This window comes from Serratia sp. HRI (assembly GCF_010119335.3).
GTDB classification, from domain to species: domain Bacteria; phylum Pseudomonadota; class Gammaproteobacteria; order Enterobacterales; family Enterobacteriaceae; genus Serratia; species Serratia nevei.
The window spans coordinates 3,263,373-3,318,615 of the sequence record NZ_CP083690.1; the positions used below are offsets into that span (position 1 = coordinate 3,263,373).

Genomic DNA, 55,243 nt, shown 5'->3' on the forward strand with positions numbered 1-55,243 from the left:
GCGGGGCGTAGGCGATGCCGGCGCCGTTTTTCAGCCAACGGATCATGGTGGAGGAGTCGTTGGTGACGAAGCGCCCCTGCGGTGAAATGCGCGTGGTGATGCCCTCCGGCGACATCAGTTCAAATTCGCTGTCGGGGCGCACGCTGTACTCCAGCCAGGAAAAGTTGACCATGTCGCTCGGCTTCTGCGGCGTGCCGTGCTGGCTGAGGTAGCTTTTGGCGGCGCACACCACCATCGGCATCTGCCCCAGGCGACGGGAGAACAGGCTGGAGTCCTGCAGCGCGCCGGTGCGGATCACCAGATCCAATCCATCAGTGATCAGGTCCGGAGCAGGAATGCCGGTCACCAGGTTGACCGTCAGGCCCGGGTACTCTTTCATCATCTCGGCAGTCATGTTCGCCAGCACGTTTTGCGCCATGGTGGATGAACTGCCGATGCGCAGCGTGCCGGCAGGCGTATTGTTAAACGCATACAGCTGCTCATGCACTTCGCTGACTTCCTGCAGCATGCGTCGGCAGCCCTGATAGTAGATTTTGCCGGCCTCGGTCAGGCCGATGCTGCGCGTGCTGCGGTTCAACAGCTTGACCTGCAGCTCATTTTCCAGTTTCGAGACGGTTTGGCTGATCGATGAAACGCTCATGTCGAGTTGGCGCGCGGCCGCGGTAAACGACCCGAACTCAACCACTTTGGCGAATACCGACATCCGTTTTAATCTTTCCATTATTCACTCTGGCTTAAAAGTGATTTAGATCACAGATTGTTGATGCCTTGATAGTAAGCAGGCTAATATAACGTGGTCGGGTGAATAGACCTTACCAACGTGCGAGAGCGATCGGCGACGTAATCCTGCCGCTCCTCCGGCACCCTCGCAATCCCTGTCGTGGATGTCTGCCCCAAAGTTTAACCTTTTTTCGGGTTCGTGACCTGGACAAGCTGTCCGGTCAAGATTTGTGGCGCGCGCACGCTAAAATGTAAAGGGAATGTGAATGGCGAGATGTGTCTTTCCCCGGCGTAGTGAACAATAAGGAAAAAGTGATGAGTTTGCTTCCGGTTATGGTCATCTTCGGACTGTCGTTTCCGCCGGTGTTTTTCGAGCTGCTGGTGTCGCTGGCGCTGTTTTTTCTCTTGCGCCGCCTGCTGCAGCCGACGGGGATTTACGATTTTGTCTGGCATCCGGCGCTGTTTAACACCGCGCTGTATTGCTGCTTGTTTTATCTGATTTCATGTCTTTTTGTTTGAGGTCGCTGTGAAAAATTTTTCGATAAAAATAACCCGAATCGCGATCACTTTGATTCTTGTGCTGCTGGGTATCGCCGCGGTATTCAAGGCTTGGGTGTTCTACACCGAGTCGCCGTGGACGCGTGACGCCAAGTTTACCGCCGACGTGGTGGCGATCGCCCCGGACGTCAGCGGCCTGCTGACCGACGTGCCGGTGGTGGACAACCAGCTGGTGAAGAAAGGGCAGGTGCTGTTCGTGGTCGATCGGCCGCGCTATGAGCAGGCGCTGGCGGAAGCCGGCGCCGACGTCGCCTACTATCAAGCGCTGGCGGCGGAAAAACGGCGTGAGGCCGGCCGCCGCGTGAAGCTGGGCGTGCAGGCGATGTCGCAGGAAGAAATCGACCAGTCGAACAACTCGCTGCAGACCGTGCAACACCAGCTGGCGAAGGCCGTGGCGGCGCGCGAGCTGGCGCAGCTGGATCTGGAGCGCACCACGGTGCGCGCCCCGGCCGATGGCTGGATCACCAACCTCAACGTCCACGCCGGGGAATACATCACCCGTGGATCGGTCGCGGTGGCGCTGGTGAAGAAAGATTCCTTCTACATCCTGGCGTACCTGGAAGAAACCAAGCTGAACGGCCTGAATAAGGGCGACCGCGCGGAGATCACCCCGCTCGGCAGCAACCGCATCATGCACGGCACCGTCGACAGCGTGGCGGCGGCGGTGAACAACAGCAGCAGCACAGTCAACAACAAAGGGCTGGCCTCGATCGACAGCAACCTGGAGTGGGTGCGTCTGGCGCAGCGTGTGCCGGTGAAGATCCTGCTGGACGCCAAGGACCAACAGCATCCGTACCCGGCCGGCACTACCGCCACCGTGGTGATCGTCGGCAAGAACGATCGCAATGCCGACAGCGGTTCGCCCTTTGTGCGCCTGATGCACCGGCTGCGTGAGTTCGGCTAATGAACAGCCCAACCTTTATCCGGCTGAGATTTGCCTTCAAACTCAGCTTCGCGATTGTGTTTGCGCTGTTCGTCGGCTTTCATCTCAATCTGGAAACCCCGCGCTGGTCGGCGATGACCGCCGCCATCGTCGCCGCCGGCCCGGCCTTTGCCGCCGGCGGCGAACCCTTCTCCGGCGCCATCCGCCACCGCGGCTGGCTGCGCATCATCGGCACTTTTATCGGCTGCTTCGTCGGCCTGATCATTATCATCACCACCGCCCGTGCGCCGGTGGTGATGCTGCTGCTGTGCTGTATCTGGGCCGGTTTCTGCACCTGGCTCTCTTCGCTGATCAAGGTGGAGAACTCCTACGCCTGGGGCCTGGCCGGTTATACCGCGCTGATCATCATCGTGACGGTCGCCACCAGCGAGGCCCATCTGCTGGAAGCGCCGCAGTTCGCCATCGAGCGTTGCAGCGAGATCGTGCTGGGGATCGTCAGCGCCGTATTGGCGGATCTGCTGTTCTCGCCGCGTTCGATCAAGCAGGACATCGATCGAGCGGTGGATCAGCTGTTGGTGGATCAATATCGCCTGATGCAGATGTGCATCAGTAACGCCGACAAAGAAGACATCGACCGCGCCTGGAGCAATCTGGTGAAGAGCACCACGGCGCTGGACGGCATGCGCAACAACCTGATGATGGAGTCCTCGCGCTGGCAGAAGGTCAACCGCCGGGTGAAGGCGCTGCATACCCTGTCGCTGACGCTGATCACCCAGGCTTGCGAAACCTATCTGATCCTGCTGAATCACCCGGACGCGCTGCAAGCGAGCCTGCGGGAGCAGCTGATGGTGCCGGCGGAAAACCCGCAGGAGATCCACAAGCGCATGAAGCTGTTGCGCCAGGTGCTGACCACGCATCGCTCCGAGGAAACGCTGCCGACCCTCACCGGCTGGGTCGGCGCGGCGACGCGCTACCTGCTGCTGTCGAAGGGCGTACACACCAACGGCAGCATCAGCGCGGTGGAAGAGGGCGTGTTGAGCAATGAAACCGTGGTCAAGCCGACCTCGGCGGAAGGGCATCACGCGATGATCAACGGCCTGCGCACCTTTGTGGCGACGGCGTTCGGCAGCCTGCTGTGGCTGTGGACCGGCTGGACGTCCGGCAGCGGTTTTATGGTGATCATCGCGGTAATCACCTCGCTGGCGATGCGCACCCCGGCGCCGCGCATGGTGGCGATGGATTTCGTGCTGGGCATGCTGGCGGCGATCCCGGTCGGTTCCCTGTTCTTCATGGTGATCCTGCCGGCGACGCAGCAGAGCATTTTGCTGCTGTGTCTCAGCCTCGGTCTGCTGGCGTTTTTCATCGGCATCGAGGTGCAGAAGCGGCGGCTCGGTTCGCTGGGGCTGTTGGCGGGGACGATCAACATTCTGGTGCTGAGCAACCCGATGGAGTTCAACGTCACCCAGTTTCTCGATGGGGCGCTCGGCCAGTTCCTCGGTAGCTGCGTCGGGCTGATGGTGCTGCTGCTGATCCGCGACAATTCGCGCGAGCGTACCGGCCGCACGCTGCTCAACCAGTTCGTCAGCAGCGCGGTGTCGGCGCTGACCACCAAGGCGGCGCGCCGTCGGCAGAACCACCTGCCAGCGCTGTATCAACAGCTCAACCAGCTGCTGATGATGTTCCCGAACGACATCGCCAAGTATCGTCTGGCGCTGAACCTGATCATCGCCCACCAGCGCATGCAGCGGGCGGAAATTCCGGCCAGCGAAGAGCTGTCGGCCTTCCACCGCCGGATCCGCAGCACCGCCGATCGGGTAGTCTCCGCCAAGAACGACGTCAAGCGCGCCTATTACTACGATCGCTTGCTGGGCGAAATGAACGAGTACCAGCAGAGGCTGGTGGACAATCAGGCGCCGCTCAGCGTCACCGGGCCGGTGAAACGCCTGGCCGACATGCTGCATCGCTATCGCCACGCCTTGATCGATTGATGCGTTCCCGCCTGTTGCGCCGCGTTATGCGGCGCCTTCCCTGACTATACTGAAAGCAGCGCCTGGTACGGCGGCCGTCTCATAAGAGGCGGCCCGTTTTCAGAGAGACTCCGAGTGCCAGAACGGCTGGAAAGTGGCATCATTGTCATGAATGGATGAAACCTTAGCCGCCGCGAAAACGTTACTTGCCGGTCATCTTAGTTTCATCCAGGTCGACTATATACCTAACTAGCCTGGGGGAGCTGCGGCGCCTTCGGCGGCATAATTTCAGGGAATGTCATGAACAAGCGGATTCTGGTGGCGATTGTCATCGCCGTGGTCATCGCTGTCTTCAGCGCGCTGCGCGGCAACGAGCACCGTGCGATCGGCGGCAATCCGGCGGTGGTCCAGGCCCCGGCGGGGCAGCAGCAGAGCATCGATCGGCTCACGCAGCAGCAAACGGTGGTGAGTTACCTGCAGCAGCATCAGCGGCTGCCGGACTATTACGTCACCAAGAAGCAGGCGCGCGAGCAGGGCTGGGATCCGCGTTCAGGCAACCTCTGTGCGGTATTGCCGGGCAAGGCGATTGGCGGCGATCGATTCTCTAACCGTGAAGGGCAATTGCCGAGCGCCGGCGGCCGGGTCTGGCGCGAAGCGGACATCAATTACCAGTGTGGCCGGCGTGGCGCCGATCGCCTGCTGTATTCGAGCGACGGTCTGATCTTCGTCACGCGCGACCATTACAAAAACTTCATTCGTGTGGAGTGAGTTTGATGGCAAAAGTAGAGTTTGATTTTGAACAGATCCAGGATGTGCCGGCCTTCTACCGCGATTTCGCGCGCAAGTTTGCGCTGGACGAGGGGTTCGGCGCTAACCTCGACGCGCTGTGGGACGTGGTGACCGGCGATATCGGCCTGCCGGTGGAAATCGAGTTCACTCACCTGAATGCCCGCAGCAAGCGTCGTTTCGGCGCGATCATTCTGCTGTTTGAAGAGGCGGAAGAAGAGCTGGAAGGCAGCCTGCGCTTCAATATCCGCGAAAGCAGCGGCGAGCCGGCCCATCACCGGGGATGAAACGGCTTCATCCCGGGATGGCGGCGGCGCTTAGTCGGCCGCTTCGGCCAGCTCGCGGAGGTATTGGAAGATCTGGCGGTAAGCCTTAGGCGGCTTGTTGGCGGCCTTCTCTTTCTGCGCGTTGCGCACCAGTGAACGCAGCTGTTGGCGATCGGCGGCCGGATACAGATCCAGGATAGACGGAATGACGTCATCGCCTTCTTCCACCAGGCGGTCGCGCAGCGCTTCCAGTTTATGGAACAGAGAAACCTGCTGGTTGTGGCGGTTTTTCAGCTTGTCGAGCGCGGTCTGGATCGGCTCGATATCGCGGGCGCGCAGCATCTTGCCGATCAGCTGCAGCTGACGGCGGCGGCCCTCTTTCTTGATCTTTTGCGCCAGCTCGATGGCGGCACGCAGATCTTCGTCCAACGGAATGCGGTCCAGCGCGTTTTTGCCCAGATCGACCATTTCGGCCCCCAGGTCTTTCAGCGCTTCGGCATCACGTTTAATCTCACTTTTACTGACCCAGATAATCTCGTCATCGTCCTCGTTTTCATTCTCCGGGACATCGTCGAGCCAGTCTTCAGGCTGTTTGTTCATGGTAGGCTCCGTTAAAAAGAGGCTAATCCTAACAGGTTGCCGGCTTTATGCGAAATTCAACGCGGTTCCTGTTAGACTCAACGGCAGAGATCTCAGGATTTTTGCGCGCCGCCCCGCGTGCACAACTACGCCGCTCCGGCACTTTTCTCAACGATTTTCTGATTAATTATGGCAGATTGATGAAAGTAGTCACTCAAGTTGCAGAACAGCGCAAGGCGCTGGAACAGGCCGTCTCTCAGGCGCTGGAGCTGGCCCGCGCCGGTTCCGACGCGGCGGAAGTCGCGGTCACCAAATCGACCGGCATCAGCGTCAGTACCCGCTTCGGCGAGGTGGAAAACGTCGAGTTCAACAGCGATGGCGCGCTGGGCATCACCGTGTATCACCGTCAGCGCAAAGGCAGCGCCTCTTCCACCGATCTCAGCCCGGACGCCATCGCCCGCACCGTGCAGGCGGCGTTGGATATCGCGCGCTACACCTCTGAAGATCCCTGCGCCGGCCCGGCGGAGAAAGATCTGCTGGCGTTCGAGGCGCCGGATCTCGATCTGTTCCACCCGATCGAGCTGGACGCCGATCGCGGCATCGAGCTGGCGGCGCGCGCCGAGCAGGCTTCGCTGGCGGCGGACAAGCGCATCACCAACACCGAAGGCGGCAGCTTCAACAGCCACTACGGCATCAAGGTGTTCGGCAACAGCCACGGCATGCTGCAAAGCTACTGTTCCAGCCGCCACTCGCTGTCCAGCTGCGTCATTGCGGAGCAGGGCGGCGATATGGAGCGAGATTACGCTTACACCATCGGCCGTGCGATGGGCGATTTGCAAAGCCCCGAGTGGGTGGGGCAGGAGTGCGCCCGCCGCACGCTGGCGCGCCTCGCGCCGCGCAAACTGTCGACCATGAAGGCGCCGGTGCTGTTCGCCTCCGAGGTGGCCACCGGGCTGTTCGGCCATCTGGTAGGCGCCATCAGCGGCAGCAGCGTTTACCGCAAGTCGACCTTCCTGCTGGACTCGCTCGGCAAACAGATCCTGCCGGCGTGGCTGACCGTCGAGGAGCATCCGCACCTGCTGAAAGGGCTGGCGTCGACGCCGTTCGACAGCGAGGGCGTGCGCACCCAGCGGCGCGATATCGTCAAGGACGGCGTGCTGCAAACCTGGCTGATGACCAGCTACTCGGCGCGCAAGCTGGGCCTGCACAGCACCGGCCATGCCGGCGGCATCCATAACTGGCGCATTGCCGGGCAGGGCGCGGACTTCGCCGGCATGTTGAAACAGCTTGGCACCGGCCTGGTGGTGACCGAGCTGATGGGCCAGGGCGTCAGCGGCGTTACCGGCGATTACTCGCGCGGCGCCGCCGGCTTCTGGGTGGAAAACGGCGAGATCCAATATCCGGTCAGCGAGATCACCATCGCCGGCAACCTGAAAGACATGCTGCGCAACATCGTCAGCGTCGGCAGCGATATCGAAACCCGCAGCAATATCCAGTGCGGTTCGGTGCTGCTGCCGGAAATGAAGATCGCCGGTCAATGATCCTCTGCGCGGCTGGTGCCCGCCGGCTGCGCGTTATCCCGTCTCAACCTTGCTTACAAATCTCCGGTTTCGGTTTTGCCCGGCCTTGCCTATGGTAACGGTGGGTTAATTAAAACAATAACTGGAAGGTGAGCAAACATGCAGAATACCCTGAAAGCGCTGGCGGCGTTGACGCTGCTGGCGGCCAGTTCGCTGGCGGCCGCCGCCGATCTGGGCGACGATATGGACACCCTGGCGGAAAACTACAAAACGGTGCTGAATACCGATTCCGCCGCTACCCTCACACAGAGCCTGCAAAACATGCGCGCCGCCGCGCAGGACGCCAAACAGGGCACTCCGCCGAAGCTGGAGAGCAAAGCCGCCGACAGCCCGGAGATGAAAGATTTCCGCCGCGGGCTGGATACCCTGATCGGCCAGATCGATCAGGCGCTGGCGCTGGCCAATCAGGGCAAAGTCGCCGAAGCGAAGCAGCTGGCGCAGGGGTTCAAACAGACCCGCGACGCCAACCACAAGAAATTCCGCTAACCCGTCAACCGTCGCGCCCGTCTTCCGTCAGATAGGAGGAGGGCGTCTGCCCCAGCACGCGGCGAAACATGGTTGAAAACGCCGCGCTGCTGTCATATCCCATTTCCATCGCCACCTGCGTTACGCTGCGCCCTTCGGCCAGCAGCGCCAGCGCCAGCACCACGCAGGCGCGTTGGCGCCATTGCGAAAACGGCAGGCCGGTCTGCGCGCGAAAGAAGCGGCTGAAGGTGCGAATGCTCATGTACAGACGAGGCGCCCACCGCTGCGCGGAGTCGTGGGCGTCGGGGTGCTGCAAAAAGGCGTGGCACAGCTCGCCCAGCCGAGGATCGGCGGGCAGCGGGATGTGCAACGGCAAGGGTTGCAGCCGGGCCAGCTCATGCAGCAGCAGCGTTGCCAGCGCTCCGTCGCGCCCGTCTTGCTCATACTCCAGCGGCATATCCACCGCCGCCATCAACAGCTGGCGCATCAGCGGGGTGACGCTGACCACCTGGCAGACCTGCGGCCGTTCTGCGGGCAACGCGCCGGGTTCGAGGTACAGGCTGCGGGTGGTGACGCCGACCATCCTCACCGCGTGCGGCATCTGCGGCGGCAGCCACACTGCATGCTGCGGCGGGACGACCCAATTGCCTTGCTGGGTGAAAACGTGCATGACGCCGGTGGCGCCGTACAGCAACTGCGCGCGCCGGTGGCTGTGCATCGGCAGCAGATGCCCCGGCGGGTAGTCGGTGCCGATGGCGATCACCGCGCGCGTTACGTGGTCGATGTCATCAATGCGGACATTGCGCATGTGTCCTCTTTGGCGGGCAGATTGGCCGAAACGCAATGATAGTTGGCCCTTCATATAAAGCAAGCCAACGGCCGTCGCCCTACTATCGGGGCAGAAAAATAACGCTTGCTCGGGGCGCCGCTATTTTATCGGCCAGGTAACCCGTGCAAGTTTTCACACCGGGGTGGGACGAACGTTCTCGTTCTCGCAATACAAGAAGTTAATAAGGAATAAAGCGTCATTTTATTCCAACACCTGAAGCAATAGTTCTTAGCGCAGTTCAATGACTATAAGGTGATATTTCATGTATAAGTTCGGTGTGATTGGCGGCGGAGCCGCCGGGATCTCTTTTGCGTATAACTTTATAAAAAATAAGTCGGTTAATCATTGCAAAAGACCGCTATCTCTGAAGGTTTTCGACAAGCAGGGCTTCAAGGGCGGTATGGCATACAGCAGCGATTTTGACAGCCATATATTAAATATGACGCCGGAAAACATGTCGGCGGATATTTTCGACGATGCGCACTTTGTTGATTGGATTGCCATGCATTTCCCGCAGTTTTGCCAGGATCGTTATCCGCCGCGCTGGCTGTATCGGGAATATCTCGATTTTATTCGCGACATGACGATTTATATGGCGGCGGACAGTAACGTGACGCTGAATTTCGTGACCGCCGAAGTGAATGCCATCGCGCCGCACGAAGCCGGCTATCGGCTGACCACCGCCTGCGGCGGCGCCGAGCAGATGAACGCGCTGGTGCTGTGCTCAGGGCACAACCCGCCGGAATGTCTCTATCCGGTGGACGGGGTGATCGCCTATCAGGCCCACCAGGATCTGCCGCCGATCAACCCTTATTCGACTATCGGCGTGATCGGCTGCAGCCTGACGGCGATTGACGCCATCGTAGAGCTGATGGAGAGCCTGGGGGCGACCGACATCTGCGCTTTATCGCGCTCGGGCCTGTTCCCCAGCGTGCAGCCGGCGCTGATGCGTCCGCCGCCGGAGGCGTTTGTGGAGGGGGTGCGGCGCTTTGTCGCCGGCAGCGATTTCATTGATGCGCATCAGCTGGTGCATGCGATCAATGCCGCGCTGGCGCGCCACTATCCGGGGCCGGAACGGTTGACGGTGCTCTCGGTGCTGGGGGAAAGGCGCGATTGTTACCGCGATCTGTCAGACAGCCTCAATCGCGCGCGTTTTGCCCGGGAGCATATTTGCAGCTATCTGGCGGCGATCCACCCGGCGGTGTGCGCCGCCTGGGTCAAGATGGATGCCAACAACCGGCAGGTCTTCATGCGCTTTTACAACTCCTCCTGGATGCGCAATCGGCACGCCATGCCGATCAAGAACGCCAACAAGATCGTGGCGGCGCTGGAGAGCCAACGCCTGCGCGCCTGCGGTGGCCTGGCGGATATCAGCAAGGGAGCGGACGGGTTTACCCTCCGTTGCCATGAGACGCGGGTGCACGCGCAGTATCTGTTCAACTGCACCACGCCTTCCTATCAACTGCCGCCCAACCGCCTGAGCCATCAGCTGCTGCAAGACGGGCTGGTGCAAGAGAACCTGTTCGGCGGCGTGAAGTGCAACCCGCACACGCTGAAAATCGCCGACCGGCGCGGCCGCGAGCAGCATCTCTACTCGCTCGGCGCGCCCGCCAAGGGCGACCTGTTTTACACCTCGGCGATGGAATCCATCACGCGGGATATCAGCAAGATCGTATTCAACAACCCTATTTTCAACGCAAAGAAGGCTGAAGTATGAAAAACGTAGCGCTCTTTGTCGGCAACGACATTTTCTCCTGGCTGGTGTGCCAGGATCTGATCGCCGCCCTGAAAGGCGAGTGTGCCTTTACGGTGTATTTTCCCCTGGCGAAAAGCGCCGGGCGCACGCAGGAGCCGGCGGTTCGCCGCCTGGGGCTGTATGAGCGCGAAGTGCTGAACGATTTCGTGTTCCCGTTCGTGGGCCGCAACGCCGCCGCCTGCGAGGGCGCCTATCAGCCGCCGGCGCTGTTCCTGGCCGCCGCCGGGGTCAAAGCGCATCGCGTTCTCGACATCAACGACACCGCGTTTATCAGCAGCCTGGGGCATATGGATGGGGTGATCTCCCTGCGCTGTTATCAGAAATTCTCCGCCGACTATGTGCGTGCCTTCAGCCGACGCGGCAAGCTGCTCTGGAACCTGCATCCGGGGGATTTGCCGCGCTATCGCGGGGTGATGACGCTGTTCCGCGCGATGATGAACGGTGACAGGGACTGTGCGGTAACGCTGCATGAAATGGATGAACACTGGGACGCCGGCCCGGTGATCGCCCGCCTGCCCGCCGAGCTGCGTCACGATCTGTCGTTCCTGGAAAACATGATGCTGTTGGGCGTGCAGAGCGGCACTTTCCTGGCGCGTCAGCTGATGCGGGCGGAGCATAGCGAAGCGATAGCGGCGGAAAAGCAGGGCGATTCACGCTACTGGGGTTTCCCGGACGCGCAGACGCTGGCGCAGGCAGAACAGGCGGGCATTGAGCTGGTGGACCATGACGCCGTGCGCGAGCAGTATCTGGGGTTGTTCGTCGGCGATCGTTTCCACCCGTTGGCGGGGCAGTTCTGCGCCGGGTTCGACGACTTCGTGCGGGCGCACGGCCATGATTGAAACCTTGATTGTACTGGGTGCCGGTTTTCTGACCGGCATCACCACCATTCTGTTCGGCTTCGGCGGCGGCTTTGTGGTGGTGCCTTTCGTCTATCACTTGATCTCCGCCTCGGGCGAGCAGCCCGGCCAGGCGATGCATATCGCGGTGGCGACCTCGACGGCGGTGATGATCCTCAACGCGAGTTACGCCACGCTGACCAACTGGCGCAGCGGCAACCTGCTGCGTGAAACCATCGTGCCGCTGATCTTTTTCATCGGCATCGGCGCGGCGCTGGGCGCGTTCGCCTCTTCGCTGCTGGCGGACGGCGTGATCCGCGGGCTGTTTGTGGTCTATATGGCAGTGACCATCGCCGACTGCCTGTTCCGCCGGGGTTTTTTGATCAAACCGGCGCGCGCCGAACTGTCCACCGTCACGCTGTGGGGCGGCGGGCCGCTGATCGGCGGCATCGCCACCCTGCTGGGGGTGGGCGGCAGCGTGATGACCGTGCCGCTGCTGCGCCGCCATGGTTACGACATGAAGTATTGCGTCAGCGCCGCCAACCCGCTGTCGATCCCGGTGGCGGTGATCGGGGCGCTGATGTATATCGTGTTGGGGTGGCACGAGATGAGCGGGCCGCAGTATCTGGGCTACGTCAATCTCAACATTCTGGGGTTGCTGGTGGTCGCGGGGATTGCGGGGATCGTGTTTGCCAGGCGCTGTTTGCCTAAGGTGAGCGATGCGCTGCATGCCAAAATCTACGTGCTGCTGCTGATCGCCGTGCTAATCGCTATCTGCCTCTGAAACAGAAAGGGCGGCCGGATGCCGCCCTGAGAACCGCTTAACGGTGGTATTCGCCCGCCGCTTCCGGCTGGTACAGCAATTCCAGCACTTCAATCCGCGCTTTTTCACCGTTCGGCAATTGCCAGGAGATCTGCTTGCCGACGTGCATGCCGAGCAGCGCTGCGCCCAGCGGCGCCATCACTGACAGCTGATCGTGGCTGTCTTTCAGCGATGCCGGGTAAACCAGCGTGCGCACGTGCTCTTCATCGGTGTGCAGATCGCGAAAACGCACGCGGCTGTTCATGGTCACCACGTTGGCCGGCATTTTCTCCGGCGGCAGGATTTCCGCGCGATCCAACTCGTCGTTCAGCGCGGCGGCGACGTCGGTGTTGGCAAAGGCCGGTTGTTCCAATAGCGCATCCAGGCGTTCCGCATCCAGCTCATTAATAGTAATGATGGGTTTGGTCATTCCACTCTCCAGTCAAATCAAAGGGTGCCAGTCTGTGCACCCATAAATTCGGAAAAACAACACAAAGCAACACCCCCGCGCCAGAGGAGCGGGGGTGTGGGTAATGTCGATTTGTCCTATTGATAGTAGGCGGTTGGGGCGAGAAAAGAAAGAGATCCCGATCACGAAGGCTTTTATCGTCAATCGTGGCAAAAGAAACGGTTAGCCCGGTTATCTATTTGTTATCTCATTGACTTTTTCACCGCCGCGCCGTTTTGCGAAATGGATCCCCGCGCGTCATTCGATTTCCACTTCGAACTGGAAAAAACCGGTCTACACAGAAAATCCTACCGGGGGTAGGGTAAAGACATCACAGAAAGCGGGTTATTCAGGTGATGCGCTTTACGGCTTACTGATTAATGTAGGATCTAGGGGTACTGAAAAGTGAATGATGGATCTGCTTCGATAAAAGAAATTGAACAATCCGATGTCAGCGAAGCCGGAGCGATCGCTGCTCGGGTGTTGGCGGATATTACCGCAATGCTGAATGCTGAAAATATTTATACCAATGCGGTGCAGCAACAGATGCTGGAATCGCATATTCGCGCCATGGTGCTGCGTTCAATAACCGGTGAGCCGTTGCCGGAGGTGGATAAATCGTTGTTCGACGAAATCTCTGCCGAATCCATGCAAATGGCGGAGCGCGTGGTGAATCAGTTTGGCACATTGCCTATCGAAGAAGCCTATTTGCTGTCAGTGCACTTCGAAGTGGCGAAAGATAATAACGCATAGCGGTTAACGCATCGATTTCAATCAGGAGAATATACCATGGGTCAAATTACCGTAGTGATCGGCGATCGCCTGGGCAAAGGGCAAAAAGTTGGCCAAGGCGTTGAAAGTGCAGGCGGAAAAGCGGTGGTCATCCCCGGCGTCGCGGCGGACATGAAGCTGGGCGACGTCATGAAAGCGGAAAACGCGCAGCTGGGCATCTCTTTTTGCGGCAGCGGCGGCGCCGGCGCGATTACCGCGCAAACCAAACACGGCTACAAGGCTAAATATGGCATGCGTTCGGTGGAAGAGGGCGTGACGGCAATTAACGAAGGCTACAACGTGCTGGGCTTCGGCTTTATGGATAAAGAAGAGCTGGGCCAGAAACTGGTGGAAGCCTACGTCAAAAAACATGGCAATCCATAATGAAAGAGCAATATACCACATCGGTAAAGGTGGAGGGTAAAGGCGACAGCAAAGCGAAAGCTTTTGCTTCCGCCTTGGCTAATGTGCAGGGCGCGGTATTAAAGTCCACCAACAATATTCTGCTGCGTATCGAGCCGCAGGACGTCAGCGTAGTGAAAGCGGAAGAGAAAATAACTAAAGAGAAATTTCTTTTCTTCTTTTTGCCGCGTGAAAGAAAGCGCTATGCCGTTTCTCTGGAAATAACCGTGAACGTAACCATTATCAATACCGAGAAGGTTGTCTTCGTCACGAAATAAAAACGTTAGCATAAATGAAAGGGTATACTGATGTTTTTAATCATCTTATTTAAATCGATTATTATCGGTGGGCTGGTGGGGGTCGGCGTAGGGGCCGGCGCCGCGCGCATGTTCCACGCACCGACAACACAGGGCATGGGGGCGTTTCGCACCCTGGGCGAGCTGAATTCCTGCGAGGGCGATCCGGCTTCCCACTTCTCATTCGGTCTGGGCTTCTTCTTCAACGCCTGGGCGTCTTCCGTGGCGGCGGGTTCCTTCACGCAGGACGTCGACCACCGCATCATCCCGCACTGGGGCGCGGCGGCCCTGATGGTCAAGAACCGCAATCTGGCGCAAACGCTGCACGATCCGAAAAAAATGGCTATTGCCTGCGGCATCATCGGCATGCTGGTGGTGGCGTTCCTCAACACCACCGCTTCCGCCGTGCCTGCCGCGCTGCAGGTCACCGCGATCAAGGTGCTGGTGCCGGCGGCCAACCTGCTGGTGAACACCGTGATGCCGGTGATCTTCTGGCTGGCGGCGATCGACGCCGGGCGCCGTTCCGGCTTCTGGGGCACCATCTTCGGCGGCCTGGCGCAGCTGATCATGGGCAACGCCGTACCGGGCCTGGTGCTGGGCATTCTGATCGGCAAAGGCGTGGAAGAGAGTGGCTGGAACAAGATCACCAAGATCATGATGGCGGTGATCGTGCTGCTGTTCGTGCTGAGCGGCTTCTTCCGCGGCTTCGACATGAAAGTTCTCGAGTCCTTCAGCCTCGGCGTGCCGGGCTGGCTGGACGCCATTCACAACACCCTGAGCGGTAAATAAGGAGCGGGATGATGGAAGAGCAAACCCAAAAAGGCTTCTGGTACGCCGACTGGTCATTCCCGATTTTTGTTGGCCTGCTGTCCTCCGGCGTGTTCGCCGGGACGCACATGTACTACCTGTACGGCATCGGCGCCTTTAACGAAGTGGCGTTCGTTTCCATGCTGCGGGCGGGGATGGATACCGGCGTGTATGGCGCGGTGGCGGCGTTCGGCGCCAGCTTCCTGTTCGCGCGCATCATCGAAGGCTCGCTGGTGGGTATCCTGGACATCGGTGGCGCGATCCAGACCGGCGTCGGGCTGGGCGTACCGGCGTTGCTGCTGGGGGCCGGCATCGTGTTCCCGGTCGCCAACTTCGCCGCTTCGCTGGCCACCGGCCTGATCATCGGCCTGGCGATCGGTTACGTGATCATCCTGGCGCGCAAATTCACCATCAATCAGAGCAACTCCACCTACGGGGCGGACGTGATGATGGGCGCGGGCAACTCGTCGGGCCGCTTCCTCGGGCCGTTGATCATCCTGTCGGCGATGACCGCCTCGATCCCGATCGGCATCGGTTCGCTGCTCGGCGCGCTGCTGTTCTATATCTGGGGTAAACCGATCACCGGCGGAGCGATCCTCGGCGCGATGATCCTGGGGGCGATCTTCCCGGTAGCCATTTCTTAAGAGGCCTGCGCCAGGCGCCGCCCGATGCTGCGGCGGCGCCCGGGCTAACAGGAGCAATGCGGTATGTATGACTTAGTAATCAGAGGCGCCAGACTGGCGGACGACACGCTGATCGATCTGGCGGTGAAAGACGGCAAAATAGCCTCGGTCGGGCGGTTGGCGGCGGACGTCAGCGCCGTTCGCCAACTGGATCTGGCGGGCAACTGCCGCCTGAGCGCCGGTTGGATCGATGCGCACGTGCACTGCTATCCCGACTCGCCGATTTACCATGACGAGCCGGATCGGGTTGGCGTCGCCAGCGGCGTTACCAGCGTGGTCGATGCCGGCAGCACCGGCGCCGACGATATCGACGCCTTTTATCAGCTGACGCGCAGCGCCAAAACCAACGTTTTCGCCTTCCTCAACATCTCGCGCATCGGCCTGCTGCGGCAGAACGAGCTGGCGGAGTTGACGGACATCGACAAGCACGAGGCCGGCCAGGCCATCGCCAACCATCCCGGTTTTATCATCGGCATCAAGGCGCGCATGAGCAGCAGCGTGGTGGGCAAGAACGGCACCCGGCCGCTGGTGTTGGCCAAAGAGATCCAGCGGGAAAACCGCCAGCTGCCGCTGATGGTGCATATCGGCAACAACCCGCCGAATCTGGACGAGATCGCCGATCTGCTGACCCGTGGCGACATCATCACCCACTGCTACAACGGTAAACCGAACCGCATTCTGACGCCGGCGGGCACGCTGCGCGAGTCGATCCAGCGCGCGCTGCGGCGCGGCGTGTTGCTCGACGTAGGGCACGGCACCGCCAGCTTCAGCTTCGAGGTGGCGCGCCAGGCGATCAAGCTGGGCATTTTGCCGCATACCATCAGCTCCGATATTTACTGCCGCAACCGCATGAACGGGCCGGTGCACAGCCTGGCGACGGTGATGTCCAAATTTTTCAGCGTCGGCCTGACGCTGCCGCAGGTGATCGCCTGCGTGACGGAGAACGCCGCGTCGGCGCTGCAGCTGAGCGGCAAAGGGCGGTTGGAGCCGGGCTATGACGCCGATTTCACGCTGTTTGAACTGCGCCGCGAACCACAGGTGTTCGCCGACGCCGAAGGGCAAACCGCCGAGGGCGAACAGCTGTTGGTGCCGCTGGCCGCGGTGGTGGCCGGGGAAATCCTATTAACCGAACAAGGGGAGGCAGCCCATGTCTTCGATTTATGAAAAATACGGTTTGAAGCAGGTGATCAACACCTCCGGCCGCATGACCATTCTTGGCGTTTCCACGCCGCGCCAGGACGTGATCGACGCCGTTGACTACGGCCTGAATCACTATTTCGAAATCAAGGATCTGGTCAACAAGACCGGCGCCTACATCGCCGATCTGCTCAACGTGGAGGACGCGGTGATCGTTTCCTGCGCCTCGGCGGGCATCGCCCAGTCGGTGGCGGCAGCGATCGTCAAAGATAACGCCAATCTGCTGGTGAACCTGCACTCGGCGCCGATCGCCGTGCCGCGCGAGATCGTGTTGCCGCGCGGTCACAACGTCAACTTCGGCGCGCCGGTGGACACCATGGTGGCGCTGGGCGGCGGCAAGGTGGTGGAGGCGGGCTACGCCAACGAATGTTCGCCGGAGCAGATTGAAGCCTGCATCACGCCGCAGACGGCGGCGATCCTGTACGTCAAATCGCACCACTGCGTGCAGAAAAGCATTTTGTCCGTCGAACAGGCGGCGGTGGTGGCGCGCAAGCATAACCTGCCGCTGATCGTCGACGCCGCGGCGGAAGAAGATCTGATGTGTTACTACCAGATGGGGGCCGATCTGGTGATCTACAGCGGCGCCAAAGCCATCGAAGGGCCTACCAGCGGCCTGGTTATCGGCAAGAAACAGTACGTCGAGTGGGTAAAGCTGCAGTCCGGCGGCATCGGCCGGGCGATGAAGGTCGGCAAAGAGGGCATCCTCGGCCTGACGCAGGCGATTGAAAGCTATCTGACGCTTGAGAAAACCACCGGGCAACAGATGGTGGAGCGGATGACACCGTTCCTCGACGGCCTCAACACCCTGACCGGCGTCAGCGCCAAGACCGTCTGGGACAGCGCCGGCCGCGATATCGCCCGCGCCGAGATCGCCTTCGACGAGGCGGTGCTGGGGCGGTCGACCTATGACATCGTCCAGGCGCTGAAAACCGGCGACATCGCCATCTACTTCCGCGGTTACAAGGCCAACGAGGGCAAGATTGAGGTCGACGTGCGCAGCGTTGACGAGCAGCAGTTGATGACCGTCTTTACCTGTATCAAAAACCTGTTTACGGAGAAACAAGCATGAAGCTGCAGCCTAACTACTATCGCGACCGCGTCTGCCTGAACGTGCTGGCCGGCTCCAAAGCCAACGCGCAGGACATCTACGCCGCGGCGGAAGGCCATGTGTTGGTGGGCGTGCTCTCCAAGAACTACCCGGACGTCGACAGCGCGGTGACCGATATGCTGCGCTATGCGCGCCTGATTGAAAACGCGCTCTCGGTCGGCCTGGGCGCCGGCGATCCGAAGCAGTCGGCGATGGTCAGCCTGATCGCTCAGCAGGTGCAGCCGCAGCACGTTAACCAGGTGTTTACCGGCGTCGGCGCCAGCCGCGCGCTGCTGGGCCAGAACGACAGCGTGGTCAACGGCCTGGTGTCGCCGACCGGCCGCGTCGGCTGGGTGAAGATCTCTACCGGCCCATTGAGCGCCGCAGCGCCGGACGGCATTGTGCCGGTGGAAACCGCCATCGCCTTGCTGAAGGACATGGGCGGCAGCTCCATCAAGTATTTCCCGATGGGCGGCCTGAAGTGCAAGGACGAATACCAGTACGTAGCCAAGGCCTGCGCCGAGCATGACTTTATGCTGGAGCCGACCGGCGGCATCGATCTGGAGAACTACGAGCCGATCGTCGAGATTGCACTGGCGGCCGGCGTGAAACGCGTGATCCCGCATATCTACAGCTCGATCATCGACGCCGCCAGCGGCGACACGCGTCCGCAGGACGTGAAAACCCTGCTGGCGATGACCAAAAAGCTGGTGGGCTGAACGCACAATGGGATGAGGTATGCCCTAAATAATTGGAGTTGCTTCCCGGCGGCAAGAGCATGAGTCCCCAGGAGCTTACTTAGGTAAGTGACTGGGGTGAAAAATCTGCCGGGAGCAGATTTAAACGCTGCTTGCAGCGGCCCCGAAGGGGTGAGGCCCATGGATGGGCCGAGTCACTGCGCAGCCAACACAGAAGCAACTTCAAGTATGACGGGGATAACGCTGGGAGGCGAAGGTTTTCCCCTGGCGCGGCATGCCGCGCCGCCGTTACCTATAGCCTATAGCTTTCAAGTTGCAGCTAGGCGGCAAGCGCAGGAGCCCCAGGAGCTTACTTAAGTAAGTGACTGGGGTGAGTGCGGGCAGCCAACAACGCTGCGGCTTGAAAGATGACGGATATATACTGAGGATTACTATGCGAAACTGGCAGGCCCCAACCCGACGCACCGCGTTGTTCCTGGCGCTGCTGGCCGTGACCGGCCCGGCGCTGCATGCTGAGGATGCAATGAATTCCACGTCATCTCATTTCGCCTATATCGGCACCTACAATCCCAACGGCGAAGGCGTTTACCGGGTGCAGGTCGATCCGGCCAGCGGCGCGCTGAGCCACACTACGCTGGTCAGCAAAGTGCCGAATCCGGCGCAGTTGACGCTGGGCGCCGATGGCAAGACGCTGTATGTCGCCAGCGAAGTGGCCGATTTCAACGGCGGCAAACACGGCGGCATCACCGCTTATCGGGTCAATCCGGCCGACGGCGGCCTGACGCAGCTCAACCAGGTGGATTCGCAGGGGGCGGGGCCGGTGTATCTCTCATCGACGCCGGACGGGCGGTATCTGCTGGTGGCCAACTACGTCAGCGGCAGCGTGGCGGCTTTCCCGATCGAAGCGGACGGCAGCCTGGGCGCCGCCAGCTCGGTGCAGCAACAGCAGGGCCCGGCGGGCGCGGCCAAACCGGCGGCGGCGGTGAACGGCAGCTTCGCCATCAGCGATCACAATGGTCCGCATGCCCATATGATCGCCAGCGATCCGAGCGGTAAGTTCGCGTTCTCCACCGATCTGGGGTTGGATCGCATCTACCAATGGCGCTTTGACGCCGCGAGCGGCCGGCTGACGCCGAACGATCCGCCGTGGATCGCCGCCTCTTCCGCCGGCGCGGGGCCGCGTCACTTTGTGTTCCATCCGGACGGCGAAACCGTGCTGCTGGTGAACGAAGAGGCCTCGACGTTGACCAGCTACCGTTTTGATCGCCAAAAAGGTACTCTGAAACAACTGCATGCGGTTTCCGCGCTGCCCGCCGAGTATCAGGGCACCAGCTTCGCTTCGGGGCTGGCGCTCAGTAAGAACGGCGACACGCTGTACGTCGCCAACCGGCTGCACAACAGCATTGCCCAGTTCAGCGTGGGCGCCGGCGGTGAGTTGAGGCCGGTGGCTGAAACCTGGACGCGTGGCGATTACCCGCGTTCGCTGGCGCTGAGCCCGGATGGCCGCTATCTGTATGCGTTGAACCAGCGCAGCGATAACGTTACCCGCTTCAGCGTAAACCCGACGGACGGCAAACTCAGCTTTGTGGGCGGCTATCTGCCGATCGGCAGCCCCTCGCAAATGGCGTTCCTGCCGCCGCCGAAGTAACCCGTGGCCCGCCCGGTTCACCGGGCGGGTTGCCTGATTGACGGACACAGAATGGTGCGATTTCCTTACCCGCGTTTGGCTTACTTGTTCGATGCTTTGCAAACCGAGACTTTGCCGCAGGATGAGCTGGCGAAGCGTTTCGCCGTGTCCACCCGCACGGTGCGGGCGGACATCACCGCGCTGAACGAGATTCTGGACAAATACGGCGCGCGTTTCGTGCATAGCCGCGGGGCCGGCTATCGCCTGCAGGTCGATAACGCCGCGCTGTTCAGCGCTCTGCAGCATCAGGAGCGCCGCAAGCACGCCACCCCGCGCAGCGCGCAGGAGCGGGTGCATTATCTGCTGGTGCGTTTTTTGACCTCAGCCTTCTCCCTTAAACTGGAAGATTTGGCCGACGAGTGGTTCGTCAGCCGCGGTACGTTGCAAAACGACATGGCTGAGGTGAGAGAGCGTCTGGCGCACTATCAATTGACGATCGAAACCAAGCCGCGCTACGGTATGAAGCTGTTCGGCGCTGAGATGGCGATCCGCGCCTGTCTCACCGATCTGCTGTTCCAGCTGCAGCTGGCCGACGCCGAGAACCCGCTGCTCAACAACGAGATCCTGCTGCAGCCGCAGGTAGCGGCGTTCGCCGGATTGCTGCACCCGCTGCTGTCGCAATATGCCATTCGCCTGACGGACGAGGGCGAGCAGTACCTGATCTTCTACTGCGCGGTGGCGCTGCGGCGCATCAACGACGGCTATCCGCTGCCGGACTTCGAGGTGGAAGACGGCGACGACGCGGTGCGTCAGGTGTCGACCCGCCTGGCGGCGGAGCTGCGTTCGGCCTCCGGCAAAGAGATCTCGATGGCCGAAGAGGCCTATTTGCGGGTCAACATTGCCGCGCGGCGCGTGCAGGACGTGCAGCCGACCGAGATCAACGCCGACGATGAAGAAGCGCTGGTGGACTACATCCTGTCCTACATCAACGCACACTATAACTACAACCTGCAGGGCGACGAGCAGCTGCGGGCCGATCTGCTAACCCATATCAAGACCATGATTACGCGGGTGAAATACCAGATCAATATCCCCAATCCGCTGCTGGCCAACATCAAGCAGCACTATCCGATGGCTTACGACGTGACGCTGGCGGCGGTCTCCAGCTGGGGTAAATACACCCCCTATACCCTGAGCGAGAACGAAATTGGCTATCTGGTGCTGCACATCGGCGTGGGGCTGGAGCGGCATTACAACATCGGTTATGAACGCCACCCGCAGGTGATGCTGGTGTGCGATACCGGCAACTCGACGGTGCGCATGATCCAGGCGCAGATTGCGCGCAAGTATCCGCAGCTGGTGATGACGCGCATCGTCTCACTGCGCGATTACGAGATGCTTGCACATATCGACGAAGACTTCGTGATTTCCAACGCCCGCATCGGCGAAAAGAACAAGCCGGTGGTGGTGATGTCGCCGTTCCCGACCGATTACCAGCTGGAGCAACTGGGCAAGCTGGTGCTGGTGGATCGCACCCGACCGTACATGCTGGAGAAGTTCTTCGACGCCGAGCATTTCATGGTGCTCAACGAGCCGTTGACGCAGGCGGAGCTGTTCAGCCGGGTGTGCGGCCAGCTGGAGCAGGAGGGGTACGTCGGCGCGGACTTCTATCCGTCGCTGGTCGAACGCGAAGCGATCGTTTCCACGCTGCTGGGCGAGGGCATCGCGCTGCCGCACTCGCTGGGGCTGCTGGCCAAAAAGACCGTGGTGGTGACGCTGCTGGCGCCGCAGGGCGTCGCCTGGGGAGAAGGCGAGGTCGCGCACGTGATTTTCCTGCTGGCGATCAGCAAGAGCGACTATGAAGAGGCGATGGCGATCTACGAGCTGTTCGTCACCTTCGTGCGTGAACGCTCAATGAGCCGCCTGTTGGGCAGCGACAGCTTCGACAGCTTTAAAGCGGTGGCGCTGGACTGCCTGAGCCGGAGTTGAGGGGCATGTGAGTGATTGGGCGCAGAAGCGCCCTCAGTGACTAATCTTCATCAAACCCGGAGTTGAACAGCTCGACCACCGCCGCCAGCGCGTTGACTTCGTCGGGGCCGGTCGCTTCGACTTCGATATGCCGGCCCTGGGCGGAGTCCAGCATCAGCAGCGCGATGACGCTGCTGGCTTCGGCTTCGGTGCCGCTTTCGTTGCGCAGCATCACCTCGGCGTCGAAGCTTTGCACCAGCTCGAACAGTTTCATCGCCGGGCGCGCGTGCATGCCCAGCTTGTTTTTGATTTCAACCGTCTGTTTGACCGTCATTGTTTGCGCTTTTCCAGCGTGCGGTGGCGCGACTGCACGTTCTTGCCGCGCGAGCGGAAGTAATCGGCCAGCTGTTCCGCCACGTACACCGAGCGGTGTTTACCGCCGGTACAGCCAATGGCGACCGTCAGGTAGCTGCGGTTGTTGGTTTCCAGCATCGGCAGCCATTGCTCCAGGTAGCTGCGGGTCTGGTAGATGAAGTTGTGCACTTCGGTATGACGATCGAGGAACGACGCGACCGGCTTGTCCAGACCGGTCATCGGCCGCAGCTTCGGATCCCAGTGCGGGTTAGGCAGGAAACGCACGTCGAACACGTAGTCGGCGTCGATCGGAATGCCGTGCTTGAAGCCGAAGGATTCGAACACCATGGTCAGCTCGCGCTCACGCTTACCCAGCAGGCGGGTGCGCAGCATCTCGGCCAGTTCGTGCACCGACATTTCCGAGGTGTCGATAATCAGGTCAGCCCGCGAGCGCAGCGGTTCGAGCAGATCGCTCTCTTCGTCGATGGCGCTTTCCAGCGACAGGTTCTTGCTGGAGAGCGGATGCAGGCGGCGGGTGTCGCTGTAACGGCGGATCAGCGTGTTGCGATCGGCGTCGAGGAACAGCAGCTGCGGCGAGAAGCTGTCCGGCAGCTGAGTCATCGCGTATTCGAACACTTCCGGCGATTCCGGCATGTTGCGCACGTCGATGCTGACCGCCGCGGAGATATTGCGTTCTGCCAGCGTGTTGGCGAGCTGCGGCAGCAGCACCACCGGCAGGTTGTCAACGCAGTAAAAACCCATGTCTTCCAGCGCCCGCAAGGCGACGGATTTTCCGGAACCGGAACGGCCGCTGACAATCATCAGCACCATGTGGCAACTCCCCTGGCATCGCGGCGGCGTTCATCGCCACCGGTGGAAACTTTGTTATTCCGGCCGCAGCCGGATCCGTCATCGTGAAACAGTAGCGTTATCCGGGCTGGAAGTCACGCCGGCCGGGCCTCACTCGGTGATGATTTGGTAAAGCTCTTCGTCGCTCTGCGCGGCGCGCAGGCGGCGGCATACGGTTTTGTCGGCCAGGCGTTTGGCGACCAGCGACAGGGTATGCAAATGGGTTTTGCACTGATCGGCAGGCACCAGCAGCGCGAACAGCAGATCGACCGGCTGATTGTCGATGGCGTCGAAAGCGATGGGTTGGTCGAGACGGATAAACACGCCAACGGCCCGCAGTGTGTCCTCTTCCAGTTTGCCGTGGGGAATGGCGATACCGTTGCCGATACCGGTGCTGCCCATGCGCTCCCGGGTGAGAACCGCGTCAAACACCACCTGCGAAGGCAGATTGAGCTGTTTGGCGGCCAGTTCGCTGATAATTTCCAAAGCCCGCTTCTTGCTGGTGCAGTGTACCGAGCTTTTGGTGCACTCGATGTTTAACACCGAGCTTAATTGCATATATTCGTTGTTCATCTCATCTTCACTTAAAACCGCGCTGCCGGGCGTACCCGGCAAGGCGGTTTTTCGTCGGTTTTAACCCTGATTACCGTTCGGCGCGCCACCCATGCGGGTCACGCGCCGAAGGGCGAGGCTGCGACGGAGGCAACCTCACGGAATGGGTTAGGGTGTCAGTGTTGCTTCAATTTGTCTTTATGTTTGTTCAATTGACGTGCCAATTTGTCGATCAGCGTATCAATTGCGGCATACATATTCTCGTCTTCCGAGGTGGCGTGCAACTCGCCTCCATTCACGTGCACCGTTGCTTCCGCAATTTGCTGCACTTTTTCCACACTTAATACAACATACACCTGATTGATGCGATCAAAATACTGTTCGAGTTTGGCGAACTTGTTGTTCACGAACTCGCGCAACGGATCGGTGATTTCGATGTGGTGTCCGGTAATGTTGAGCTGCATAGTGTCTTCCTTCTCAATAGAGGTCAAACCAACTGTTTACGCTGGTTCGACGGCGGGATGGACAAAGACTCTCGGTACTTGGCGACGGTGCGCCGCGCCACGATGATCCCCTGATCGGAAAGCAGGGTGGCCAGCTTGCTGTCGCTGAGTGGTTTGGCGGGGTTTTCCGCCGCAATCAATTTCTTCACCAACGCGCGGATCGCCGTCGAGGAGGCTTCGCCGCCGCTGTCGGTATTCACGTGGCTGGAGAAGAAATATTTCAATTCGAAAATGCCGCGCGGGCTATGCAGAAACTTCTGCGTGGTGACGCGCGAGATCGTCGATTCATGCATCTCCACGGCCTGGGCGATATCCGCCAACACCATGGGTTTCATAAATTCTTCGCCTTGCTCGAAGAACGCCTGCTGTTGGCTGACGATGCAGCGGGTGACCTTCAGCAGCGTCTCGTTGCGGCTCTCCAGGCTTTTAATCAGCCACTTGGCTTCCTGCAGGTTGCTGCGGATGAACTGGCCGTCGGCTTCGCTGCGGGAGTTGTTGCCCAGCGCGGCGTACTGCTGATTGATCTTCAATCGCGGTATGCTGTCGCCGTTGAGCTCGACCGTCCACGTGTTCTGCGTCTTGCGCACCAGCACGTCCGGAATTACGTACTCCGATTCGCCGGTATTGATCGACTGCCCCGGGCGCGGATCGAGCGACTGAATCAGCAGCATCGCTTCTTTCAGTGTATCTTCTTTTAGCCGGGTTGATCGCATCAGGCTGCGAAAGTCGTGGTTGGCCAACAGATCCAGATGGTCGCTGATGATCAGCCGCGCTTCGGCCAGATAAGGGGTGTCTTTAGCGTATTGGGAGAGCTGCACCAGCAGGCAATCGCGCAGATCGCGCGCGGCGACGCCGATCGGATCGAAACGCTGCACGCGCTTCAACACCGCCTCGACTTCCTCGAGGGTCACGTTCTCATCGCCCAGGCTTTCCAGAATGTCTTCCAGCGGCACGGTGAGATAACCGGTGTCGTCCACCGCGTCGACGATGGAGGTGGCGATGGCGGCGTCGGTATCGGAGAACGGCGTCAGATCCACCTGCCACATCAGGTAATCCTGCAGCGTTTGGGTAGTCTCGCCCTGATAGACCGGCAGCTCGTCGTCGCTGTAGTCGGTGCCGGTGCCGGACGGCGTGCCGGCGGTGTAGATCTCATCCCAGGTGGCGTCCAGCGGCAGCTCTTCCGGCATGTCTTTCTGTTCCAGCGCCTCGCGGGTATCGAGTCCCTCGGTCTCCTGGATTTCTTTGGCGTCGATTTCGTCGTGCAGATCGGTCTGTTCAAGCAGCGGATTGCTCTCCAGCGCCAGCTGGATCTCTTGCTGAAGCTCAAGCGTGGACAACTGCAGCAGGCGGATCGCCTGCTGGAGCTGAGGAGTCATGGCCAGCTGTTGGCTGAGCCTGAGTTGCAAACCTTGCTTCATAGTCTTCTGTCTACTTCCGTTAACGGTGTCGCCCCGCAGGGCGCGCCGGCGCTCAGAGGCGGAACTCTTCGCCCAGATAAACGCGTTTTACCTGCTCGTCGGCCAGAATAGCATCCGGCGTGCCGTGGGCAATCAGTTTGCCCTGGCTGACGATGTAGGCGCGTTCACATACGTCCAGCGTCTCGCGCACGTTGTGGTCGGTGATCAGCACGCCCAGGCCGCTGTCACGCAGGTGCTCGATGATTTTTTTGATGTCGATAACGGAAATCGGATCCACCCCGGCGAAGGGTTCGTCCAGCAGAATGAATTTCGGGTTGGCCGCCAGCGCGCGGGCGATTTCGACGCGGCGGCGTTCACCGCCGGACAGCGCCTGGCCGAGGCTGTCGCGCAGATGGGAGATGTGGAACTCTTCCATCAGCTCTTTGGCGCGGTCTTCGCGTTGTTCGCTGGTGAGGTCGGGGCGAATCTCCAGCACCGCCATCAGGTTGTCGTACACGCTCAGGCGGCGGAAGATCGACGCTTCCTGCGGCAGGTAACCGATGCCGCGGCGCGCGCGGGCGTGCAGCGGCAGCAGGCTGATGTCTTCTTCGTCGATCACGATGCGCCCGGCGTCGCGCGGCACGATGCCGACCACCATGTAGAAGGTGGTGGTTTTACCGGCGCCGTTCGGCCCGAGCAGGCCGACGATCTCGCCGGATTTCACTTTCAGGCTGACGTCTTCGACAACTTTACGGCCCTTGTAGGCTTTCGCCAGGTTTTCTGCGATGAGTGTTGCCATAAGTGATTAGTTACTCTTTTTTTGCCCGTTTTTGTCTTGCAACTGCGACGGTACCAGAACCGTTGTCACGCGTTTGCCTTTATCGCTGAACGCCTGCATTTGCTGCTGTTGCACCAGATAGGTGATGCGATCGCCTTTCACGTTGCTGTCGAGCTGCTCCAGATAGGCGTTGCCCGTCAGGGTCACCAGCTGGGTCGCCACGTCGTAACGCACTTTCTGCGCGTGGCCTTTGACCGGCTTGCCGCTGTCCTGCATCTGGTAGAAGGTTACCGGGTTGCCGAACGCTTCAATATAGGTCTTATTCTGATCTCCGCCCGGACGGGTGACCACCACCTTGTCGGCGCGAATATCGATGGTGCCTTGCTTGATCACCACGTTGTCGGTGAAGGTACTGACGTTGCTTTGCATGTCCAACGACTGCTTGAGCGAGTCGATGCTCACCGGCTGGCTGGAGTCGGATTTCAGCGCCAGAGCGGGGGCGCTGGCGGCCAAAACTAAGCTGCCGAGCAACAGGTTACGGAGTTGGTTTTTGGTTCTGAATTTCATAGTTGGTCTTAACCTTATCAATCAGCTCAGCGGTTTTGGTCCGCAGGTTCCCACGCATTTTCATGCCGTTAGAGGTAAAATTGGTCCCGTAAAGCGTGACTTCGTCATCGGAGGTGACGTCCTGGGTGACCAGGTTTACCTGAGCGTTGTCCGTCTTAATTTTTTCCAGCTGTGAGGTGGTGGTCAGGCTGTTTACCTCGACGTGACCATACAGATACAGCATCCGGTCTTTAGTCAGTTTGGCGCGATCGGCGCGAACTGACCAGGTGGCCACCGCATTCTCATCGAACAGCGTCATCACCGGCTGGGTGAACCAGCTCAGCTCGCCGGCGGTGTAATACTTCGCGTCTTCCGCCACCAGTTTGTAATTCAGCTTGCCGGCCGGGTTGTACACCACGGTAACCGTGTGCTGGCTCTGGTAGGTCGGATCCTGATCGTTGACCGGGCCAGGGGCCGTTTCGTCGCTGAAGTCCGTCATGTTCCAGCCGATCAGCGCCAGAACGATCACCGTCAACAGGATGGTGATCCACAGTTTGGTTTTACTCATATCGACAGCCCTTTGGCGTCCTCCAGCTTATTTTGAGCCAAAAGAATGATGTCGCACAGTTCGCGCACCGCGCCGCGGCCGCCGGCAATGCGGGTGACGTAGTGGGCGCGCGGCGTCAACAGCGGATGTGCGTCCGCCACCGCGACCGCCAGGCCGACCTGCGCCATCACCGGCCAGTCGATCAGGTCATCGCCGATATAGGCGACCTGATCTGCCGTTAACGACAGTTTATCCAACAGTTCGCGGAAGGCCAAAAGCTTATCGGATTGCCCCTGATACAGATGGGTGATACCGAGCGTCTGCGCGCGGTCTTCCAGCAGCTTGGCGGAGCGGCCGGTGATGATCGCCACTTCGATGTCCGAGGTTTTCAAGCAGCGGATGCCGTAACCGTCGCGCACGTTGAACGCCTTCAGTTCTTCACCGTTGTTGCCCATGAAGATCAGGCCGTCCGACAGCACGCCGTCAACGTCGCAAATCAACAGGCGGATGTTCCCGGCACGCGCCATAACCTCTTGTTCTACCGGCCCGTAGCAGGTTTCTACCATACCCATTCCGTTCTATTCCTTAATTAAACGACGCCGGCGCGCAGCATGTCATGCATATGTACCACACCCAGCAACTGGTCGCCATCGGCAACCAGCAGCGCGGTGATGTGGCGTTGTTGCATCAGGTTCAATGCATCGACCGCCAGGATGTTGGGACGCACCCGCACGCCGCCCGGCGTCATGACGTCGGCGATCTTCGCCTTGTGCAGGTTGATGCCCATGTCGAACACCCGGCGCAGGTCGCCATCGGTGAAGATGCCGGCGATTTTCATCAGATCGTCGCAAATTACCGTCAGGCCCAGATTTTTTCGGGTAATTTCCAGCAGCGCGTCGCGCAACGAAGCGTCGGCGCTGACGTGGGGCATTTCGTCGCCGCTGTGCATGATATCGCTAACTCGCAGCAGCAGTTTGCGGCCGAGTGCGCCACCCGGATGCGACAGCGCGAAATCTTCCGGCGTGAAACCACGCGCTTTCAGCAGCGCGACGGCCAGCGCATCGCCCATCACCAGCGTGGCGGTGGTGCTGGTGGTCGGCGCCAGCCCCAGCGGGCAGGCTTCCTGCGGCACCTTGATGCACAGGTGGATATCCGCCGCTTTGCCCATCGAGCTTTCCGGATTGTTAGTCATACAGATGAGGGTGATCTGCTGGCGTTTCAATACCGGGATCAGCGCCAGGATCTCGCTGGATTCGCCGGAGTTGGAGATGGCGAGCACGATGTCCTGCGGGGTGACCATGCCCAAATCGCCATGGCTGGCCTCCGCCGGGTGAACGAAGAATGAGGGGGTGCCGGTGCTGGCGAAGGTCGCGGCGATCTTGCAGCCGATATGGCCGGATTTGCCCATGCCCATCACCACCACTTTGCCGCCACAGGCAGCGATCGTTTCGCAGGCGCGGGTGAAGTCTGCGTTGATGTAGCTGTCGAGCTGAGCCAGCCCTTCACGCTCTATCTGAAGCACTTCTTTGCCGGCCTGCTGAAAATCGAAGCCCGGTTGCAACTCAATGTTCGACATACTCATTCCCGTCGGTTTAGCCGAAAGTACTGAAAGGGTTAAAGAACAGCACCGCAAGATACGCAATAAAGCCGCATAATAACAGCGCGCCCGCCAGGTGGCCGATGCGGTGTTTGCGGCCGATGCACAGCACGCTCAGCAGCACGCTGGCCGCCAGCATCACCCAGTAATCGCGCTGGAAGGCGGCGGCGTCCACGCTACCCGGCGACAGCAGGGCGGGGACGCCCAGCACGATCACCGTGTTGAAAATATTGGAGCCGATGATATTACCAATCGCCATATCATCCTCGCCCTTCAGCGCCCCGGCGATGGAGGTGGCCAGTTCGGGCAGGCTGGTGCCGATGGCGATAATGGTCAACCCGACCACCAGTTCGCTCAGGCCGAAATAGTGCGCAATCACCGTCGCGTTATCGACCACCATCCTGGAAGAGAGCGGCAGAATGATAAATGCCAACACCAGCCACAGCACCGCCACGGTGTTGCTGCTGTCCTGCGGCAGCTCGGCGATCTGTTCCATGGTCAGGCTGTCGCTGCCCTCGCGCTGCGCCAGCCGGGCGATTTTCAGCATCAGCAGGATGAAGCCGGCAGCGGCGGCCAGCAGCAGCACGCCGTCCAGCCTGCTCAGGGTGCCGTCCATCAACACGAAACCGCACAATACTGTGACCGCTAACATCAGCGGCAGTTCGCGCCGCAGTATCTCGGAGCGCGCGGCCAGCGGGTGAATCAGCGCCGCCACGCCCAGGATCAATAAAATGTTGGTAATGTTGGAACCTAATACGTTGCCAACGGCCATATCTATCTGCCCGTTCAGCGCGGCGGTGGTGGACACGATCAGCTCCGGCAGCGAAGTGCCGATGCCGACAATGGTCATGCCGATGATCAACGGCGGGACGCCGAGCGAGCGGGAAATCACAGCAGCACCATAAACTAAGCGGTCTGCACCATACACCAGTAGAAATAAACCAACGATTAATAATGCTATCGCGAGAAACATGCAGGGTCCTTTGTCGGGTATTATCCCGGTTCGTTGGTTAAAGCCGTCAATGCGGCGGTATTGCTTGCCCTCCGTTGCGCGCGTTAGAGCTACAGCAACGGTTTTTCCCGGCTAATAGTTGAACAGTTTCGTTTTTTTTCGTTATGGCGCCAATTTTGACCGGGTGGCGCGGAAAAGTAAAACCAATGGCACCATTGGTCGCGAAATGGCAGTAAGTTTTTGTAAAGATGAGACGGATTGCGCCCATTGCTTTAACATCACGGGTAGATTCAGCAACAGATGAGTCGTAAAGGGGTCCATTAACATGCTCCATAAGGCAGATAATTTGGTCGAAGTGCGCGACATGAGCTTCTCGCGCGGCGACCGGCGGATATTTGAAGACATCAACCTGACGGTGCCCCGAGGCAAGGTCACGGCAATCATGGGGCCATCGGGCATCGGCAAAACCACGCTGCTGCGCCTGATTGGCGGCCAGCTGACGCCGGACAGCGGGGAGATTTGGTTCGACGGCGACAACATTCCCGCGTTGTCCCGCCGTCAGTTATACGACGCGCGCAAAAAGATGAGCATGCTGTTCCAGTCGGGCGCGCTGTTCACCGATTTGACCGTATTCGAAAACGTGGCCTACCCGCTGCGCGAGCACAGCAACCTGCCTGAACCCCTGCTGCGCAGCACGGTGCTGATGAAGCTGGAGGCGGTAGGGCTGCGCGGCGCGGCCCAGCTGATGCCCAATGAGCTTTCCGGCGGCATGGCGCGCCGGGCGGCGTTGGCGCGCGCGATCGCGCTGGACCCTGAGATGATCATGTTCGATGAACCCTTCGTCGGCCAGGATCCGATCACCATGGGGGTGCTGGTCAAGCTGATCGACGAGTTGAACCATGCGCTGGGCATTACCTGCATCGTGGTGTCGCACGACGTGCCGGAGGTGTTGAGCATCGCCGACTACGCTTACATCGTGGCCGATCACCGGGTGATCGCCGAAGGCACCACGCAGCAATTGCAGAACAATCCTGATGCGCGCGTGCGCCAGTTCCTGGATGGTATAGCGGATGGGCCGGTGCCGTTCCGCTATCCGGCCGGGGATTATCAGACCGAACTGCTAGGCTTAGGGAGTAAATAAGCTCATGTTATTAAGAGCGTTAGCGTCCTTGGGGCGCAGTGGCATCAACACCAGCGCCAGCTTCGGCCGCGCCGGGTTGATGCTGTTCAACGCGTTGATTGGCCGGCCGGAACCCGGCAAGCAGTGGCCGCTGTTGTTGAAACAGCTCTACAGCGTCGGCGTACAGTCGCTGCTGATCATCATGGTCTCCGGGCTGTTCATCGGCATGGTGCTGGGCCTGCAGGGCTATATCGTGCTCACCACCTACAGCGCCGAGGCCAGCCTCGGCATGATGGTGGCGCTGTCGCTGCTGCGCGAACTGGGGCCGGTGGTGACGGCGCTGCTGTTCGCCGGCCGCGCCGGTTCCGCGCTCACGGCAGAAATCGGCCTGATGAAGGCGACGGAGCAGATCTCCAGCCTGGAAATGATGGCGGTCGATCCGCTGCGGCGCATCGTGGCGCCGCGTTTCTGGGCGGGGCTGATCAGCATGCCGCTGTTGACCATCATTTTCGTGGCGATCGGCATCTGGGGCGGCTCGGTGGTCGGCGTGGATTGGAAGGGCATCGACAGCGGCTTCTTCTGGTCGGCGATGCAGGGCGCCGTGGAGTGGAAAAAAGATCTGCTCAACTGCCTGATCAAAAGCGTGGTATTCGCCATTACCGTAGCCTGGATTGCCATTTTCAACGGGTACGACGCCGTGCCTACCTCTGAAGGGATTAGCCGGGCGACGACGCGTACCGTGGTGCATTCGTCACTGGCGGTGTTGGGATTGGATTTCGTGCTGACAGCACTGATGTTTGGGAATTGATTCGATGCAAACGAAGAAGAGTGAAATCTGGGTTGGGGCATTTATGCTGATCGCGCTGTGCGCCATCGTGTTTATCTGCCTGCAGGTGGCGAACCTTAAATCGATCGGCAGCGAGCCGACCTACCGCATTTACGCGACGTTCGACAATATCGGCGGCCTGAAACCGCGTTCGCCGGTGAAGATCGGTGGCGTGGTGATCGGCCGCGTGGCGGACATCGAGCTCGATCCGAAAACCTACACGCCGCGCGTGGCGCTGGATATCCAGAAAAAGTACGACCAAATCCCGGATACCAGCTCGCTGGCGATCCGCACCTCCGGCCTGCTGGGCGAGCAATATCTGGCGCTTAACGTGGGCTTCGAAGATCCTGACATGGGCACCACCATTCTGAAAGACGGCGGCACCATCCAGGACACCAAATCAGCCATGGTTCTGGAAGATCTGATCGGCCAGTTCCTGTATAAAAGCGGCGGTCAGGACAGCGCCAAATCGGGAGACGCGGCCGCTGAGCCGGCTGCCGGCGCCGCACCGCAACCCGTTGTTCCAAATCATTAAGAGAGGATACCTGCATGTTTAAACGTTTACTGATGGTGGCTCTGCTGGTGGTTGCACCGCTGGCGAGCGCAGCCGACCAAACCAATCCTTACAGCATGATGCAAGACGCGGCGCAGAAGACCTTCAGCCGTTTGAAGAACGAACAGCCGAAGATCAAGCAGGACCCGAATTACCTGCGCTCCATCGTGCATCAGGAACTGATGCCGTTCGTGCAGGTGAAATACGCCGGCGCGCTGGTGCTGGGCCGTTACTACAAAGACGCGACGCCTGCGCAGCGCGAAGCCTACTTCACCGCCTTCCAGGCTTACCTGGAGCAGGCTTACGGCCAGGCGTTGGCGATGTACCACGGCCAGACTTACCAGATCGCGCCTGAACAGCCGCTGGGCAATGCCGACATCGTGGCCATTCGCGTCACCATCATCGACAACGGCGGCCGCCCGCCGGTACGTCTGGATTTCCAATGGCGCAAGAACAGCAAAACCGGCTATTGGCAGGCGTATGACATGATCGCCGAAGGCGTCAGCATGATCACCACCAAGCAGAACGAGTGGGCATCCACGCTGCGTACTCAGGGCATCGATGGCCTGACCAAACAGCTGCAGGCCGCTGCCGCGCAGCCTATTACGCTGGACAAGAAAAACTGATGTCGGCAGCGCTCAGCTTCGAATCACAGCAGCAGACGCTGATCCTGCGCGGTGAACTGGACCGGGAAACGCTGCAGCCGCTGTGGCGGCAGCGCGACGCGCTGATGGCGGGTAAAACCGCGATCGACGTAGCGCAACTGGAGCGCGTGGACTCCGCCGGGCTGGCGCTGTTGCTGCATCTGCAGGAAGAGCAGCGCGAGCGCGGCGTAGCGCTAAAAATTTTCGGCGCCACCGAGCGCCTGAAAACGCTGATCGCGCTCTACAACCTGCAGGCGATAATACCTGTCGATACCGCCGTTTAGCGGCGTTTTACGCCGCGCTTGCGTGGTAAAACGATACAAAGCCCCTGTTATGCAGGGGCTTTTTCTTTAGTTTAAGAAAACATCGTATTCCACTAAGATACTAGGCTGTTTATGATCCTTTAGCGGCAGAACTGGATACTATGGAAACCAACGAGATTAAAGACGTGCTGATGCAGGCATTGGCACTGGATGAAGTACATGTGACGGGCGACGGCAGTCATTTTCAGGCGATCGTGGTCGGTGAACTGTTCGCCGGTATGAGCCGCGTCAAAAAACAGCAGACGGTTTACGCACCGCTGATGGAATACATTGCGGACAACCGCATTCATGCCTTGTCTATCAAGGCGTACACCCCTGAAGAGTGGCAGCGAGACCGCAAACTCAACGGATTTTAAGGCTGTTTGCCCTGCCGGGCGGGCAGCTTCAGATTAGATAACAGAGAGTAGTCAGATGGATAAATTTCGTGTGCAGGGTCGGACTCGCCTGAGCGGTGAAGTGTCTATTTCCGGGGCCAAAAACGCCGCCCTGCCGATCCTGTTCGCCGCCCTGTTGGCGGAAGAGCCGGTTGAGCTGCAGAATGTCCCTAAGCTTAAGGACATCGACACCACCATTAAACTACTCAACCAGTTGGGTACCAAGATTGAGCGCAACGGTTCGGTCTTCGTGGACGCCAGCGGGGTGAACGAGTTCTGTGCCCCTTACGATCTGGTGAAAACCATGCGCGCATCCATCTGGGCGCTGGGGCCACTGGTGGCGCGCTTTGGCCGCGGCCAGGTTTCCCTGCCGGGCGGCTGCGCGATCGGCGCGCGTCCGGTCGATCTGCACATCACCGGCCTGGAGCAGTTGGGTGCCGAGATCAAGCTGGAAGAAGGTTACGTCAAGGCGTCCGTCGAGGGCCGCCTGAAGGGCGCGCACATCGTCATGGACAAGGTGAGCGTGGGCGCGACCGTGACCATCATGAGCGCCGCGACCCTGGCGACCGGCACCACCGTTATCGAGAACGCCGCGCGTGAGCCGGAAATTGTCGATACCGCCAACTTCCTCAACACGCTGGGCGCTAAGATCAGCGGCGCCGGCAGCGACAAAATCACCATCGAGGGCGTCGAGCGTCTGGGCGGCGGCGTGTACCGCGTGCTGCCTGACCGCATCGAGACCGGCACCTTCCTGATCGCCGCCGCAGTTTCCGGTGGCAAAGTGATGTGCCGCAACACCCGTCCGGACACGCTGGATGCGGTGCTGGCCAAGCTGCGCGAAGCCGGGGCCGATATCGAAGTGGGTGAAGACTGGATCAGCCTGGACATGCACGGCAAACGCCCGAAAGCGGTCACCGTGCGCACCGCGCCGCACCCGGGCTTCCCGACCGACATGCAGGCCCAGTTCAGCCTGCTGAACCTGGTGGCGGAAGGCACCGGTGTCATCACCGAGACCATCTTCGAAAACCGCTTCATGCACGTGCCGGAACTGATCCGCATGGGCGCGCACGCGGAAATCGAGAGCAACACCGTGATTTGCCACGGCGTTGAGCAGCTGTCCGGCGCTCAGGTAATGGCGACCGATCTGCGCGCTTCCGCCAGCCTGGTGATCGCCGGCTGCATCGCCGACGGCGTGACCGTCGTCGATCGCATCTACCACATCGATCGCGGCTATGAGCGTATTGAAGACAAGCTGCGCGCGCTGGGTGCGAACATCGAGCGCGTGAAAGGCGAGTAAGTGATTAGCGCCGGCGCGGCTGCGTCGGCAGGATGAAAATCAAAGGGCCGGCTATCAATGCCGGCCCTTTTTTTAATTGCTGTCTTCCGGGAATTCACCCACCGTCATTTTCAACGTAATGCGTTTGCCGTCGCGCAGCACGATAACCGGTATCTCGGTGCCCGGCCTGATCTCCGCGACCTGATCCATGGTCTCCAGCACGGACACCGCCGGTTTGTTATCCACGTTGATGATGATGTCGTTGATCTGGAAACCGGCGCTGCTCGCCGGGCCGTTCGGCGTAATTTCGGTCACGATGATGCCCTGCAGGCGATCGATGCCGGAATTGGAGGAGCGCAGCGGAATGATCTCCTTACCCTGAATGCCGAAATAGCCACGGATCACGCGGCCGTCGCGGATCAGCTTATCCATGATTTTGGTGGCCAGTTCGATCGGAATGGCGAAGCCGAGGCCCTCCGGCGTTTCGCCGTCGGTGATTTTGTCATAGGTCAGGGTGTTGATGCCGATCAGCTCGCCCAGCGAGTTGACCAGCGCACCGCCGGAGTTGCCGCGGTTGATTGAGGCGTCGGTCTGCAGGAAAGTCTGTCGGCCGGTGGTGCTCATACTGATGCGCCCGGTGGCGCTGAGGATGCCCTGAGTGACGGTCTGCCCCAGGTTATACGGGTTGCCGATCGCCAGCACCACGTCGCCGACGTGGGCAACGCGGTTTTTGTTGGTCGGGATCACCGGCAGGTTGCCGGGGTCGATCTTCAGTACCGCCAAATCGGTCAGGCCGTCGGAGCCGACCAGCAGCGCTTCGTAGCGGCGGCCGTCCTGCAACACCACGGTGATCTGCTGGGCGTCTTTGATCACGTGGCGGTTGGTGATGATATAGCCGCGTTCGTTCATGATCACGCCGGAGCCGAGCGACAGCACGTTGGCGGCGCCGTTCAGGTTGCGGTTGTAGATGTTGACCACGGCGGGCGCGGCGCGGCGCACCGCCTTGTTATAGCTCACCGGTGTTTCGTCGCTGGTATTCTCGGTTTTCTCTGCAAACAGGCCGTTGGAAGAGCGCAGCATGGGCAGGGCAGCCAACAGCAGGCCGGCAACGATGAGACCGATAACGACAGAACGCAAGAGCTTAGCAAACATGGAGTTTTCGTGGTGTGGTGAACGATGTTCGGAGGATAGCATGAGTTAACCGGGCGCAGTATGTCACCGAGCCCGGTTTTTGCACAAATTAACGCAGCAGCAGATAAATGGTTTCGGTACCGCGCACGATATTGAGCGCCATCACCGGTGGCTTGGCTTCCAGCACCTTGCGCAGCACGGTGATGCTGTCCACGCGCTGGCGGTTGACGCCGATGATCACGTCGCCTTTTTGCAGGCCGATTTGCGCCGCCGTCGAGCCTTTATCCACGTTCTCTACCTTCACGCCCTTGTCGCCGCTCGGCAGCGCACCGTTGCTGAGGGAAACCCCCTGCAGCGCCGGCGACAGCGTTTCGGCATTGGTCGAGGCGCTCTCGCTGTTGTCCAGCGTGACCGAAACTTCCTGCGGTTTGCCGTCGCGCAGCAGGCCCACCTTGAGGGTTTTGCCCGGCGCGGTGGTGCCGACTTTGGCGCGCAGTTCGGCGAAGCTGCTCACCGGTTTACCGTCGACGGAGACCAGGATATCCCCGGCCTTGATGCCCGCCTTGGCGGCGGCGGATTTCGGCAGCACTTCGCTGACGAAGGCGCCGCGCTGCGCGTCGGTGTTGAAGGCTTTGGCCATATCCGGGGTCATTTCGCTGCCCTTGATGCCTAGCAGGCCGCGTTTCACTTCGCCGAATTCAATCAGCTGCTGGCTCAGGTTCTGCGCCATATTGCTCGGAATGGCGAAGCCGATGCCGACGTTGCCGCCGCTCGGCGCCAGAATGGCGGTATTGATGCCGATCAGCTCGCCGTTCAGGTTAACCAGCGCGCCGCCGGAGTTGCCACGGTTGATGGAGGCGTCGGTCTGAATGAAGTTTTCCAGCCCTTCCAGATTCAGGCCGGAGCGGCCCAGCGCCGAGATAATGCCGGAAGTGGCGGTTTGGCCCAGGCCAAACGGGTTGCCGACCGCGACGGCAAAGTCGCCGACGCGCAGCTGATCGGAGTCGGCCATCTTGATGGCGGTCAGGTTTTTGGTGTCGCTGAGCTGCAGCAGGGCGATGTCGGATTGCTCATCGCGGCCGACCAGCTTGGCGTCCAGCTCGCGACCGTCGTTCAACTGTACGCGGATTTTATCGGCGTTGTTGATGACGTGGTTGTTGGTCAGCACATAGCCTTTGGCGGCGTCGATGATCACGCCGGAACCCAGCCCTTCAAACGGACGGGAGCTTTGCTGCTGGCCGGGGAAGTTAGGGCCGAAGAAGCGTCTGAATTCTTCCGGCAGTTGTTGACGCTGCACCTGAGTGCCGGCGACATGCACGCTCACTACGGCGGGCAAGACTTTTTCCAGCATCGGCGCCAGGCTCGGCAGCGGCTGCCCCTGAACGGCGACGGGCAGGGCCGCGTTGGCCACCGGTACGGAGCTGAGCGTCAGGCCGAGGCTCATTGCCAATGCACTAAGAATTAACGACTTTTTCTTCATTGATTATAACTCTCTCAATACCTGCCGATGAAAATTTGATGATAAGGCAATCACCTTGTCATAGTGAAGGGTAAGACCGTGAATTTGCGTGCAAAGTTCAGTAAAGGTAATGCGAGGGAAGGTCAAGACGGTAAACGGAGGAAGCCCGCGGGTGGCCCCGCGGGCGAAGGGGGTCAGTCGCGGCGCGCGCTTTGCCCGCGCAGCAGGCCGGAGGCGCCTTCCGAATAGTCGCGCGGCATTTCCACCGGCGCTTGATCGTTGTCTGCTTCCGCTTCGGTCAGGCGATAGCGGAACGGATTTTCCTGCATCGGCAGATCCGGCAGCAGGTTGTTCGAGCTTTTCGCCATGTGCTGATACAGCTGACGATAATCGCGCGCCATGTTGTCCAGCAGCTCGGCGCTACGGGCAAAGTGGCCGACCAGCTCCTGACGGTACTCTTCCAGCTCGGTTTTGCTCTTGTCCAACTCGTTCTGCAGGACTTGTTGTTGACGTAATTTACGGTTGCCAAAACGCATCGCCACCGCACCAATCACGATACCGACGACCAAACCAATCAGCGCATACTCCCAGGTCATGATGACTCCTATTTTGACTTCGTTGTTCCGCAGGGATTTTTCACTTAATAATATCCACTATAACCGTTAACCTTGTCCGAGTGGAATCCTGATGCGCTTCCACCTAATTTTTACAGGGTTTTCAGCGGCGCCCGCAGCGGACATTTGTGGCGATAACGGTGCGAATCAGCATCAACTTGCCGCCAACGTTGGCTAAATAATTTCTAAGCGTTCTTAGGGAACATCGAACAGATGCAGGCACTATCACCGTTATCTCGCTACCAGCAGGCGCTGGATGCGGGGGAATATCAGGCCGATGAGGTTCAACGCCGGGCCGTCACTCAACTGGATCGCATTTATCAGGCTCTGTTGCAAAAGCCGGCGGCGAGCGCGCCTGCCGGCGGGCTGCGCGGTAAGCTCAGCCGCTTGCTGGGCAAGGGCGGCGACACGGCGCCGCAGCGCCCGGTGCAGGGGCTGTATATGTGGGGCGGCGTCGGGCGCGGCAAAACCTGGTTGATGGATATGTTCTTCCACAGTTTGCCGGGCGATCGCAAAATGCGTCTGCACTTTCATCGCTTCATGCTGCGGGTGCATGAAGAGCTGACCGAGCTGCAGGGGCGGGAAAACCCGCTGGAAATCGTCGCCGACGGCTTTAAGGCCGAGACCGACGTGCTGTGCTTCGACGAATTCTTCGTGTCCGACATCACCGACGCCATGCTGCTGGCCACGCTGCTGCAGGCGCTGTTCGCGCGCGGCATTACGCTGGTGGCCACGTCGAACATCCCGCCGGACGATCTGTACCGCAACGGTCTGCAGCGGGCGCGTTTCCTGCCGGCCATCGATCTGATCAACGAGTACTGCGACGTGATGAACGTCGACGCGGGCATCGACTATCGTCTGCGTACCCTGACCCAGGCGCACCTCTACCTGACGCCGCTGAGCGACCAGACGCGCGAGACGCTGGATCGGATGTTCGTCAAGCTGGCGGGCAAGGCGGGAGAGGACGCGCCGGTGCTGCAGATCAACCATCGGCCGCTGCAGGCTATCCGTTCGGTGGACGGCGTGCTGGCGGTGGATTTCCACACGCTGTGCGAAGAAGCGCGCAGCCAACTGGACTACATCGCGCTGTCGCGGCTGTATCACAGCGTGATCCTGTATAATGTGCAGGTGATGGGGCCGCTGAAAGAGAATACCGCGCGCCGTTTCCTGGCGTTGGTGGACGAATTCTACGAGCGGCACATCAAGCTGGTGATCGGCGCCGAAGCGTCGATGTTCGAGATCTATCAGGGGGTGCAGCTGAAATTTGAATTCCAGCGCTGCCTGTCGCGCCTGCAGGAAATGCAGAGCGAAGAGTACCTCAAGCTGCCGCATTTGCCCTGAGCCTGCCGGGCTTGCCGCCGCCGTATCGCCGGTTGTCCGCCGCCGGCGATAAATTTATTTTCCATTCAAAAACCGTTCGATCTTTGTGAGCGACTTCTCTATAATCTTGCGACCCCACGTTACAACAAAGTTTTTTTTCCCAAAAACTTTATAGTGCCGGCAATGGCTATTCGAAGGGGTAGGTTTGCTGGACTTGTATGGTCGTGTGAGCCTCAACTGTTTTCGAGCGTTTGGGTGTTCACCAACGTGTAACTAATTATTGGGTAAGCTTTCTAATGAAAACTTTTACAGCTAAACCAGAAACCGTAAAACGCGACTGGTACGTTGTTGATGCAGATGGTAAAACTTTAGGCCGTCTCGCTACTGAACTGGCTCGTCGCCTGCGCGGCAAGCATAAAGCGGAATACACCCCGCACGTGGATACCGGTGATTACATCATCGTTCTGAACGCTGACAAAGTTGCTGTAACCGGCAACAAGCGTACAGACAAAGTGTACTACCACCACACCGGCCACATCGGTGGTATCAAGCAAGCGACCTTTGAAGAGATGATTGCCCGCCGTCCTGAGCGCGTGATTGAAATCGCGGTTAAAGGCATGCTGCCAAAGGGCCCGCTGGGTCGTGCTATGTTCCGTAAACTGAAAGTTTACGCGGGCACCGAGCACAATCACGCGGCACAGCAACCGCAAGTTCTGGACATTTAATCGGGATTAATGGCAATGGCTGAAAATCAATACTACGGCACTGGTCGCCGCAAAAGCTCCGCCGCTCGCGTCTTCATCAAGCCGGGCAACGGTAACATCGTTATCAACCAGCGCAGCCTGGAACAGTACTTCGGTCGCGAAACTGCCCGCATGGTAGTTCGTCAGCCGCTGGAACTGGTCGACATGGTTGGCAAACTGGATCTGTACATCACCGTTAAAGGTGGTGGTATCTCCGGTCAAGCTGGCGCCATCCGTCACGGTATCACCCGTGCACTGATGGAGTACGATGAGACTCTGCGTTCTGAACTGCGTAAAGCTGGCTTCGTCACCCGTGACGCTCGTCAGGTTGAACGTAAGAAAGTCGGTCTGCGTAAAGCACGTCGTCGTCCGCAGTTCTCCAAGCGTTAATTTCCGCTGCTTCGGCAGTGCGATTTACGCAAAAAACCCGGTGCTTCACCGGGTTTTTTTATGCCTGAAATCCGCCGCCCCCGACTAAAATCTGTGGCATATCAGACAATTCAACATGAATTCGCCGCACCGTCCCCACAAAACAAGCAAAATCTGGTAAACTATCACCCACTTTTGCGCCTGTTCGCCGTGCAGTTGACCTCCTGGGCCGGTTTTTCATGGGCTCGGGTCGCGCTGCGTGCTGCCGGCCTGCGGCAAGATTATTCAGGATAGCAGCCTGTCAGTTGGCTATTCGCAGTATTTTCTAGATAACTTGGAGGTTTTCATGGCTGTCGCTGCCAACAAACGTTCGGTAATGACGCTGTTCTCTGGCCCGACCGACATTTTTAGCCATCAAGTACGTATCGTACTGGCGGAGAAAGGTGTCAGCGTCGAGATCGAGCAGGTCGAAATGGATAACCTGCCGCAAGATCTGATTGACCTCAACCCTTACCAGACGGTGCCTACGCTGGTCGATCGCGAACTGACCCTGTATGAATCCCGCATCATCATGGAATACCTGGATGAGCGCTTCCCGCACCCGCCGCTGATGCCGGTTTACCCGGTTGCCCGTGGCGAGAGCCGTCTGATGATGCTGCGCATCGAGAAGAACTGGTACTCGCTGATGGACAAGATCGAGAAGAGCAGCGGTCAGGAAGCGGAATCCGCCCGTCGTCAGCTGCGTGAAGAGCTGTTGGCGATCGCGCCGATCTTCGGTCAGGCGCCGTATTTCATGAGCGAAGAGTTCAGCCTGGTGGATTGCTACCTGGCGCCGCTGTTGTGGCGTCTGCCGCAGCTGGGCATTGAATTGAGCGGTGCCGGCTCCAAAGAGCTGAAAGGCTACATGACCCGCGTCTTCGAACGCGACGCTTTCCTGGCTTCCCTGACCGAAGCCGAGCGTGAAATGCGCCTGCAAACCCGGGGCTAAGCGCGATGGACATGTCTCAGATGACGCCGCGTCGCCCGTATCTGCTGCGGGCGTTCTATGACTGGCTGCTGGATAACCAGCTGACGCCGCACCTGGTGGTCGACGTGACTCGCCCGGACGTGCAGGTGCCGATGGAGTTCGCGCGTGACGGCCAGATCGTGCTGAATATCGCGCCGCGCGCGGTAGGCAACCTGGCGTTGGGCAACGAGGACGTGCAGTTCAACGCGCGCTTCGGCGGCGTGCCGCGTCAGGTTTCGGTGCCGATGGCCGCCGTGCTGGCGATCTATGCGCGTGAAAACGGCGCCGGCACGATGTTCGAACCGGAAGCCGCCTACGACGAGAGCGAAGGCGTGTTCGAAGGCCTGGACAATGAGACGATCCCTTCGGAAACCCTGATGTCGGTGATCGACGGCGATCGCCCGGATACCGCGGAAGACAACCGCCCGGACGACGAGCCGCCGCAGCCGCCGCGCGGTGGCCGCCCGGCGCTGCGCGTGGTGAAGTAATCCCGCGCGAACAAACGAAAAAGCACCCTATGGGGTCGTACCACAGTTCTTTCAGCGCTGTTTTCATCAGCCAGACCACATTCAACGGCTGATTCGCCTCCAGCAACTCCGTGAGCTTTACCTCATGCCCTTCGGGCAGGTTTTCGGGGTTGCGCAGCAGCAGCCAGCGGCTGCGTTTGATGACCTGACGCGATTTTGGGTTATCACGGAGTTGATTGGCCTGGTCGACGCGGACCCGGTCGATAACCTCCCGGCCATACTTTGCCACCACATGGAACAAGTCATAGACCACTTCCGCCTGCGGGCAGTGATGCCTGACTTCCAGGTCTAACGCCGTATTCATATCCATGGCGACAGACTGGATAGCGGCACAGCCTTCAGCGCCCAGCCAGACGAAGAAGGGGCGGAAGGCCGCTCTGCTGCGGCCTTCGCCCACCCACAACACCTGTTGCGTATCCGCATCCATCACCACGGTGGCATAACGATGTCCTTTGAACAGGGCGAACTCATCCATCACCAGACGGCGGAGGGTATGGCGCTGCGGCTCTGTCCGTTCCCGCAGCAGACGCCGGTAGTCGATATTCTTGACCGTATGCCAGTGCAGTCCGGTGAGTTGTGCAACATGTTTAATCGGCAGTAAACGGACCAGTGACTCAACCCATACGGATAGCGTCGTGGTATATCTCTGGCGTTCAGGCAACCAGCTGATTTTTTCGGTGGTGACCCCGCAATGGGGGCAACACAGGCGCCGGACGGGGACGTTGAGCCAGACGACCCAATCGAGCAGCTGGCGTTCACGCACTCGGCGGAAGGAAACATCATGCACAACAGGCACCCGCCGCTCACAACGACGACAACAGGGCATGACGGCAGCGTCAGGCTGGAGCTGGATAAGCAGGGAGTTGGCAGAAGGATGCGAGAAGGAATTGACGATAAAGCCTTCCCAGAACAGGGAGCAAAGGTTAGCATTCATAGTGACGGCAGTTTTGAAAGTTTAGGGTGTGTTTTGGCGAATACAAACCTAAACGTTCTGACTTTTTTTGCCCGGCAGAAACGGATCAGCCTTTCAAGGCGGCAATGCAGGCATCGCGCGGCGCGCTGAGATCGCCTACGCGCACGGTGGACAAGGCACGGGCCGCGCGCTCACGGAAGCTGGTGATGGCGGTGTCGCCTTGCACTTCCGGCGGCGCGGTGCAGATGTCATTGAGCGGGAGATCGTTGCCTTTGTTGAGCGCCTGCAATACCGCCGCCGGGTTGTAGATCAGGGCCGCGGAGAGGGCAGATTTAATGCCGGCGGTAAATCCGGCATTGCCGCCGCCGGCCAGCTTGGGCGCCAGGGCAATCCAGCTGTCGTCCCCCAACCGGATGCTGTTTTCCACGGCGCTGAACTGCCCGGCCTTGCCCAACTGTGCCACGACCGGCCGCGCGCCGCGCGCTTCGATATTGTAACCGACCTCCTGCGAATCCAGCGCCATGGCTGAAGCGCTGAAACTGACGGCCAGCAGTGCGCCGGCCAACAGGGATATGGAGCATTTCATGTTCGCTATCCTTATCTCGGTGTCAGGCGCAGCCGCGCCCCGCAATGGTGCTAACTCAATACTATAGCGCGTTGAAGCGGTGAGGTGAGGGGAGGTTGTTACAAAGCGTGGCAGGCTAAAAACAGAGGCCCGGCAATGTGCCGGGCCTCTGGCGGTACGGAAGGTTTACACTTCCAGGTAGTTCATGATGCCGTCTGCCGCCTTGCGGCCTTCGGCGATCGCCGTCACCACCAGGTCGGAACCGCGCACCGCGTCGCCGCCGGCGAAGATTTTCGGGTTGCTGGTCTGGAACGCGTTGTCGCTGCCTTCCGGCGCCAGGATGCGGCCCTGTTTATCGAGCTGCACGTCGTGCGCCGCCAGCCAGTCCATACGGTGTGGGCGGAAGCCGAACGCCATCACCACCGCGTCGGCGTCGATCACGTGTTCGGAACCCGGCACCTGCTCCGCCGCCTGACGGCCGTTGGCATCCGGTGCGCCCAGCTGGGTGCGCACCATCTTTACCCCGGCCACGCGGCCGGCGCTGTTCAGCTCGATGCTCAGCGGCTGCAGGTTAAACTGGAAATCTACCCCTTCTTCCCGGGCGTTCTTCACTTCGCGCTTGGAACCCGGCATGTTGGCTTCGTCGCGGCGGTAGGCGCAGGTGACCTGCGTCGCGCCCTGGCGCACCGAGGTACGCACGCAGTCCATGGCGGTATCGCCGCCGCCCAGCACCACCACGCGCTTGCCTTCCATGCTGACGTAAGGCTCGTGCTGCTCGGTTTCATAGCCCATCAGCTGCTTGGTGTTGGCGATCAGGAACGGCAGCGCGTCGTACACGCCCTGCGCTTCCTCGTTCTCCAGGCCGCCGCGCATCGACTGATAGGTGCCGACGCCGAGGAATACTGCATCGTACTCGCTCAGCAAGGTCTCCATGCTGATGTCTTTGCCCACTTCGGTGTTCAGCTGGAACTCGATGCCCATCTCGCTGAAGATGCCGCGGCGTTTGACCATCACTTCCTTTTCCAGCTTGAAGGCCGGGATGCCGAAGGTCAGCAGGCCGCCGATCTCCGGATGACGGTCATATACCACCGCCTTGACGCCGTTGCGGGTCAATACGTCGGCGCAGGCCAGCCCGGCAGGGCCGGCACCGACAATCGCCACGCGCTTGCCGGTCGGCTGCACGTGCGACATGTCCGGCTTCCAGCCCATTTCGATGGCTTTATCGCTGATGTAGCGTTCGATATTGCCGATGGTGACCGCGCCGAACTCGTCGTTCAGGGTGCAGGAGCCTTCGCACAGGCGATCCTGCGGGCACACGCGGCCGCACACTTCCGGCAGGCTGTTGGTCTGATGCGCCAGGTCCGCCGCTTCCATGATGCGGCCTTCGTTGGCCAGCTTCAGCCAGTTCGGGATGTAGTTGTGCACCGGGCACTTCCACTCGCAATACGGGTTGCCGCAGGACAGACAGCGGTCCGCCTGGGCCTTGGCCTGGGTTTCCGAAAACGGTTCGTAGATCTCGACGAACTCGATTTTGCGGATCTTCAGCGGTTTCTTTGGCGGATCAACACGCTGCAGGTCGATAAATTGGTAAACGTTCTGGCTCATTAATGACCTACCTCTTACTGCGCCTGCACCCGCAGCTCGGCTGCGGAACGGCTACGGTGACCCAACAGCGCTTTGACATCGCTGGACTTCGGTTTGACCAGGGCGAACTTCGGCGCCCACTCCGGCCAGTTGGCCAGGATCTCTTCCGCGCGGGAAGAGCCGGTCGCCTGCACGTGTTCGGTGATCAGGCCGCGCAGGTGCTCCTCATGGATCGCCAGCTGATCGACATCCAGCACTTCCACCAGCTCCGGGTTCACGCGCTTGCGGAACTCGCCGTCTTCGTCCAGCACGTAGGCGAAGCCGCCGGTCATGCCCGCACCGAAGTTGATGCCGGTTTTACCCAACACGCAGACGATGCCGCCGGTCATGTATTCGCAGCCGTTGTCGCCGATGCCTTCCACCACGGTGATGGCGCCGGAGTTGCGCACCGCGAAGCGTTCGCCCGCGCGGCCGGCGGCGAACAGCTTGCCGCCGGTGGCGCCGTACAGGCAGGTGTTGCCAACGATGCTGGCTTCATGGCTGCGGAAGGCGGAGCCGATCGGTGGACGCACCGCGATGCTGCCGCCGGCCATGCCTTTGCCGACATAGTCGTTGGCGTCGCCGGTCAGGGTCAGCTCGACGCCGCCGGCGTTCCAGACGCCGAAGCTCTGCCCGGCGGTGCCGGAGAAGTGCGCCTTGATCGGATCGGCCGCCATGCCCTGATCGCCGTGCACGTCGGCGATAGCGCCGGACAGCATGGCGCCCACGGAGCGGTCGGTGTTGCGAATGTCGAAGTAGAAGGTTTTACCCTGCTTCGCTTCGATATGCGGTTGCGCCTGCGCCAGCAGTTCTTTGTTCAGCAGGCCCTTGTCGAACGCCGGGTTGCTGCTTTCGGTGCAGTACACCGCTTTACCCGGATGCGGCGTGGCGGTTTTCAGCAGCGGCGACAGATCCAGCTTGTTCTGCTTGGCAGAGATGCCGTCCAGCTCGGTCAGGAACTCGGTGCGGCCGATCAGATCCACCAGTTGGCTCACGCCCAGTTGCGCCATGATCTCGCGGGTTTCACGCGCGATAAACTGGAAGTAATTCGTCACGCGTTCCGGCAGGCCGTGGTAGTGATCGCGGCGCAGCTTGTCGTCCTGAGTCGCGACGCCGGTCGCGCAGTTGTTGAGGTGGCAGATGCGCAGGTATTTACAACCCAGCGCCACCATCGGCCCGGTGCCGAAGCCGAAGCTTTCCGCACCCAGTATCGCCGCCTTGACGATGTCCACGCCGGTTTTCAGGCCGCCGTCCACCTGCAGGCGGATCTTGTGGCGCAGGCCGTTGGCCACCAGCGCCTGCTGGGTTTCCACCAGGCCCAGCTCCCAAGGACAGCCGGCGTATTTCACCGAGGACAGCGGGCTGGCGCCGGTGCCGCCGTCGTAACCGGCGATGGTGATGAGATCGGCATAGGCTTTTGCCACGCCGGTGGCGATGGTGCCGACGCCCGGTTCGGACACCAGTTTCACCGAGATCACCGCCTTCGGGTTGACCTGCTTCAGGTCGAAGATCAGCTGCGCCAGATCTTCGATCGAGTAGATGTCGTGGTGCGGCGGCGGGGAGATCAGGGTCACGCCCGGCACCGAGTAACGCAGTCTGGCGATGTACGGAGTGACCTTGTCGCCCGGCAGCTGGCCGCCTTCGCCCGGCTTGGCGCCCTGCGCCACCTTAATCTGGATCACGTCGGCGTTCACCAGGTAGGCCGGCGTCACGCCGAAGCGGCCGGAGGCTACCTGTTTGATGCGCGACACCTTGTTGGTGCGGTAGCGCGCCGGATCTTCGCCGCCTTCGCCGGAGTTGGAGAAGCCGCCGAGGCCGTTCATGGCGATCGCCAGCGACTCGTGCGCTTCCGGGCTCAGTGCGCCGATCGACATCGCCGCGGTGTCGAAGCGTTTGAACAGCGACTCCGCCGGTTCAACCTGATCGACCGGGATCGGTTCGCCTTTCGGCGTGATGGCCAGCAGATCGCGCAGCATGGCGACCGGCCGCTCGTTCACCAGCTTGGCGTAGGCCTGATAGTCACTGTATTCCCCGCTGTGCACCGCTTTTTGCAGCGAGTTCACCACGTCCGGGTTGTAGGCGTGGTATTCGCCGCCGTGCACGAACTTCAGCAGGCCGCCTTGCTCCAGCGGCTTGCGTTTCAGCCAGGCGCGCTTGGAGAGGTTCTGCAGATCCTGCTGGAAATCGCTGAAGCTGGCGCCGCCGATGCGGCTGACCACGCCCTGGAAGCACAGATCCGCCAGATCGCGGTGCAGGCCGACCGCTTCGAACAGCTTGGAGCAGCGGTAAGAGGCGATGGTCGAGATGCCCATTTTGGACATGATCTTGTACAGGCCTTTGTTGATGCCGTTGCGGTAGTTCAGCATCACATCGCGGTATTTCTTGTCGATCGCCTGGCTGTCCACCAGCTTGGCCAGGGTTTCATAGGCCAGGTACGGGTAGATGGCGGTCGCGCCGAAGCCGAGCAGCACGGCGAAGTGGTGCGGATCGCGGGCGCTGGCGGTTTCAACGATCAGGTTGGCGTCGCAGCGCAGGCTTTTCTCTACCAGGCGAGTTTGCACGGCGCCAACCGCCATCGGGGCCGGTACCGGCAGGCGGCCGGGCGCGATGGCGCGGTCGGACAGCACCAACAGCACCGCACCTTCGCGCACCTTGCGTTCCGCTTCGTCGCACAGGGCGCGAATGGTTTGCTCCAGATCCTGCTGCTGCGGATCGAAGGTCAGATCGAGCGTCTCGGCGCGATAGTATTCGCCTTCCAGCGTGGTGAGCTGTTTGAAATCGGAGTACAGCAGGATCGGCGATTTGAAGCTCAGGCGGTGCGCCTGGCCTTCGGCTTCGCAGAACACGTTCATTTCACGGCCGATGCTGGTGGCCAGCGACATGACGTGCGCTTCGCGCAGCGGATCGATCGGCGGGTTGGTGACCTGCGCGAACTGCTGGCGGAAATAGTCGTAAACGATGCGCGGCCGGCTGGAGAGCACGGCGAACGGGGTATCGTCGCCCATCGAACCGGTGGCTTCCTGGCCAATCTCGCCCAGCACGCGGATCACCTGATCTAGCTCTTCGCTGCTGTAGCCGAACTGTTTCTGGTAGGTTTCGAGCTGCGCGTCGTCGAGCTCGCGGCTGCCGACCTGATCGTCCGGCAGATCTTCGAACGGCACCAGACGTTTGACGTTTTTCTCCATCCACTCTTTATACGGATGGCGGCTTTTCAGATCGTTGTCGGTTTCCGCCGAGTGCAGGATGCGGCCGCTGCGGGTGTCGATCACCATCAGCTCGCCGGGGCCGACGCGGCCTTTTTCCACCACTTCGTCCGGCTGGTAATCCCAGATGCCGACTTCGGAGGCGCAGGTGATCAGCTTGTCTTTGGTGATGACATAGCGCGCCGGGCGCAGGCCGTTGCGATCGAGGTTACAGGCGGCGTAGCGGCCGTCGGACATCACGATGCCGGCCGGGCCGTCCCACGGCTCCATGTGCATCGAGTTGAAGTCGAAGAAGGCGCGCAGATCGCCGTCCATGTCCGGGTTGTTCTGCCAGGCCGGCGGCACCAGCAGGCGCATGGCGCGGATGAGATCCATCCCGCCCGCCAGCAACAGTTCCAGCATGTTGTCCAGCGAGCTGGAATCGGAGCCGGTTTCGTTGACGAACGGCGCGGCGGCCTGCAGATCCGGGATCAGCGGCGTTTGGAATTTATAGGTACGGGCACGCGCCCACTGGCGGTTGCCGGTGATTGTGTTGATTTCGCCGTTGTGCGCCAGGTAGCGGAACGGCTGCGCCAGCGGCCAGCGCGGCACGGTGTTGGTGGAGAAGCGCTGGTGGAACAGGCAAATGGCCGACTCCAGGCGCAGGTCCGCCAGATCGAGATAGAAGCGCGGCAGATCCGCAGGCATGCACAGGCCTTTATAGATCGTCACCAGGTTGGAGAAGCTGCAGACGTAGAAGCTGTTGTCCTGCACGCGTTTCTCTATGCGGCGGCGCGCCACGAACAGGCGGCGTTCCATATCGCGTGGGCGCCAGCCGGCCGGGGCGTTAACGAAGATTTGCTCGATGCGCGGCAGGGAGGAGAGGGCGATTTCACCCAGCACGTCCGGGTTGGTCGGCACTTCACGCCAGCCGACGATCGACAGCGTTTCGTTTTGCAGCTCTTCTTCCACGATGCGGCGGCTGAGGCGCGCTTCCTCTTCATTCTGGCTGAGGAACATCATGCCGACGGCGTAGTTCTTGGCCAAACGCCAGCCGCGCTCTTCTGCCACCATGCGGAAGAAGCGATCGGGTTTTTGCAGCAACAGGCCGCAGCCGTCGCCGGTCTTGCCGTCGGCCAGGATCGCGCCGCGGTGTTGCATGCGGGCCAGCGCGTGAATGGCGGTGCGAACCACCTTGTGGCTAGGTTCGCCTTCTATGTGGGCGATCAGGCCGAAACCACAGTTGTCCCTCTCTTGGGATTTATCGTACAACATATCAGTGAACCTCCCCAGGCTCTGCGTGACTCTCACAACCTACTGCGAGGGGGCTTCCCAATTTCAGGCAGAAGTCCAATCAGCAAGTTAACCCCGCCAATCTGCTTTTCCGCCCTCCATCAATGGCCTCTCGTGACGGTCTCACAAGTGGTATAGGACTTGTTTTAAGAGGGAGTCTTCAATTACTGCATAAATATGACGAGACGTTTGCCCGTCCAGAAAGCTTCCAGCGGACTTCCAACTTAGCGAGAAAGAATTCGCAGGTCAAATGTGGGCTTAAGATAGATTCTTATCGAATTGATGATGTTTATTTATTTGAAAAATAAGTATTTTAATGCGTTTTTGCACTATCGTGGGGCAACGGCGATCCCCACAGAAGTGTGAGCTGTCTCACTATAGTGCAACCCCTTAATCTCTGCACCATGCTAGTGCGGGGGTTAATGGCAGAATTTTATTCTATAAGATATTTCTTTGTTGATGTTTGTCACTGTTTTTCACCGCATTGTCATATTGCCGTTAACGGTTGCGCGACGATTAGAATAATTCATCAGAATTATAGTGAATTTATTTGCGTTTATGATGAATAGTTATGCCTGATGGCGCCTTGCGGGGAAAGCGTTGATCTCTGTCATCGCGGGAAAAGCCGTTTCTTATTAGCATCGCGGCTTTGAACACAGAGAATCACCAAGATTATGCAGTTGCCGCAATTAGTCAATATGTTTGGCGCAGATCTCCAGCGCCGCTATGGCGAAAAGATCCATAAACTCACGCTGCACGGCGGATTCAGCTGCCCTAACCGCGACGGCACGTTGGGGCGCGGCGGCTGTACGTTTTGCAACGTCGCTTCGTTCGCCGATGAGGCGATGCAGCGGCAAAGTATCGCTGAACAGCTGGCGCAGCAGGCCGCGCGGGTCAACCGGGCGCGGCGCTATTTGGCCTATTTCCAGGCCTATACCAGCACCTATGCGGAGGTCGAACTGCTGGCGTCGATGTATCGGCAGGCGTTGGCGCAGAGCGAGATGGTCGGCCTGTGCGTCGGTACCCGGCCGGACTGCGTGCCGCCCGCCGCATTGGATCTGCTGACGGGGTATCGCGAGGAGGGTTATGAAGTGTGGCTGGAGCTGGGGCTGCAGACGGCGCACGATAAAACGCTCAAACGCATCAACCGCGGCCATGATTTCCGCTGCTATCAGCAGACCGCGCAACGGGCCCGGCAGCGCGGGCTGAAGGTGTGCTGCCATCTGATCGTCGGGCTGCCGGGAGAAAACCAGCGCGATCATCTGCTCACGCTGCAGCGGGTGGTGGCGTCCGGCGTGGATGGCATCAAGCTGCATCCGCTGCACGTCGTGACCGGCAGTACCCTGGCCCGCGCGTGGCGAGCCGGGCGTTTGCCCGACCTGGCGCTGGAGGACTACGCCGTCAGCGCCGGGGAGATGATCCGCCACACGCCTGGCGAGGTGGTGTATCACCGCCTGTCTGCCAGCGCCCGTCGGCCCACGCTGCTGGCGCCGCTGTGGTGCGAAAACCGCTGGAGCGGCATGCAGGCGGTGGGCGCTTATCTGCAGCAATACGGCGGGCAGGGCAGCGCGCTGGATGCCGCCCTGCGTTATTCACCGACGTTATAACTGCAGGTTGGTGCGTACCTCCGCGCGGGCGCGCTGCAAATCGGCCTGTAGCTGCGGGTTCGCCAACAGCCGTGCGGCGAGCGCCGTCGCCGCCAGCTTACCGCCTTCCAGATCGCTCGGATAGTGCACACCGGCAATCACCCGGCTTTGCGCATTGCTTGCCGCCCGTTCAAACAGCGCACTGCGTTTTTCCGGCACCATCTGCGCCAGCAGGATCGCCGTCAGGTAGCTGTCCATCGCGTGCCCGCTGGGGTAGGAATCGCCTTCCGGCGGCGGCAGCAGCGGTTTCACGCGGCGGTCGGCCTCATAGGGGCGCTGGCGACCATAGAAAGCTTTGGCGGGCATCAGGCTTTGTTCAAAGTCTTGATAGACCCGGCGGAACAGGGCGGCGGTGAGCGGATGGCGATCGACGGTGAACGTCGGGCCGAAGATATCGCGAGCGAAGGGGAAGGCGGCGTCTTCCAGGTGATCATCCCGCTTGGCCTTGGCGACTTGTTCCGCCGTACGGCCAGCCTGTATGGTCAGTACCGCCTGCAGATCCGCCCGATTCTGCGGCGTATCCGTTGAAGGCGGCGGCGGCAACAGCGTAGCGATTTGTTGTTGCTCCTCATTCAGATAGCCGGTCACGGTAGTGGTGGCCTTCAGGGGCAAAATAACGGTCAGAGACAGGACGAACAGGGTAGTGCGATAGATGGTTAACATGGTCAATCCTCACATCAGGGAAATGAGGAAGCCTGCCGGGCTGGCCACAACGCGGCTGCAGGTGAAAGTAAACCGCGGGATAACATCCTTTCCCTTACTTCAAGCCTCAAGGCTTCGCTATCCGTGTCTGCGAAAGCATTCGTCATGCACGGTGCATCATTAATATATTAACGTAAGGGCATTCTCAAGCGGCCGCGGTGTGGGGGGTGTCACATAAAAAGTCTTTTAGTTACAATTGATTAATCCCTAAGTATGAGCGGAACGATCAACGTGGTTTTTCATGGTTTCGGCGGCAATGAACCGCCCGTTGCACGCCAGACGCCGCTATTTTCCGTTAGCAGGACTTGACTCTCAGACACAGCGGAAAAATTTACGGTATGATTCAAAAGATTGTGTCTGATGGGAGCCGCTATGAAGCAAATCCGGGTGTTGGCCCAGTACTACGTCGATTTAATGGTGAAACTGGGGTTGGTGCGCTTCTCGCTGCTGCTGGCCTCGGCGCTGGTGGTGCTGGCGATGGTGGTGCAGATGGCGGTGACCATGCTGCTGCGCGGCGAAGTGGAAAGCATCGACGTGGTGCGTTCGATCTTCTTCGGCCTGTTGATCACCCCGTGGGCGGTCTACTTCCTCTCGGTGGTGGTGGAGCAGCTGGAGGAATCGCGCCAGCGGCTGGCGCGGCTGGTGGACAAGCTGGAAGAGATGCGCCACCGCGATCTGGAGCTCAATCAGCAGCTCAAAGACAATATCAGCCAGCTGAACCAGGAGATCGCCGACCGTATCAAGGCGGAAGAAGAGCGCCTGCAGGTGATGGAGAAACTGACGGAAGAGATGGAACAGCGTGAACTGGCACAGATTGAGCTGGGCCAGCAATCGGCGCTGCTGCGTTCCTTCCTCGATGCCTCGCCGGATCTGGTCTACTACCGCAACGAAGACAAAGAATTTTCCGGCTGCAACCGCGCGATGGAGCTGCTGACCGGCAAGAGCGAGAAGCAGCTGATCGGCCTGACGCCGTTCGACGTCTACGGCCGGGAGATCGCCGAAAAGGTCATTGAGACCGACGAGAAGGTGTTCCGCCACAACGTCTCGCTGACCTACGAACAGTGGCTGGTGTATCCCGATGGCCGCAAGGCCTGTTTCGAGCTGCGCAAGGTGCCGTTTTACGACCGGGTGGGCAAACGCCACGGGCTGATGGGCTTCGGCCGCGATATTACCGAGCGTAAGCGCTACCAGGACGCGCTGGAGAACGCCAGCAGGGAGAAGACCACCTTTATCTCCACGATCAGCCACGAGCTGCGTACGCCGCTTAACGGCATCGTCGGCCTGAGCCGCATCCTGCTCGATACCGAGCTGAACGACGAGCAGCTGAAATACCTGAAGACCATTCACGTCAGCGCCATCACCCTCGGCAATATCTTCAACGACATTATCGAAATGGATAAGCTCGAGCGGCGCAAGGTGCAGCTCGACAACCAGCCGGTGGACTTCACCGGCTTCCTGGCGGATCTGGAGAACCTCTCCGGCCTGTTGGCGCAGCCGAAAGGGCTGCAGTTCACCATGGAGCCGCAGACGCCGCTGCCGCAGCAGATCGTGACCGACGGTACGCGCCTGCGGCAGATTTTGTGGAACCTGATCGGCAACGCGGTGAAATTCACCCAGCAGGGGCAAATCGTGGTGCGCGTGCGGCGCGAGGCGCAGGAGGAGAAGCTGGTGTTCGAGGTGGAAGACTCGGGCATGGGCATCCCGCAGGACGAGCAGGACAAGATCTTCGCCATGTATTACCAGGTGAAAGATCAGCGCGGCGGCCGTCCGGCCACCGGCACCGGCATCGGGCTGGCGGTCTCCAAGCGACTGGCGCAGAGCATGGGCGGCGACATCACCGTGCGCAGCGAACAGGGGCACGGTTCTTGCTTCACTCTGACCATCCAGGCGCCGGCGGTGCAGGAAGCCGCCAGCGCGGCGCCGGAGGAAGAGGAACTGCCGTTGCCGGCGCTGCACATCCTGCTGGTGGAGGATATCGAGCTGAACGTGATCGTGGCGCGCTCGGTGCTGGAGAAACTGGGCAACAGCGTCGAGGTGGCGATGAACGGCCACGACGCGCTGGCGATGTTCGATCCGGACGAGTTCGATTTGGTGCTGCTGGACATCCAGCTGCCGGACATGACCGGGCTGGACATCGCCCGGGCGCTGCGCGAACGCTACGCCGGGCAGGCGCTGCCGCCGCTGGTGGCCCTGACCGCCAACGTGCTGAAAGACAAAAAAGAGTACCTCGAGGCGGGCATGGACGATGTGCTGAGCAAGCCGCTGTCGGTGCCGGCGTTGACCCAGGTCATCAAACACTATTGGGATCATCAACCTTCTCACACTTCAAAGAAAACGGAGCACAAGGCGATGCAGATTAATGAGTCGTTACTCGATACCGCGATGCTGGAACAGTACATGGACCTGGTTGGCCCGCAGCTGATCCACCAAAGCCTGGAGATGTTCGAACAGATGATGCCGGGCTACCTGGCGGTGCTGGACTCCAACATGACGGCGCGCGATCAGAAAGGCATCACCGAGGAAGGGCACAAGATCAAAGGCGCCGCCGGTTCGGTCGGTCTGCGTCACCTGCAGCAGCTGGCGCAACAGATTCAAACGCCGACGCTGCCGGCCTGGTGGGATAACGTGCAGGATTGGGTGGATGAGTTGAAGCAAGAGTGGCGCAACGACGTGCAGGTACTGCGGGCTTGGGTAGAGAACGCTGAAAAAAAATGACCCCGACCTAAGCCGGGGTGCGCGAATATTGCGCCAACACCAGGGAAATTGTGAACCTGCGTATTGGTTTCAGTGTTCTGGTCGAGCAGGTTGTAGCGAATTCCTAAACATCATACAGCCAACAACATAGCAAATGTAAGCGCTCTTGTTAGAAGATTCATTAAAATGTGTGATGTAGATTAGTGTTTGTCAACTCCGAGCACGAACCAGTTGACAGCAGCGACAGGAGTAAG

General features: G+C 60.1%; 56 protein-coding genes and 1 pseudogene (1 of these 57 running past the window's edge). 34 read left to right on the forward strand and 23 right to left on the reverse strand.

Annotated features, from left to right (window positions below):
* A protein-coding gene (gene aaeR / locus GF111_RS15630) for an HTH-type transcriptional activator AaeR (protein ID WP_004936950.1) crosses the window boundary here: on the reverse strand, positions 1 to 721 show its 5' portion. It extends 191 nt beyond the left edge of the window; 721 of the gene's 912 nt are visible here — the first part of the coding sequence; it begins with the start codon at positions 719 to 721; its stop codon lies off the left edge, out of view.
* 314 nt (positions 722 to 1,035) lie between these two features.
* Between aaeR and aaeX the strand changes: the two genes are divergently transcribed.
* The 5 genes from aaeX to GF111_RS15655 all read left to right on the forward strand — a co-directional run bounded on the left by aaeX (position 1,036) and on the right by GF111_RS15655 (position 5,201).
* Positions 1,036 to 1,239, forward strand: a complete 204-nt coding sequence (gene aaeX, locus GF111_RS15635) for a p-hydroxybenzoic acid efflux pump operon protein AaeX (protein ID WP_004936952.1) — start codon at positions 1,036 to 1,038, stop codon at positions 1,237 to 1,239.
* Positions 1,240 to 1,246: 7 nt separating this feature from the next.
* Entirely contained in the window at positions 1,247 to 2,182 is a 936-nt protein-coding gene (aaeA, locus tag GF111_RS15640) for a p-hydroxybenzoic acid efflux pump subunit AaeA (protein WP_038879699.1), read from the forward strand.
* Positions 2,182 to 4,149: a p-hydroxybenzoic acid efflux pump subunit AaeB gene (gene aaeB / locus GF111_RS15645; RefSeq protein ID WP_047729774.1), complete on the forward strand. Its 1,968-nt coding sequence runs from the start codon at positions 2,182 to 2,184 to the stop codon at positions 4,147 to 4,149. The genes aaeA and aaeB overlap by 1 nt, the downstream gene beginning before the upstream one ends.
* A 279-nt stretch (positions 4,150 to 4,428) precedes the next feature.
* Positions 4,429 to 4,896 carry a ribonuclease gene (locus GF111_RS15650; protein WP_047729775.1) on the forward strand — a complete coding sequence of 156 codons (468 nt, stop codon included), beginning with the start codon at positions 4,429 to 4,431 and terminating at the stop codon, positions 4,894 to 4,896.
* Positions 4,897 to 4,901: 5 nt separating this feature from the next.
* Positions 4,902 to 5,201 carry a barstar family protein gene (locus tag GF111_RS15655; protein WP_047730838.1) on the forward strand — a complete coding sequence of 100 codons (300 nt, stop codon included), beginning with the start codon at positions 4,902 to 4,904 and terminating at the stop codon, positions 5,199 to 5,201.
* 30 nt (positions 5,202 to 5,231) lie between these two features.
* Here the strand turns inward: GF111_RS15655 and yjgA are convergent, their stop codons facing one another.
* Positions 5,232 to 5,780, reverse strand: a complete 549-nt coding sequence (gene yjgA / locus GF111_RS15660) for a ribosome biogenesis factor YjgA (protein ID WP_004936968.1) — start codon at positions 5,778 to 5,780, stop codon at positions 5,232 to 5,234.
* Between the two features lie 179 nt (positions 5,781 to 5,959).
* Between yjgA and pmbA the strand changes: the two genes are divergently transcribed.
* Together pmbA and cybC are read left to right on the forward strand one after the other, a co-directional pair.
* A complete protein-coding gene (gene pmbA / locus GF111_RS15665; protein ID WP_055312541.1) occupies positions 5,960 to 7,300 on the forward strand; it encodes a metalloprotease PmbA in 1,341 nt (446 codons plus the stop codon).
* Positions 7,301 to 7,438: 138 nt separating this feature from the next.
* Positions 7,439 to 7,825, forward strand: a complete 387-nt coding sequence (gene cybC / locus GF111_RS15670) for a cytochrome b562 (RefSeq protein WP_055316841.1) — start codon at positions 7,439 to 7,441, stop codon at positions 7,823 to 7,825.
* A gap of 4 nt (positions 7,826 to 7,829) precedes the next feature.
* Here cybC and GF111_RS15675 read toward each other — a convergent pair whose 3' ends face one another.
* On the reverse strand, positions 7,830 to 8,612 hold the full coding sequence (locus GF111_RS15675) for a helix-turn-helix domain-containing protein (protein WP_147191475.1): 783 nt from the start codon (positions 8,610 to 8,612) through the stop codon (positions 7,830 to 7,832).
* 283 nt (positions 8,613 to 8,895) lie between these two features.
* Here GF111_RS15675 and GF111_RS15680 point away from each other — a divergent pair, with 283 nt between their 5' ends.
* From GF111_RS15680 to GF111_RS15690, 3 genes are read left to right on the forward strand one after another with little or no spacing between them, the layout of a single operon-like run.
* Positions 8,896 to 10,350 carry an FAD/NAD(P)-binding protein gene (locus GF111_RS15680; RefSeq protein ID WP_148940189.1) on the forward strand — a complete coding sequence of 485 codons (1,455 nt, stop codon included), beginning with the start codon at positions 8,896 to 8,898 and terminating at the stop codon, positions 10,348 to 10,350.
* Positions 10,347 to 11,228: a formyltransferase family protein gene (locus GF111_RS15685; protein WP_047729780.1), complete on the forward strand. Its 882-nt coding sequence runs from the start codon at positions 10,347 to 10,349 to the stop codon at positions 11,226 to 11,228. Before GF111_RS15680 ends, GF111_RS15685 begins: the two co-directional genes overlap by 4 nt.
* Positions 11,221 to 12,009 (forward strand): sulfite exporter TauE/SafE family protein, encoded by a 789-nt coding sequence (locus GF111_RS15690; RefSeq protein WP_047729781.1) that lies wholly within the window; start codon positions 11,221 to 11,223, stop codon positions 12,007 to 12,009. The genes GF111_RS15685 and GF111_RS15690 overlap by 8 nt, the downstream gene beginning before the upstream one ends.
* A 37-nt stretch (positions 12,010 to 12,046) precedes the next feature.
* Here GF111_RS15690 and rnk read toward each other — a convergent pair whose 3' ends face one another.
* Positions 12,047 to 12,457, reverse strand: a complete 411-nt coding sequence (gene rnk, locus GF111_RS15695) for a nucleoside diphosphate kinase regulator (protein ID WP_147191802.1) — start codon at positions 12,455 to 12,457, stop codon at positions 12,047 to 12,049.
* Positions 12,458 to 12,901: 444 nt separating this feature from the next.
* On the opposite strand from rnk, the gene GF111_RS15700 reads away from it, so the two are divergent.
* From GF111_RS15700 to GF111_RS15745, 10 genes are all read left to right on the forward strand, one after another.
* The gene (locus GF111_RS15700; protein WP_369803947.1) at positions 12,902 to 13,228 is read left to right on the forward strand and encodes a glycine dehydrogenase; all 327 of its coding nucleotides are present in this window, start codon (positions 12,902 to 12,904) and stop codon (positions 13,226 to 13,228) included.
* Positions 13,229 to 13,264: 36 nt separating this feature from the next.
* The gene (locus GF111_RS15705; protein ID WP_019453148.1) at positions 13,265 to 13,630 is read left to right on the forward strand and encodes a glycine-rich SFCGS family protein; all 366 of its coding nucleotides are present in this window, start codon (positions 13,265 to 13,267) and stop codon (positions 13,628 to 13,630) included.
* Positions 13,630 to 13,926 (forward strand): DUF4312 family protein, encoded by a 297-nt coding sequence (locus tag GF111_RS15710; RefSeq protein ID WP_047729783.1) that lies wholly within the window; start codon positions 13,630 to 13,632, stop codon positions 13,924 to 13,926. Before GF111_RS15705 ends, GF111_RS15710 begins: the two co-directional genes overlap by 1 nt.
* A gap of 30 nt (positions 13,927 to 13,956) precedes the next feature.
* Positions 13,957 to 14,733, forward strand: a complete 777-nt coding sequence (locus GF111_RS15715; protein ID WP_004937006.1) for a DUF4311 domain-containing protein — start codon at positions 13,957 to 13,959, stop codon at positions 14,731 to 14,733.
* 11 nt (positions 14,734 to 14,744) lie between these two features.
* Complete coding sequence (locus GF111_RS15720) at positions 14,745 to 15,395, forward strand: DUF4310 family protein (RefSeq protein ID WP_004937013.1); 651 nt, start codon at positions 14,745 to 14,747, stop codon at positions 15,393 to 15,395.
* Between the two features lie 63 nt (positions 15,396 to 15,458).
* Entirely contained in the window at positions 15,459 to 16,598 is a 1,140-nt protein-coding gene (locus tag GF111_RS15725; protein ID WP_055316837.1) for an amidohydrolase/deacetylase family metallohydrolase, read from the forward strand.
* A complete protein-coding gene (locus GF111_RS15730) occupies positions 16,582 to 17,700 on the forward strand; it encodes a DgaE family pyridoxal phosphate-dependent ammonia lyase (protein ID WP_147191784.1) in 1,119 nt (372 codons plus the stop codon). Before GF111_RS15725 ends, GF111_RS15730 begins: the two co-directional genes overlap by 17 nt.
* On the forward strand, positions 17,697 to 18,437 hold the full coding sequence (locus GF111_RS15735) for a KDGP aldolase family protein (RefSeq protein WP_033648993.1): 741 nt from the start codon (positions 17,697 to 17,699) through the stop codon (positions 18,435 to 18,437). Before GF111_RS15730 ends, GF111_RS15735 begins: the two co-directional genes overlap by 4 nt.
* Positions 18,438 to 18,849: 412 nt before the next feature.
* Positions 18,850 to 20,064 carry a lactonase family protein gene (locus GF111_RS15740; RefSeq protein WP_038879663.1) on the forward strand — a complete coding sequence of 405 codons (1,215 nt, stop codon included), beginning with the start codon at positions 18,850 to 18,852 and terminating at the stop codon, positions 20,062 to 20,064.
* 51 nt (positions 20,065 to 20,115) lie between these two features.
* A complete protein-coding gene (locus GF111_RS15745; protein ID WP_047729784.1) occupies positions 20,116 to 22,032 on the forward strand; it encodes a transcription antiterminator in 1,917 nt (638 codons plus the stop codon).
* A gap of 40 nt (positions 22,033 to 22,072) precedes the next feature.
* Here GF111_RS15745 and npr read toward each other — a convergent pair whose 3' ends face one another.
* From npr to GF111_RS15800, 11 genes are all read right to left on the reverse strand, one after another.
* Positions 22,073 to 22,345: a PTS phosphocarrier protein NPr gene (npr, locus tag GF111_RS15750; RefSeq protein WP_004937034.1), complete on the reverse strand. Its 273-nt coding sequence runs from the start codon at positions 22,343 to 22,345 to the stop codon at positions 22,073 to 22,075.
* Positions 22,342 to 23,196, reverse strand: a complete 855-nt coding sequence (gene rapZ / locus GF111_RS15755; RefSeq protein ID WP_015379177.1) for an RNase adapter RapZ — start codon at positions 23,194 to 23,196, stop codon at positions 22,342 to 22,344. The genes npr and rapZ overlap by 4 nt, the downstream gene beginning before the upstream one ends.
* A 129-nt stretch (positions 23,197 to 23,325) precedes the next feature.
* Positions 23,326 to 23,787: a PTS IIA-like nitrogen regulatory protein PtsN gene (gene ptsN, locus GF111_RS15760; RefSeq protein WP_016930212.1), complete on the reverse strand. Its 462-nt coding sequence runs from the start codon at positions 23,785 to 23,787 to the stop codon at positions 23,326 to 23,328.
* A 155-nt stretch (positions 23,788 to 23,942) separates the two neighbouring features.
* The gene (hpf, locus tag GF111_RS15765; protein WP_004937038.1) at positions 23,943 to 24,230 is read right to left on the reverse strand and encodes a ribosome hibernation promoting factor; all 288 of its coding nucleotides are present in this window, start codon (positions 24,228 to 24,230) and stop codon (positions 23,943 to 23,945) included.
* A 23-nt stretch (positions 24,231 to 24,253) separates the two neighbouring features.
* The gene (rpoN, locus tag GF111_RS15770; RefSeq protein WP_110611926.1) at positions 24,254 to 25,687 is read right to left on the reverse strand and encodes an RNA polymerase factor sigma-54; all 1,434 of its coding nucleotides are present in this window, start codon (positions 25,685 to 25,687) and stop codon (positions 24,254 to 24,256) included.
* A 52-nt stretch (positions 25,688 to 25,739) separates the two neighbouring features.
* Entirely contained in the window at positions 25,740 to 26,465 is a 726-nt protein-coding gene (gene lptB, locus GF111_RS15775) for an LPS export ABC transporter ATP-binding protein (RefSeq protein ID WP_004937040.1), read from the reverse strand.
* A gap of 6 nt (positions 26,466 to 26,471) precedes the next feature.
* On the reverse strand, positions 26,472 to 27,011 hold the full coding sequence (lptA, locus tag GF111_RS15780; protein ID WP_025304377.1) for a lipopolysaccharide ABC transporter substrate-binding protein LptA: 540 nt from the start codon (positions 27,009 to 27,011) through the stop codon (positions 26,472 to 26,474).
* Positions 26,980 to 27,558: an LPS export ABC transporter periplasmic protein LptC gene (gene lptC / locus GF111_RS15785; protein ID WP_038879652.1), complete on the reverse strand. Its 579-nt coding sequence runs from the start codon at positions 27,556 to 27,558 to the stop codon at positions 26,980 to 26,982. The genes lptA and lptC overlap by 32 nt, the downstream gene beginning before the upstream one ends.
* The gene (gene kdsC, locus GF111_RS15790) at positions 27,555 to 28,109 is read right to left on the reverse strand and encodes a 3-deoxy-manno-octulosonate-8-phosphatase KdsC (RefSeq protein WP_021505108.1); all 555 of its coding nucleotides are present in this window, start codon (positions 28,107 to 28,109) and stop codon (positions 27,555 to 27,557) included. The genes lptC and kdsC overlap by 4 nt, the downstream gene beginning before the upstream one ends.
* Positions 28,110 to 28,126: 17 nt before the next feature.
* Positions 28,127 to 29,113, reverse strand: coding sequence for an arabinose-5-phosphate isomerase KdsD (gene kdsD, locus GF111_RS15795; RefSeq protein WP_147190750.1), 987 nt, complete (start codon positions 29,111 to 29,113; stop codon positions 28,127 to 28,129).
* 16 nt (positions 29,114 to 29,129) lie between these two features.
* The gene (locus tag GF111_RS15800) at positions 29,130 to 30,107 is read right to left on the reverse strand and encodes a calcium/sodium antiporter (protein WP_025160120.1); all 978 of its coding nucleotides are present in this window, start codon (positions 30,105 to 30,107) and stop codon (positions 29,130 to 29,132) included.
* A gap of 304 nt (positions 30,108 to 30,411) precedes the next feature.
* On the opposite strand from GF111_RS15800, the gene mlaF reads away from it, so the two are divergent.
* The 7 genes from mlaF to murA all read left to right on the forward strand — a co-directional run bounded on the left by mlaF (position 30,412) and on the right by murA (position 35,223).
* A complete protein-coding gene (mlaF, locus tag GF111_RS15805; RefSeq protein WP_038879647.1) occupies positions 30,412 to 31,227 on the forward strand; it encodes a phospholipid ABC transporter ATP-binding protein MlaF in 816 nt (271 codons plus the stop codon).
* A gap of 4 nt (positions 31,228 to 31,231) precedes the next feature.
* Positions 31,232 to 32,014, forward strand: coding sequence for a lipid asymmetry maintenance ABC transporter permease subunit MlaE (gene mlaE, locus GF111_RS15810; RefSeq protein WP_038879645.1), 783 nt, complete (start codon positions 31,232 to 31,234; stop codon positions 32,012 to 32,014).
* 4 nt (positions 32,015 to 32,018) lie between these two features.
* On the forward strand, positions 32,019 to 32,567 hold the full coding sequence (gene mlaD / locus GF111_RS15815; protein WP_055312485.1) for an outer membrane lipid asymmetry maintenance protein MlaD: 549 nt from the start codon (positions 32,019 to 32,021) through the stop codon (positions 32,565 to 32,567).
* A 14-nt stretch (positions 32,568 to 32,581) separates the two neighbouring features.
* Positions 32,582 to 33,211, forward strand: coding sequence for a phospholipid-binding protein MlaC (mlaC, locus tag GF111_RS15820; protein WP_038879639.1), 630 nt, complete (start codon positions 32,582 to 32,584; stop codon positions 33,209 to 33,211).
* Positions 33,211 to 33,513 carry a lipid asymmetry maintenance protein MlaB gene (gene mlaB, locus GF111_RS15825; protein WP_038879636.1) on the forward strand — a complete coding sequence of 101 codons (303 nt, stop codon included), beginning with the start codon at positions 33,211 to 33,213 and terminating at the stop codon, positions 33,511 to 33,513. The genes mlaC and mlaB overlap by 1 nt, the downstream gene beginning before the upstream one ends.
* A 140-nt stretch (positions 33,514 to 33,653) precedes the next feature.
* On the forward strand, positions 33,654 to 33,908 hold the full coding sequence (gene ibaG, locus GF111_RS15830; protein ID WP_004937066.1) for a BolA family iron metabolism protein IbaG: 255 nt from the start codon (positions 33,654 to 33,656) through the stop codon (positions 33,906 to 33,908).
* A gap of 55 nt (positions 33,909 to 33,963) precedes the next feature.
* The gene (gene murA, locus GF111_RS15835; protein ID WP_004937068.1) at positions 33,964 to 35,223 is read left to right on the forward strand and encodes a UDP-N-acetylglucosamine 1-carboxyvinyltransferase; all 1,260 of its coding nucleotides are present in this window, start codon (positions 33,964 to 33,966) and stop codon (positions 35,221 to 35,223) included.
* Between the two features lie 72 nt (positions 35,224 to 35,295).
* Here murA and degS read toward each other — a convergent pair whose 3' ends face one another.
* The 3 genes from degS to zapG all read right to left on the reverse strand — a co-directional run bounded on the left by degS (position 35,296) and on the right by zapG (position 38,388).
* A complete protein-coding gene (gene degS, locus GF111_RS15840) occupies positions 35,296 to 36,354 on the reverse strand; it encodes an outer membrane-stress sensor serine endopeptidase DegS (protein ID WP_019453130.1) in 1,059 nt (352 codons plus the stop codon).
* 88 nt (positions 36,355 to 36,442) lie between these two features.
* The gene (gene degQ / locus GF111_RS15845; protein WP_038879628.1) at positions 36,443 to 37,813 is read right to left on the reverse strand and encodes a serine endoprotease DegQ; all 1,371 of its coding nucleotides are present in this window, start codon (positions 37,811 to 37,813) and stop codon (positions 36,443 to 36,445) included.
* A 173-nt stretch (positions 37,814 to 37,986) separates the two neighbouring features.
* Complete coding sequence (zapG, locus tag GF111_RS15850; protein ID WP_004937074.1) at positions 37,987 to 38,388, reverse strand: Z-ring associated protein ZapG; 402 nt, start codon at positions 38,386 to 38,388, stop codon at positions 37,987 to 37,989.
* Between the two features lie 231 nt (positions 38,389 to 38,619).
* Here zapG and zapE point away from each other — a divergent pair, with 231 nt between their 5' ends.
* From zapE to sspB, 5 genes are all read left to right on the forward strand, one after another.
* Positions 38,620 to 39,747, forward strand: coding sequence for a cell division protein ZapE (zapE, locus tag GF111_RS15855; protein WP_047729785.1), 1,128 nt, complete (start codon positions 38,620 to 38,622; stop codon positions 39,745 to 39,747).
* A gap of 275 nt (positions 39,748 to 40,022) precedes the next feature.
* Positions 40,023 to 40,451: a 50S ribosomal protein L13 gene (gene rplM, locus GF111_RS15860; RefSeq protein WP_004937079.1), complete on the forward strand. Its 429-nt coding sequence runs from the start codon at positions 40,023 to 40,025 to the stop codon at positions 40,449 to 40,451.
* Between the two features lie 15 nt (positions 40,452 to 40,466).
* Positions 40,467 to 40,859, forward strand: coding sequence for a 30S ribosomal protein S9 (gene rpsI, locus GF111_RS15865; RefSeq protein WP_004937080.1), 393 nt, complete (start codon positions 40,467 to 40,469; stop codon positions 40,857 to 40,859).
* Between the two features lie 325 nt (positions 40,860 to 41,184).
* On the forward strand, positions 41,185 to 41,826 hold the full coding sequence (gene sspA, locus GF111_RS15870; RefSeq protein WP_004937082.1) for a stringent starvation protein SspA: 642 nt from the start codon (positions 41,185 to 41,187) through the stop codon (positions 41,824 to 41,826).
* 5 nt (positions 41,827 to 41,831) lie between these two features.
* A complete protein-coding gene (gene sspB / locus GF111_RS15875; RefSeq protein WP_047729787.1) occupies positions 41,832 to 42,332 on the forward strand; it encodes a ClpXP protease specificity-enhancing factor in 501 nt (166 codons plus the stop codon).
* Between the two features lie 94 nt (positions 42,333 to 42,426).
* Here sspB and GF111_RS15880 read toward each other — a convergent pair.
* From GF111_RS15880 to gltB, 4 genes and pseudogenes are all read right to left on the reverse strand, one after another.
* A pseudogene (locus GF111_RS15880) lies at positions 42,427 to 43,305 on the reverse strand (ISL3 family transposase); the annotation flags it as partial.
* 85 nt (positions 43,306 to 43,390) lie between these two features.
* Positions 43,391 to 43,870 carry a hypothetical protein gene (locus GF111_RS15885; RefSeq protein ID WP_038879622.1) on the reverse strand — a complete coding sequence of 160 codons (480 nt, stop codon included), beginning with the start codon at positions 43,868 to 43,870 and terminating at the stop codon, positions 43,391 to 43,393.
* A gap of 165 nt (positions 43,871 to 44,035) precedes the next feature.
* The gene (locus GF111_RS15890) at positions 44,036 to 45,454 is read right to left on the reverse strand and encodes a glutamate synthase small subunit (RefSeq protein WP_038879621.1); all 1,419 of its coding nucleotides are present in this window, start codon (positions 45,452 to 45,454) and stop codon (positions 44,036 to 44,038) included.
* 14 nt (positions 45,455 to 45,468) lie between these two features.
* Positions 45,469 to 49,929, reverse strand: a complete 4,461-nt coding sequence (gene gltB / locus GF111_RS15895; protein ID WP_033649002.1) for a glutamate synthase large subunit — start codon at positions 49,927 to 49,929, stop codon at positions 45,469 to 45,471.
* Between the two features lie 692 nt (positions 49,930 to 50,621).
* Between gltB and GF111_RS15900 the strand changes: the two genes are divergently transcribed.
* The gene (locus tag GF111_RS15900) at positions 50,622 to 51,554 is read left to right on the forward strand and encodes a TIGR01212 family radical SAM protein (RefSeq protein ID WP_055312487.1); all 933 of its coding nucleotides are present in this window, start codon (positions 50,622 to 50,624) and stop codon (positions 51,552 to 51,554) included.
* On the opposite strand, the gene GF111_RS15905 is transcribed toward GF111_RS15900, so the two are convergent.
* Complete coding sequence (locus tag GF111_RS15905; RefSeq protein WP_047729791.1) at positions 51,549 to 52,256, reverse strand: phosphatase PAP2 family protein; 708 nt, start codon at positions 52,254 to 52,256, stop codon at positions 51,549 to 51,551. The two genes, GF111_RS15900 and GF111_RS15905, sit on opposite strands and share 6 nt — an antisense overlap.
* Before the next feature lie 411 nt (positions 52,257 to 52,667).
* On the opposite strand from GF111_RS15905, the gene arcB reads away from it, so the two are divergent.
* Positions 52,668 to 55,010, forward strand: a complete 2,343-nt coding sequence (arcB, locus tag GF111_RS15910; protein ID WP_147191464.1) for an aerobic respiration two-component sensor histidine kinase ArcB — start codon at positions 52,668 to 52,670, stop codon at positions 55,008 to 55,010.
* Positions 55,011 to 55,243 lie beyond the last annotated feature (233 nt).

What these genes read in the sequence shown, in the direction of transcription:
- GF111_RS15675 (WP_147191475.1), bottom strand. Translation starts at nt 8,612, where the DNA reads ATGCGCAATGTCCGCATTGATGACATCGACCACGTAACGCGCGCGGTG.
- GF111_RS15885 (WP_038879622.1), bottom strand. Translation starts at nt 43,870, where the DNA reads ATGAAATGCTCCATATCCCTGTTGGCCGGCGCACTGCTGGCCGTCAGT.
- GF111_RS15905 (WP_047729791.1), bottom strand. Translation starts at nt 52,256, where the DNA reads ATGTTAACCATCTATCGCACTACCCTGTTCGTCCTGTCTCTGACCGTT.
- zapE (WP_047729785.1), top strand. Translation starts at nt 38,620, where the DNA reads ATGCAGGCACTATCACCGTTATCTCGCTACCAGCAGGCGCTGGATGCG.
- murA (WP_004937068.1), top strand. Translation starts at nt 33,964, where the DNA reads ATGGATAAATTTCGTGTGCAGGGTCGGACTCGCCTGAGCGGTGAAGTG.
- gltB (WP_033649002.1), bottom strand. Translation starts at nt 49,929, where the DNA reads ATGTTGTACGATAAATCCCAAGAGAGGGACAACTGTGGTTTCGGCCTG.
- mlaF (WP_038879647.1), top strand. Translation starts at nt 30,412, where the DNA reads ATGCTCCATAAGGCAGATAATTTGGTCGAAGTGCGCGACATGAGCTTC.
- GF111_RS15690 (WP_047729781.1), top strand. Translation starts at nt 11,221, where the DNA reads ATGATTGAAACCTTGATTGTACTGGGTGCCGGTTTTCTGACCGGCATC.
- mlaD (WP_055312485.1), top strand. Translation starts at nt 32,019, where the DNA reads ATGCAAACGAAGAAGAGTGAAATCTGGGTTGGGGCATTTATGCTGATC.
- GF111_RS15680 (WP_148940189.1), top strand. Translation starts at nt 8,896, where the DNA reads ATGTATAAGTTCGGTGTGATTGGCGGCGGAGCCGCCGGGATCTCTTTT.
- pmbA (WP_055312541.1), top strand. Translation starts at nt 5,960, where the DNA reads ATGAAAGTAGTCACTCAAGTTGCAGAACAGCGCAAGGCGCTGGAACAG.
- aaeX (WP_004936952.1), top strand. Translation starts at nt 1,036, where the DNA reads ATGAGTTTGCTTCCGGTTATGGTCATCTTCGGACTGTCGTTTCCGCCG.
- mlaC (WP_038879639.1), top strand. Translation starts at nt 32,582, where the DNA reads ATGTTTAAACGTTTACTGATGGTGGCTCTGCTGGTGGTTGCACCGCTG.
- GF111_RS15705 (WP_019453148.1), top strand. Translation starts at nt 13,265, where the DNA reads ATGGGTCAAATTACCGTAGTGATCGGCGATCGCCTGGGCAAAGGGCAA.
- hpf (WP_004937038.1), bottom strand. Translation starts at nt 24,230, where the DNA reads ATGCAGCTCAACATTACCGGACACCACATCGAAATCACCGATCCGTTG.
- lptC (WP_038879652.1), bottom strand. Translation starts at nt 27,558, where the DNA reads ATGAGTAAAACCAAACTGTGGATCACCATCCTGTTGACGGTGATCGTT.
- arcB (WP_147191464.1), top strand. Translation starts at nt 52,668, where the DNA reads ATGAAGCAAATCCGGGTGTTGGCCCAGTACTACGTCGATTTAATGGTG.
- sspA (WP_004937082.1), top strand. Translation starts at nt 41,185, where the DNA reads ATGGCTGTCGCTGCCAACAAACGTTCGGTAATGACGCTGTTCTCTGGC.
- GF111_RS15715 (WP_004937006.1), top strand. Translation starts at nt 13,957, where the DNA reads ATGTTTTTAATCATCTTATTTAAATCGATTATTATCGGTGGGCTGGTG.
- GF111_RS15745 (WP_047729784.1), top strand. Translation starts at nt 20,116, where the DNA reads ATGGTGCGATTTCCTTACCCGCGTTTGGCTTACTTGTTCGATGCTTTG.
- GF111_RS15725 (WP_055316837.1), top strand. Translation starts at nt 15,459, where the DNA reads ATGTATGACTTAGTAATCAGAGGCGCCAGACTGGCGGACGACACGCTG.
- rpoN (WP_110611926.1), bottom strand. Translation starts at nt 25,687, where the DNA reads ATGAAGCAAGGTTTGCAACTCAGGCTCAGCCAACAGCTGGCCATGACT.
- GF111_RS15800 (WP_025160120.1), bottom strand. Translation starts at nt 30,107, where the DNA reads ATGTTTCTCGCGATAGCATTATTAATCGTTGGTTTATTTCTACTGGTG.
- GF111_RS15740 (WP_038879663.1), top strand. Translation starts at nt 18,850, where the DNA reads ATGCGAAACTGGCAGGCCCCAACCCGACGCACCGCGTTGTTCCTGGCG.
- GF111_RS15650 (WP_047729775.1), top strand. Translation starts at nt 4,429, where the DNA reads ATGAACAAGCGGATTCTGGTGGCGATTGTCATCGCCGTGGTCATCGCT.
- GF111_RS15900 (WP_055312487.1), top strand. Translation starts at nt 50,622, where the DNA reads ATGCAGTTGCCGCAATTAGTCAATATGTTTGGCGCAGATCTCCAGCGC.
- lptB (WP_004937040.1), bottom strand. Translation starts at nt 26,465, where the DNA reads ATGGCAACACTCATCGCAGAAAACCTGGCGAAAGCCTACAAGGGCCGT.
- lptA (WP_025304377.1), bottom strand. Translation starts at nt 27,011, where the DNA reads ATGAAATTCAGAACCAAAAACCAACTCCGTAACCTGTTGCTCGGCAGC.
- GF111_RS15735 (WP_033648993.1), top strand. Translation starts at nt 17,697, where the DNA reads ATGAAGCTGCAGCCTAACTACTATCGCGACCGCGTCTGCCTGAACGTG.
- degQ (WP_038879628.1), bottom strand. Translation starts at nt 37,813, where the DNA reads ATGAAGAAAAAGTCGTTAATTCTTAGTGCATTGGCAATGAGCCTCGGC.
- yjgA (WP_004936968.1), bottom strand. Translation starts at nt 5,780, where the DNA reads ATGAACAAACAGCCTGAAGACTGGCTCGACGATGTCCCGGAGAATGAA.
- rpsI (WP_004937080.1), top strand. Translation starts at nt 40,467, where the DNA reads ATGGCTGAAAATCAATACTACGGCACTGGTCGCCGCAAAAGCTCCGCC.
- zapG (WP_004937074.1), bottom strand. Translation starts at nt 38,388, where the DNA reads ATGACCTGGGAGTATGCGCTGATTGGTTTGGTCGTCGGTATCGTGATT.
- npr (WP_004937034.1), bottom strand. Translation starts at nt 22,345, where the DNA reads ATGACGGTCAAACAGACGGTTGAAATCAAAAACAAGCTGGGCATGCAC.
- rnk (WP_147191802.1), bottom strand. Translation starts at nt 12,457, where the DNA reads ATGACCAAACCCATCATTACTATTAATGAGCTGGATGCGGAACGCCTG.
- mlaE (WP_038879645.1), top strand. Translation starts at nt 31,232, where the DNA reads ATGTTATTAAGAGCGTTAGCGTCCTTGGGGCGCAGTGGCATCAACACC.
- GF111_RS15685 (WP_047729780.1), top strand. Translation starts at nt 10,347, where the DNA reads ATGAAAAACGTAGCGCTCTTTGTCGGCAACGACATTTTCTCCTGGCTG.
- sspB (WP_047729787.1), top strand. Translation starts at nt 41,832, where the DNA reads ATGGACATGTCTCAGATGACGCCGCGTCGCCCGTATCTGCTGCGGGCG.
- GF111_RS15730 (WP_147191784.1), top strand. Translation starts at nt 16,582, where the DNA reads ATGTCTTCGATTTATGAAAAATACGGTTTGAAGCAGGTGATCAACACC.
- GF111_RS15720 (WP_004937013.1), top strand. Translation starts at nt 14,745, where the DNA reads ATGGAAGAGCAAACCCAAAAAGGCTTCTGGTACGCCGACTGGTCATTC.
- GF111_RS15655 (WP_047730838.1), top strand. Translation starts at nt 4,902, where the DNA reads ATGGCAAAAGTAGAGTTTGATTTTGAACAGATCCAGGATGTGCCGGCC.
- GF111_RS15710 (WP_047729783.1), top strand. Translation starts at nt 13,630, where the DNA reads ATGAAAGAGCAATATACCACATCGGTAAAGGTGGAGGGTAAAGGCGAC.
- mlaB (WP_038879636.1), top strand. Translation starts at nt 33,211, where the DNA reads ATGTCGGCAGCGCTCAGCTTCGAATCACAGCAGCAGACGCTGATCCTG.
- kdsD (WP_147190750.1), bottom strand. Translation starts at nt 29,113, where the DNA reads ATGTCGAACATTGAGTTGCAACCGGGCTTCGATTTTCAGCAGGCCGGC.
- degS (WP_019453130.1), bottom strand. Translation starts at nt 36,354, where the DNA reads ATGTTTGCTAAGCTCTTGCGTTCTGTCGTTATCGGTCTCATCGTTGCC.
- aaeB (WP_047729774.1), top strand. Translation starts at nt 2,182, where the DNA reads ATGAACAGCCCAACCTTTATCCGGCTGAGATTTGCCTTCAAACTCAGC.
- kdsC (WP_021505108.1), bottom strand. Translation starts at nt 28,109, where the DNA reads ATGGGTATGGTAGAAACCTGCTACGGGCCGGTAGAACAAGAGGTTATG.
- ibaG (WP_004937066.1), top strand. Translation starts at nt 33,654, where the DNA reads ATGGAAACCAACGAGATTAAAGACGTGCTGATGCAGGCATTGGCACTG.
- rapZ (WP_015379177.1), bottom strand. Translation starts at nt 23,196, where the DNA reads ATGGTGCTGATGATTGTCAGCGGCCGTTCCGGTTCCGGAAAATCCGTC.
- GF111_RS15890 (WP_038879621.1), bottom strand. Translation starts at nt 45,454, where the DNA reads ATGAGCCAGAACGTTTACCAATTTATCGACCTGCAGCGTGTTGATCCG.
- cybC (WP_055316841.1), top strand. Translation starts at nt 7,439, where the DNA reads ATGCAGAATACCCTGAAAGCGCTGGCGGCGTTGACGCTGCTGGCGGCC.
- ptsN (WP_016930212.1), bottom strand. Translation starts at nt 23,787, where the DNA reads ATGAACAACGAATATATGCAATTAAGCTCGGTGTTAAACATCGAGTGC.
- rplM (WP_004937079.1), top strand. Translation starts at nt 40,023, where the DNA reads ATGAAAACTTTTACAGCTAAACCAGAAACCGTAAAACGCGACTGGTAC.